Here is a 57,174-nt window from a genome sequence, read left to right as displayed (position 1 = left end):
CTCCTTCGCCTGCAAGCGGAACTCGACAAGACGATCGTGTTCGTCACGCACGACATCGACGAGGCGCTGAAGCTCGGCGAGCGCGTCGCGGTGTTCCAGACGGGCGGGCACCTGGCGCAGTACGCGAAGCCGACGGAACTGCTCAGCGCGCCCGCCAACGACTTCGTGGCGTCGTTCGTCGGCAGGGACCGCGGCTACCGCACGCTCACGTTCCTGCACGCCGAGGTGCCCGTGCACCCCGTCACCACGGCCAAGCTCGGCGAGCGGATCACCGTCACCGACTGGACGCTGGTCGTCGACGACGCGAACCGGCCGAAGGGCTGGCTGTCCGATGTGGACGGCGAGGTCGAGGTCAGCGAACAACGCCTGATCTCCGGCGGTTCGCTCTACGACGGCAGCACCCTGCGCAGTGCGCTGGACGCGGCGCTCAGCTCGCCGTCCGCGCTCGGCGTGGTGGTCGACGACCGGGGCGCGGTCACCGGCGTGGTCAAGGCGGACGACGTGATCAAGGCGCTCGCGAAGGCCCGCGCGGCGGGTGAGGTCCCGAAGTGACCTGGATTTTCGAGAACTGGGACAGGTTCTGGGAAGTCACCGAGGTGCACCTCCGGCTCTCCGTCGTGCCGGTGCTGATCGGGTTCGTGCTGTCCATCCCGCTGGGGTGGGTGGCGAGCCGGTCTGCCACGGCACGCGCGATCCTCTTCCCGCTGGCCAACATCCTGTTCACGATCCCGTCCATCGCGCTGATCGTGATCACCCCGGTGCTGCTCGGCGTGAAGATCCTCGACGAGATCAACGTCATCGTGCCGCTGGTGATCTACACGGTCGCGCTGATGGTCCGCGCGGTCGCCGACGCGCTGTCGGCGGTGCCGGGCCACGTCACCGCCGCGGCGAACGCGATGGGGTTCCGGCCGGTGCGCCGGTTCCTCACGGTCGACTTCCCGCTCGCGCTGCCGGTCACGATCGCGGGTCTGCGGGTGGCGACGGTGTCGAACATCAGCATGGTGAGCGTCGGCGCGCTCGTCGGTCTCGGCGGCTACGGCCAGCTCTTCACCGAGGGCTACCAGACCGACAACAGCGCCAAGGTCTTCGCCGGTCTCATCGGGACGGTCGTGCTCGCGGCGCTGGCGGACGGATTGCTGTTGCTGATCGGGCGAGTGCTCACGCCGTGGGCAAGGGCGGGGAGGTGAGCTGATGGGCGGCTGGCTCTTCGACCCCGCACACTGGTCCGGCCCGACCGGAATTCCGGTGCGGCTGCTGGAACATCTCGGTTACACGCTGCTGACCCTGTTGATAGCCGCGGTGATCGCGGTCCCGCTCGGCGCTTTCGTCGGCCACACGGGCAAAGGCGGGTTCGTGATCGTCGGGCTCTCGAACGTGCTGCGCGCGTTGCCGACGACGGCGGTGCTGATCCTCGTGGTGCTGTGGGCGGGGCTCGGCGACTTCCCGGTGTACGTCGCGCTGGTGCTGCTCGCGATCCCGCCGATCATGGCGGGCACCTACGCGGGCATCCGCGCGGTCGACCCGGTGACCGTCGACGCGGCACGAGGCGTCGGCATGCGCGAGTCGGGCGTGCTGTTGAACGTGGAGATCCCGAACGCGCTTCCGTTGATCTTCGGCGGTTTCCGCGGCGCCGCACTGCAGGTCGTCGCGACCGCCACCATCGCCGCCTACACCGGTGCCGGTGGTCTGGGCAGGTTCGTCTTCGACGGCCTCGCCCTGCAGGAGTTCGGTCAGATGCTCGCCGGCGCGGTGCTCGTGGCACTGCTCGCCGTTCTCGTCGACCTGGGGTTCGCCGGCCTGCAACGGCTGACGGTCTCGCCAGGGCTGCGTCCAGTGGGAACCGGAGGAAAGAAATGAAGCGCATCGCCACCGCTGTCGCTGCCGTGATGCTCTTGTCGGCGTGCGGCGGTGACCCGTTGCAGGGCGGCAACAACAACCCGGCCCCGACGGACACGATCGTCGTGGGCTCCGCCAACTTCCCGGAGTCGACCGTGCTCGCCGAGATCTACGCGCAAGCGTTGGCGGCCAAGGGCGTCAAGGTCTCCAAGAGGCTGAACATCGGCAACCGCGAGCTGTACTTCAAGGGTGTGCAGGACGGTTCGATCGACCTGATCCCGGAGTACAGCGGCGTGCTTCTCAAGCACGTCAACAAGGAAGCCCAGGAGGTCAGCTCCGACGAGGTCTACGCGGCGCTGAAGAAGGCGCTGCCGCAGGGCCTGACCGTGCTCGACAAGTCCTCCGCCGAGGACAAGGACGCGGTCGTCGTCACCAAGCAGATCGCCGCGCAGTACAGCCTCAAGTCGATCGACGATCTCGTGCCGTACTGCAAGGACCTCGTCTTCGGCGGCCCGGCGGAGTTCCAGAACCGCCCCGACGGCCTGCCCGGCCTGAAGGCCAAGTACTCCTGCGAGTTCAAGCAGTTCAAGTCGCTCGACGTCGGCGGCCCGCTGACCGTCGCGGGCCTGAAGGACAACACGGTGCAGGCGGCCGACCTGTTCACGACGGACGCCGCCATCAAGGCGAACGAGTTCGTGGTGCTGGAAGACCCGAAGAACGTGTTCGCCGCGCAGAACGTGCTGCCGCTCGTCAACGAGAAGAAGGCGTCGCAGCAGGTTCGCGACACCCTCAACGCCATCTCGAAGAAGCTCGACACGAAGACGCTGCTGGATCTGAACCAGAAGCTGTCGTCGCCGGACAAGCCGGAGCCGGAGAAGGTCGCCAAGGAGTGGCTGGCCTCCGCGGGCATCTGACCTGACGAAAAATGGGGCGCGCACCCGCGGGTGCCCGCCCCATTTTTTCGTTTCACCGCAACAGATCGGCGACGCGGGCGCTCAGGTTGACGGTGGTCAGCCGGTCGGTGTAGCCAAGCGAGTGGTTGATCCTGCGCATGTGGTCGTTGGTGCTGTCCGTCTCGGTCTCGACGCTCTCGATGCCGGTCAGCTGGCGGAGCAAGTGGGCCTTGATCAGCCGACCGAGCCCCTTGCCGCGATAGGCGGAAAGCACGCCGGTGTGCCGTTGCTGGCCTACCGAAGGTCGTGCGAGAGACCGGCGCAGCACCGTGACGCCGGCGGCCTCGTCGCCGTGCAGTGCGAGGACGACCCACTCCTCGACGCCTCGGGCCAACAGCTCGTCTTCTTCCTGTCGCACCTGTTCGCGCGTGTGCGTGAACGGCTCGATCGACCTGTCGCCGAGCGGCTGGTCGCTCATCGCACCGAGAGCGTCGACGTAGGCGTCGAGCAGCTCATCCGGTGCGCGTCCGGTCCAGTGCGCCAGGCGGTACCCGGACGGAACCTCGCCCACAGCGGGCAGCGGATCGGTGAGCACGAGCTCCTGAATGGTGAGCGCGTTGATCAGGGTGAAACCACGCCTGACGGCCCACTGCTCTCCTGCGCCACCGCCGGGAATCCACGAGGCTTCCGCCACCTCCCGGTCTGCCAGGCGCAGCGCGAACCGCAGCAGCGCGGTACCGATGCCCCTGCCACGCCGGCCGGGGTCCACCACCACGATGCCCGAGACCAGGTGGGTGTTCTCGGTCGGAGGGAGATGTCCGTTCGCGTACCCGACAATCCGCCCGTTCTCCCGCGCGACCACGAACCGCGGGGCGCCCCAGTGGAGGTCGGGTATCGGCATCCGGCGTGCCCACCCGGTGAAGTCGGGCAGTTCGCGTGACGGCATCGCGCTCGTCCACCAGATCACCTGGAGGTCGAAGAGAGCGCGCTGGTCGGTTTCGGGCGCGCCGGCGAAGTCGAGTTCCTCGATGTCGATGTCCCCCATGCGCGCTATGCAATCAGGCCGTGGCGCTCCGTCCAAGCGGCCACCTCGGCGGCGATCTCCTTCGGCCGGTCCTCCTGGGCGTGATGTCCTGCCTCGCCAACGGAAACGACGTCCAGCGCGGCGATGTTCTCCTCACACCAGGTGCGCAACTGCGGCCCGATCAGCAACGTCGGCGAGCCCTCGAAGGTCAGCAGCAGCTTGGGCACGTCAGAAGTCGCGAGCCACGCGTCGTAGGCCTCGATGCGCGGGATGAGCGCGGCAGGTTCGCCCTCGAACGGCATCTGCTTCGCCCACGCGAGCACCGGCCGTCGGCTCGGAGCATCGGGGAACGGCGCGAGGTACGCGGCCATGTCCTCGTCCGACACGGGCGTGCGCACCCCGCCGGTGTAGGCCTGGCGCACGAACCCGTCGTCGTTCAGCTCCTCGAGAGTGCGGAACCTGCGCAGCCGTTCCTGGGCGGGCAGCGGGAGTTCGGAACCGGTCATCGGCTTCACGATCGTCTCGAAGAACGCGATACCGGCGACACGTGAGGGATGCCGGGCGGCCCAGTCGAAGGCCAGCGCGCCGCCCCAGTCGTGGCCGACGAGCACCACGCGGTCCAAACCCAGGGTGTCGAACCACGCGTCCAGGTAGCGGGCGTGGTCGGCGAACGAGTACGCGATGTCCGGCTTGCCCGAGCGGCCCATGCCGATCAGATCTGGGGCCAGGCCGCCCAGCTCCGGCAGCACGTTGCGCCAGGAGTGCGATGAGCCCGGGTTGCCGTGCAGGAACACGAACGGCGCGGAGCCGGACGACGAGTAGTGCATGGTCGAGTCGAGGACGGGGATGGAAGGCATCGGGACTCCTCAGCCGAGCGGGACGGCGAGCAGCGCGGCGAGCTCGCGGGAGAAGGTGTCGGCGCGGTCGCCCAGGGGTTCCAGCAACCGGTCCAGCAACGAACTAACGAGTGCCACCGCGGGCTCCACGGTCGTGCGCCCATGCGGGGTCAAGGAGAGTCGCACGGTCCGTGTGTCGACGGTGTCGCGTGTGCGCGCGATGAACCCTGACGACTCGAGTGCGCGCGCCAGCTTCGAGACGTAGAGCGGTTCGAGCCCGGTGTGGTCGGCCAGTTCGCGTTGCGACGGACGATCCAAAGCCAACAAAGAAGCCAGCACGACGTACTGCGCGTGCGTCAGCCCGAGGGGGTCCAACGCGCGGTCAACCGCAACACGCCACTTCATCGCCAACCGCCACACGAGATGCCCAGCTGAGAACTCCGCACTGCTCATGGCAGATACGGTACATAGCTACTATGTATATGGCTACTAAGTGACGACGTGCCCGCCGATGCGCGTGGTCAGCTCCTCGGCCGCCTTGCGCACCTCTTTGGCCAGCTCCGGCCACGTCTGACCGCAGGGCGTGTCGCACAAATGGCGGAACGTCAGCGTGATGGCCGCGATCGGACGCTCGCCGTGGTCGAACACCGGCGCCGCCACCGAGGCGAACCCGACGGTCACGAAACCGTCCTCGACCGCCCAGCCCTGGCGGCGTTCCGACGTCAGCAGCCGGCGCAGAGCAGGCAGGTTGTGCGGCCCCCGCCCGGTCCGGTCCACGAACGAAGCGACCGACGGGAACAACGCCCTGACCTGCGCCGGAGGTACGTGCGCCAGCATCGCGCGCCCGGAGGCGGTCAGATGCGCGGGCAACCGGACGCCGACGTCGGACACGATCGTCTGCGGTTGCCGGGGCTGCTCCCGCACCAGGTACAGAGCTTCAGCGCCGTGCAGGACGCCCAGATGCGCGACCTTCTCCATGCGATCGGCGAGCTTGCGCAGCAGTGGTCGGGCCAGCCGTTCCAGCGGGTCGTGTCGCAGGTACGCGGAGCCGAGTTCGAAGGAGGCGACGCCCAGGCCGTACCGCTTCTCCTCCGGGAAGTGCGTCGCGAAGCCGGCCTCGGTCAGCTCCGACAACAGGTGATAAGTCGTTGACCTGGGCAGATTCAACTCGCGCGCCACCGACGCCGCGGAGACCGGTCCGGGTCTGCCCGCCAGCAACCGCAGCACCGCGAGTCCGCGCCGCAGTGCGGGAACGTCACTGCTGCTGCCCACAAAAGTGATTTTCCCACGTGATGCAGCCCACGCCGTTCCTCCATCAGTGCACACTCAACAGAACAGCCCGCACGTGCGTTGGAGTGGCGTGACGGTTTTGAAGGGGGTCGGGATTGACACCGAGTTTCGATGACTTCGTGGCAGAACAGGTGACCCCGTTGCTGCGCTACGCCACCGTGCTCACGTGTGACCCGCACCTGGCCCAGGACGTGGTCCAGGAAGTGCTGCTGCGCGCGCAGCAGAAGTGGGATCGCATCGGTTCAGTCGACCTCCCTCACGCCTACGTCAAGCGCATGGTGACCAACGAGTACCTCTCGTGGCGCCGCCGCAGGGCCGCCAAGGACGTCGCCCTCTGCATGACGACGCTGGAGTCCGTCACCCCGCCCGTCGGAGACACGACGCACCACTACGACGAGCGGGAAGCCATGTTGCAGCGGATCGCCAAGCTGCCCCGCAAACAGCGGGCCGCGATCGTGCTCCGCTACTACGAGAACTACGAGGACTCGGAGATCGCACAGATGCTCGGTTGTGCCGAGGGAACCGTGCGCAGCCACATCTCACGTGCGCTGGCCACACTCCGCCTGGATCACACGCCGGAGCCCGCTGGTGTCGGGTTGCGGCTCGGGGAGGGCCTGTCGTGAACGACACCGAACAGCTCGTCAAGGACGCGCTCGGCAAGCTCGCCGAACGCACCCCGCATCCGGGGCCGACGTTGAACGCGCTGCGGCGCAAGCGCAAGCGGCACCGCAACGTCTTCATGATCGCCACCGCCGGGATGGCCGCCGTCGCGGTCCTGATCTTCGCGGGGGTCATCGCGAGCGACCGGTACGCACCACCGAACAGCAACGAAGCGGGCGCCGTGCTCATGCCGGGCAACGGCCAGAGCGTTGCGCTGAAGTACGCGCCGCACTGGTTGCCGCCCGGCTTCGTCGAGAACTACCGCAGCACGAACGACCAGGTCTCCCGCGTGTGGGTGCCGGCGAACGCCAAGGGCTACCCGTTCAACGACGGCGGTCCGACCGTGAGCATCAGCACCAGTCCGAAGTTGCCGGACACCACTTCCGGCTGGGACGGGGTGAGCGTCCGCGGTCTCAAGGCTTGGGTGCGGGTCGCCCAGGGCCAGTCGTCCGGCCTGACCGCACACGTCGTGTGGAAGGCGCAGGACGTGCTGAACGTCGAGGTGCGCGGCGTGGAGGACGTGCGGACCATCGCCATGCGCGTCGCCGAGTCCGTGCGCGCCGACCCGAAGCTCGCCTACCAGCCGGCGTTCAAGCTCGACAGCAGGTTCGCCGACCACATGTGGGGCACCAAGCCCAGCGACTGGGAAGCGATGACGAACTGGAAGAACCAGGTCAGCGTGCATGTCGGAACGGCGCCACCGAAGCTGCTGGGCGAGACCCGGCAGATCGACGTGCGCGGCAGGCAGGGCCTCCGGGCCGACAACGGTGTGGCGGTGTTCGACGGCAACGTGTGGGTCTGGGCGACGGCGGAACCGTACAGCGACACAGTTCTCGAGGCGGTGAACAAGGTCGAGCTCGTGCCCTCTCCTGACACGAGCTGGATCGGCAGCGGCCTCGAGTAGGGTCTGTCTGGCATCCCAGACACGATCGAGCGCTCCGGGGTCGCTGAGTCGGCCCCGGAGCGCTGTGATGTCTGCATGCGACAACCGGTGGAGCTGGGTCCGAAGCCGCTGACCCTCGAGGACGTTCATGCCGTCGCCCGCGACGGCGCCCCGGTGGCGATCACCGAGGCGGCCCGTGAGGCGGTCAGCGCCGCCCGCGGCCACATCGAACAGCTCGCCACGGCCGAACGCCCCACCTACGGCGTCTCGACCGGGTTCGGCGCGCTCGCCGTCCGGCACATCCCGCCGGACCGCCGTGCCCAGCTGCAGCGTTCGCTGATCCGAAGCCACGCCGCCGGTTCCGGTCCCGAGGTCGAGCGGGAGGTCGTGCGGGCGCTGATGCTGCTGCGGCTGCGCACCCTCGCGACCGGCCACACCGGCGTCCGGCTGTCCACTGTGGACGCCATGGCGGGCATGCTGAACGCCGGCATCACCCCGGTGGTGCACGAGTTCGGCTCGCTGGGCTGCTCCGGCGACCTGGCGCCGCTGTCCGCGAACGCGCTGGCGTTGATGGGCGAGGGCATGGTCCGCAACGCCCGCGACGAGCTCGTTCCCGCGGCCGACGCACTCGCCGAAGCGAGCATCGAACCCGTGCAGCTGGCCGAGAAGGAAGGCCTCGCGCTGATCAACGGCACCGACGGCATGCTCGGCATGTTGTCGCTGGCGATCGCCGACCTGACGAAGCTGCTCGACATCGCCGACCTCACCGCCGCCATGAGCGTCGAGGCACTGCTCGGCACCGACCGGGTCTTCGAGCCGGAGCTGCACGCGTTGCGCCCGCACCCCGGCCAGAACCTGAGTGCCGCCCGGATGCTCGCGTTCCTGCGCGACTCCGAGATCGTCGCCTCGCACCGCGGCCCCGACTGCACCCGCGTGCAGGACGCGTACTCGTTGCGCTGCTCCCCGCAGGTGCACGGCGCGGCCCGCGACACCGTGGCGTACGCGGCGACGGTGGCCGACCGGGAGCTGTCGTCCGTGATCGACAACCCCGTCGTGCTCGCGGACGGCCGGGTCGAGTCGAACGGCAACTTCCACGGCGCGCCCGTCGCCTACGCGCTGGACTTCCTGGCCATCCCGCTCGCGGACGTGGCCTCGATCGCCGAGCGCCGCACCGACCGCATGCTCGACGTGTCGCGGTCGCACGGCCTGCCGCCGTTCCTCGCCGACGACCCCGGCGTCGACTCCGGTCACATGATCGCCCAGTACACCCAGGCGGCGATCGTGTCCGAGCTCAAGCGGCTCGCGGTGCCGGCGTCCGTCGACTCGATCCCGTCCTCCGCGATGCAGGAGGACCACGTGTCGATGGGCTGGTCCGCCGCTCGCAAGCTGCGCAAGGCCGTCGACGGGCTCACCACCGTGCTGGCCATCGAACTTCTCACCGCCGCGCGTGCGCTCGACCTGCGCGCGCCCCTCAAGCCCGCCCCCGCGACGGCCGCCGCCGTGGCGAAGTTGCGCGAGACGGTCCAGGGACCCGGTCCCGACCGCCACCTCGCACCCGAGATCGCTGCCGCCGAGGCCCTGATTCGAAGTGGAGCTCTGTGATGGTTGTTCGTGCTGACCGAGGTACCTCGCTGACCGCGAAGAACTGGTCGACAGAGGCCGCTTTGCGGATGTTCCACAACAACCTCGACCCCGACGTCGCCGAGCGCCCCGAGGACCTGGTCGTCTACGGCGGCACGGGCAAGGCCGCGCGCGACTGGCCGTCGTTCGACGCGATCTCCCGCGAGCTCAAGAATCTCGAAGCCGACGAGACGCTGCTCGTGCAGTCCGGCCGTCCGGTGGGCGTCATGCGCACGCACGAGTGGGCGCCGCGGGTGCTCATCGCGAACTCGAACCTGGTGCCGGACTGGGCGAACTGGCCCGAGTTCCGCCGCCTGGAGGCCGAGGGCCTCACCATGTACGGGCAGATGACCGCGGGTTCGTGGATCTACATCGGCACGCAGGGCATCCTGCAGGGCACGTTCGAGACGTTCGCCGCGGTCGCTACGAAGCGTTTTGGCGGCACCCTGCGTGGGACGTTGACCGTGACCGCGGGCCTCGGCGGCATGGGTGGCGCGCAGCCGCTCGCTGTGACGATGAACGAGGGCGTCGCGCTGTGCATCGAGGTCGACCCGCACCGGGCGCAGCGTCGTCTGGAGACCCGCTACCTGGACGAGGTCGCCTCCGACCTGGATTCGGCGATCGAGCGTTGCTTGGCCGCGAAGGCCGCCGGTGAGGCCGTTTCCGTTGGTGTCGTGGGCAATGCGGCCGAGATCCTGCCCGAGCTGCTGCGCCGCGAGGTCGCCGTCGACATCGTGACGGACCAGACCTCGGCGCACGACCCGCTGGCGTACCTTCCGGTGGGCGTGGCGTTGGAGGACTGGGCCTCGTATGCCGCCGCGAAGCCGGAGGAGTTCACCGACCGGGCGCGCAAGTCGATGGCCGCGCACGTCGAGGCCATGGTCGGCTTCATGGACCGCGGCGCCGAGGTGTTCGACTACGGCAACTCGATCCGCGGCGAGGCCCAGCTCGGCGGCTACGACCGCGCGTTCGCCTTCCCGGGCTTCGTGCCCGCGTACATCCGGCCGCTGTTCTGCGAGGGCAAGGGCCCGTTCCGCTGGGCCGCGCTGTCGGGCGACCCGGCCGACATCGCCAAGACCGACGCCGCGATCCTCGAACTCTTCCCGGAGAACGAGCAGCTGCACCGGTGGATCAAGATGGCCGGCGAGCGCGTCGAGTTCCAGGGCCTGCCTGCCCGCATCTGCTGGCTGGGTTACGGCGAACGGCACCTCGCGGGCCTGAAGTTCAACGAGATGGTGGCGTCCGGCGAGCTGTCCGCGCCGATCGTGATCGGCCGCGACCACCTCGACTGCGGCTCGGTGGCCTCGCCGTACCGCGAGACCGAGGCGATGGCCGACGGTTCGGACGCGATCGCCGACTGGCCGTTGCTCAACGCCCTGGTCAACACGGCTTCGGGTGCGACGTGGGTGTCGATCCACCACGGTGGTGGTGTCGGCATCGGGCGGTCGATCCACGCCGGTCAGGTGACGGTCGCGGACGGCACCGAGCTGGCCGCGCAGAAGATCGAGCGCGTGCTGACCAACGACCCCGGCATGGGCGTCATCCGGCACGTGGACGCCGGGTACGACGAGGCCAAGTCCGTGGCCGCCGACAAGGGCGTGCGCATCCCGATGGAGGGCTGATGCTCGACCAGATCGCGGACGTCGGGCGGGACCTCAAGCGCGGCGGCTACTCCCGCCACGGTTACGCCAAGCCCGAGCTGGAGCTCCGGCACTGGTTCGTCGAGCAGGCCGTCAAGCGCGGCCTGAACGTCGAGACCGACCAGAACGGCAACCTCTGGGCCTGGTGGGGCGAGCGCGGCGACAACGCGCTCGTCACCGGCAGCCACCTGGACTCGGTTCCCGGCGGCGGCGCGTTCGACGGCCCGCTCGGCGTGACCAGCTCTCTGCAGGCCGTGGATCTCCTGCAGGCCAAGGGGTTCACGCCGAACAGGCCGTTCGCCATCGCGGTCTTCGCCGAGGAGGAAGGCGGCCGGTTCGGTGTCGCGTGCCTCGGATCCCGTCTCCTCACGGGTGCCATCGACGCGGACAAGGCCCTCAACCTCAAGGACCCGGACGGCATCACGCTCGCCGAGGCCATGAAGGCCGCGGGCTACAACCCGGACCTGGCGGGCAAGGACACCAGAACCCTCAACAGGATCGGCCAGTTCGTCGAGCTCCACGTCGAGCAGGGCCGCGGTCTGACGGTCCCGGTCGGCGTCGCGAGCAGCATCCTGGCGCACGGCCGGTGGCGGTTCACGTTCGCGGGTGAGGGCAACCACGCCGGCGCCACGCTGATCGAGGACCGCCGCGACCCGATGCTCCCGGCCTCGCAACTCGTGCTGGCAGCCCGGAAAGCGGCTCGCGGAGGCGGACGGGCGACGGTCGGCAGGCTCGTCCCCAACCCCGGCGGCACCAACGTCATCGCGTCCACTGTGGACGTTTGGCTGGACGCGCGCGACACCGACGACGAGCGCACCCGCGCGATGGTCGCCGAGATCTCCGAGGCAGCCCACCAGGTTGCGAAGGAGGAGGGTTGTGAGCTGAAGATCACCGAGGAGTCGTACGGCGACACGGTGTACTTCGACGCGCAACTCCGCGACGACATCGCCGGAGCACTCGGCGGTGTGCCGGCACTGCCGACCGGTGCGGGCCACGACGCGGGCATCCTGGCCGCGCACGTGCCGACCGCGATGTTGTTCGTGCGCAACCCCACCGGCGTGAGCCACGCGCCGGAGGAGTTCGCTGAGCAGTCCGATGTCGACGAAGGTGTCAAGGCTCTGGCCGCGACGCTCGAACATCTCGGATCATGAACCGCACGGCCGCGCCACGTGCGGCAGTGGAACCTGGGCGAGCTGCACGGACTCGTCGTCACGGCAGGAGGTGGACGTGTGGTGAACTTCTGGTGCGAGCGTGCTTGGCTTCCTGACGGGCTCGCCGAACGCGTGCTGGTCCGCGTCGACAACGGCGTGATCACCTCGGTGTCCGAAGTGGACACGATTCCGCTGGGCGTCAGAAGGCTGCACGGCGTGGTCGTGCCGGGCTTCGCGAACGCCCACTCGCACGCCTTCCACCGCGCGCTGAGAGGTCGCACGCACGACGGGGGCGGCACGTTCTGGACGTGGCGCGAGGGCATGTACGCGCTGGCCGGGAAGCTCACCCCGCAGTCGTACTACCGCCTCGCCCGCGCGGTCTACGGCGAGATGGCGCTGGCTGGCGTCTCGACCGTCGGCGAGTTCCACTACGTCCACGACAGGTCGAACGAGTTCGGCCACTGCCTGCGTGAGGCCGCCGCGGACGCGGGCATCCGCCTGACGCTGCTGGACACGTGCTATCTCGCGGGTGGGATCGACCAGCCGCTCAACGAGGTGCAGCAACGCTTCTCCGACGGCACCGCCGAGGCGTGGGCCGATCGGGTCGCGGAACTCAAGTCCGACAACGTGATGCGCGTCGGCGCCGCGATCCACTCGGTCCGTGCCGTTCCGCGCGATGAACTTCCCGTGGTGGCCCAAGCGCTCCCGGACGCACCGCTGCACGTCCACCTCTCCGAGCAGCCCGCGGAGAACGAAGCGTGCCTCGAAGCGCACGGCCTGACACCGACCGGAATCCTCGCCGAAGCAGGCGCGCTTTCTCCGCGCACAACGGCAGTGCACGCGACTCACCTGACGCCTGAGGACATCGCGTTGCTCGGCGGGTCCGGCACGGGTGCGTGCTTCTGCCCGACCACCGAAGCAGATCTGGCCGACGGCATCGGCCCCGCCCGCGAACTCGCCGACGCGGGCAGCCCGCTGTCGCTCGGCAGCGACCAGCACGCCGTGATCGACCCGCTGCTGGAAACCCGCGCCCTGGAACACAACGAGCGCCTCCGCACCGGTCAGCGCGGCCGGTTCTCGCCGGCGGAGCTGCTCCAGGCCGCCACCCGGCACGACGCACTGGGCTGGCCGGAAGCGGGCAAGATCGCTCCCGGCGCGCCCTGCGACCTCGTGGCCATCAGCTGCTCGACGCCACGCACCGCGGGTTCGTTGCCGCAGCAGGTGTTCCTGAGCGCCACGGCGTCCGATGTGGACACAGTGGTGGTCGGCGGCCGGGTGGTCGCGAGCGGTGGCGTGCACGAGACTTTGGGAGACGTCGGCAGGCTGCTGGCGGACGCGATCGAGGAGCTGTGGGCATGAGCGTGCTGATCACCGGAATCGGTGAGCTGACCACGAACACCGAGGCCGCCGGCGACGCACTGGTCATCGACGGCGAGCAGATCGCCTGGGTCGGCAACGCGCAGAACGCCCCGGCCGCCGACGAGAGGGTCGACGTCGAGGGACGCGCGGTGCTGCCGGGCTGGGTCGACAGCCACACCCACCTGGTCTTCGCGGGCGACCGCACCGCGGAGTTCGGCGCGCGCATGGCCGGCAAGCCCTACACCGCGGGTGGCATTGCGGTCACCGTCAACGCGACGAGGCAGGCCACCGACGCCGAACTGGCGGAGGTCGTCCGCAAGCACGTCGCCGAGGCCCTGAAGCAGGGCACGACGTTCATCGAGACCAAGACCGGCTACGGCCTGAACGTCCCGGACGAGGTGCGATCAGCGCGCATCGCCGCCGAGCACGCCGACGAGATCACGTTCCTCGGCGCCCACCTCGTCCCGCCCGGCGAGGACGCAGACACGTACGTCGACCTGGTCCGCGGCGAGATGCTCGACGCCGTCGCGCCGCTCGTGCGCTGGGCAGATGTGTTCTGCGAGAAGGGCGCGTTCGACTACGACCAGTCCAAGGCGGTGCTCGAGGCGGCACAGGCCAAGGGTCTCGGCCTGCGCGTGCACGGCAACCAGCTCGGCGAGGGTCCCGGTGTGCGGCTGGCCGTCGAGCTCGGCGCCGCGTCCGTCGACCACTGCACCTATCTGTCGCAAGAGGACATCGACGCGCTGGCGTCCTCGCAGACAGTCGCGACTCTGCTGCCGGCCTGCGACCTCTCGACCCGCCAGTCGCTGCCGCCGGCCCGCGCGCTGCTGGACGCGGGCGCCACGGTCGCGCTCGCCAGCAACTGCAACCCCGGCTCGTCTTACACCTCGTCGATGGCGTTCTGCGTGACGACAGCCGTCCTGCAGATGCGGATGACCGTCGAGGAAGCAGTGTGGGCGGCCACGGCCGGAGGAGCGCAGTCCCTCAAGAGGGACGACGTCGGCGTCATCAGGCCTGGTGCGCGCGCTGACCTCCACGTCCTGGACGCACCGTCGATCACGCATCTGGCGTACCGGCCGGGCGTCCCGTTGACCCACTCGGTGTGGCGTCGGGGTGAACGGTCTCTCTGAGACCGCTCTCTCATAACCCTCCGTGTGGGCCTACTGGCGGAGGGTGCCGCCGCCGTACGGTGCTGCCGTGGTGGACTTCGCGGAGGCCCTGACGAAAGCAGTCGACAGCAGCGGCCTCAGCCTCGAACGCATCCAGCACCACCTGGCCGCGCGCGGCATGCAGGTGAGCCTCTCGACGCTGAGCTACTGGCGTCGCGGCCGCAGCCGGCCAGAACGGCCGGAGTCGCTGAAGGTCGTTGCCGCGCTGGAAGACCTGCTCGACCTCGGCGAGGGGTTCCTCACCGACCGGCTGGGTGACAAGAGGCCGCGCGGCAGGTGGGTCGGGCAGGCGATGTCGCTCGAGGACATGTGGGACTCGCGCGCCACCGACCTCGGCGAGGTCATGGCGCGCATCGACCGGGAGCAACCGGCCGCGTCGAGGTACCTCAGCGTGAAGGACCGGCAGGTGGTCGGTCCGGACCGGCGTGAGGTCGAGATGCGCTGCACGGGCGTCGTCGAGGCGCTGGAGGACGGCGTCGACAGGTTCCTGGCCATCCAGCTCGCCGACGCCACGGACATCGGGATCGCGTCGATCGAGGCGGGGCCGCCGTGCCGGCTCGGGCGGGTGCGGTCGGAGGAGACCACCGGGTTCCTCGTCGCGGAGATCCTCTTCGACCGGATGCTCAGAGCGGGGGAGACGGCGCTCGTCGACTACGTGGTCCGGATGAAACCCGGTGCGGACAGCGAGGTCTGCGACCGGCGGTTCCTGCGGCCGGTGGGCGACTACGTGCTGCAGATCGACTTCCACCCGGACGCGGTGCCCACGCGCTGCTACCGGTTCACCCGGCCGTCGTTGCAGGAACCGGAAACCACCGTGAACGAGCTGTGGATCGGGAACACCGGCTCGACGCACATCCACGTGCGGAACTCGAAACCCGGGATCTACGGAGTGCGGTGGGAGTGGGAATAGGACCCACCCCCACCGCGTCGCGCCCCCAGTCGATCGACGCCCTCGGCCGAGCCGCATTCGGCCTCGGGCATCAGGGAGCAGGGTGCCGTCTCCGCTGCAGGGAAGCGGATCTGGCTAGACCTTGAGCAACAGGTTCGGCGAACCCGTCTTCACATCGGTGATCTTGTTCGGCGTCGCCCCGTTCACGAGCGCGTCGCGCACCTGGGCGGGCGTCGCGTTCGGGTTCGCGCTCAGGTACAGCGCCGCCGCGCCCGCGACGTGCGGGGAGGCCATCGACGTGCCGCCCATCGAGCGGGTGCCGGTGTCGTTGCTGTGCGAGGCCGAGATGATGTCGCTGCCGGGAGCCCAGATGTCGAGGCACCTGCCGTAGTTCGACGAGCCGGCGCTCCAGATCGAACGCTTGTCGTTGCGGTCGGACGCGCCGACGGTGATCGCCTCGGGCGTGCGGGCCGGGGTGAAGTCGCACGCGTCCTGGCCGCTGTTGCCACCCGCCAGCACGTACGTGATGCCCGCGTCGATGGACCGCTTGACGGCGTTCTCCAGCGAGCTGTTCGTGCCGCTGCCACCGAGGCTCATGTTGACCACGGCGGGCTTCTTGGCGTTCTGCGTCACCCAGTCGATGCCGCGGATGATGCCGTCCCACGCGCCGCTGCCGTTGCAGTCGAGCACGCGGACCGCGACGATCTTGGCCTTCTTCGCGACGCCGTACGTCTTGCCCGCGACCGTGCCGGCGACGTGCGTGCCGTGGCCCTGGCAGTCCTGCGCGACGGCATCGTTGTCGATGAAGTCGTAACCGTCGGAGGCGCGGCCCTCGAATTCGGTGTGCGTCTTGCGAATTCCGGTGTCGAGCACGTACGCCGTGACGTTGGCAGCGGTGTTCGGGTACGTGTACTTCTGGTTGAGCGGCAGGTTCGCCTGGTCGATCCGGTCGAGGCCCCAGGTGGGGTTCGTCTGCGTTTCCTGGATCGTGGCGACCGTGTTGCGCTCGACGAACTCGACGTCCGGGTCCGCCGCGAGCCGTCGTGCCTGGCGCTCGGACATCCCGGTGACGGAGAACCCGTGCAGCGCGGTGCTGTAGGTGTGCTTGACCGAGCCCTGGTAGCGGGACGCCAACGCGCTGGCAGGGGTGCGCGCGCCGTCCTTCAGCACCACGATGTAGCTGCCCTCGACCGCCTGTGCGCCCGCGCCGGGAAGCACGGCCTCCTCAGCGATCGCGGTGGGCGTCAACATCGCCGTGGAAGCGATGCCGAATGCCGCCGCAATGGCGACATGACGCCGAAGTGCCATGAGTTCCTCCTGGCAGGGAATGAACTGGGGAACACAAAGAAACTAACGCGTGCTGTGGGCCGGATAACAGGTTCGAAACTTCAGTTCGCAATACTGTCAAAACTGTTGTGAGCCCCGATTTGCGCACGCGACGTGCTGGGCGAGCCAGGTTCGATCACTGGCCGTAGCATTCCTCCATGCAGGAATTCGCCGAGGCGCTGGCCAAGGCCGTGGAGGCGAGCGGCCTCAGTCTGGAGCGGATCCAGCACCACCTGGAGTTGCGCGGCGTGCAGGTCAGCCTGTCGACGTTGAGCTACTGGCGCCGCGGCCGCAGCCGTCCTGAGCGCCCCGAGTCGATGCAGGCCGTTGCCGCGCTCGAGGAGATCCTGAAGCTCGCACCGGGGGAGCTGAGCGGGAAGCTCGGCGGCAAGCGGCCGCGCGGCCGATGGGTCGAGCGGGCCGCCGCGCTGGAGGGGATCTGGCAGGAGGAACTCATCGACCTCGGCCGCGCCATCGCCAAGGCCGACAGGTTGCTGCCGCACCCCGCCCGGACTCTCCGCCAGCGGGATGTGGTCGTGATCGGCCCGGACCGGCGCGCGATCGAGTTTCGGAGCAGTTCGGTGATCGAGGCGTTCGAGGACGGCGTGGACCGGATTCTCGTGGGCAGGACGGCTGACGACACCGACCGTTCGGCCGGCGGGATCCATGCGGAGAAGACGTGCCGGATCGGCAGGATCCGCACGGACGAGAAGAACAGGCTGATCATCGCCGAGGTCATTCTCGACCGCGTGCTGCGAGCGGGAGACACCGCGCTCGTCGATGTGAGGTTCACCTACGACCCCGGCGCGGACAGTGGTTCGGAGGACCGCCGGTTCATCCGTGCCACGCAGGACTACGTGCTGGAGGTGGAGTTCCACCCGGAGGCCATTCCGGTGCGCTGTTACAGCTTCACCCAGACCGAGCCGGATGCGCCGGTGGTGGAGACCGGGGACCTGTGGATCGGTACCACCGCCGCCACGCACCTGGTCGTGCGAGATGTCCAGCCCGGCGTCTACGGCGTCAAATGGGAGTGGGAGTAGCGGCCCTCGCTCGCTACTCCCACGACTGCTCATCGAGGGTTCGAAGTTCCCCTAGTTCCCGATGCGCAGCAGCTTGTTCGGCGAGCCCGGGAACAGGCCGCGCAGGTTGTTCGGCGTCGCGTTGTCCACGAGTGCGTTGCGCACCTGCAGGTTCGACGCGTTCGGGTGCGTGCTCAGGTAGAGCGCCGCGGCACCGGCCACGCTGGGCGCCGCCATCGACGTACCGCTGTCGAGCCTCGTGTCGAAGTCGTTCGCGGCCGAGGTGGAGCTGATGTCCGAGCCGGGTGCCCAGATGTCGACGCAGCGCCCCCAGTTGGACGCCTTGTTGTACTGCGGCCAGGTCGACCGGTTGTCGTTGCGGTCGGTGGCGCCGACCGTGATCGCCTCGGGGAGCCGGGCTGGCGAGTAACCGCAGGCGTCGCGGCCGTCGTTGCCGGCGGCGAGCACGTAGGTGAAGCCGGCCCTGATCGAACGGCTGATCGCCCGCTCCATCTGGTCGTCCGGGACGGACTGGCCGAGGCTCATGTTGACCACGCCGGGCCGGACGCCGTTGGCGGTGACCCAGTTGATGCCCGCGATGACGCTGTCCTGGTCCGCTCTGCCGTCGCAGCCGAGCACCCGGACGCCGACGACGCGCACCTGCTTCGCGACACCGCTGTCGCGTCCCGCGATGGTGCCCGCGACGTGCGTGCCGTGGCCGTGGCAGTCCTGTGCGATGCCGTCGTCGTCGATGAAGTCGAAACCGTTCGCCGCGCGTCCTCCGAATTCCCGGTGGGTGATTCGGATTCCGGTGTCGAGCACGTAGGCGGTCACGTTCTGGGCGGTGTTCGGGTATTCGTACCTCGTGTCGAGCGGAAGCGCCGCCTGGTCGATCCGGTCGAGGTTCCACCCGGCGTTGGCCTGCGTGTCCAGGATCGAGACGACCACGTTGCGGTGCACCTCGGCGACCCGCGGGTCGGCGGCGAGGCGCCTGGCCTGCTGTTCGGACATGTCCCGCACGGAGAACCCGTTCAGCGCGGCCCGGTAGGTCCGCTTGAGGGTGCCCTTGTACTTGGCGAGCAGCGTCTGCGGTGATGCCGTGACGCCATCCTTGAGCTCGACGATGTAGCTACCGGGAATGGCCTCTCCTTCGCCGGTGAGCGCCTGCTCGGCATTGGCCGTCGGTGTGCAGAGAACAGTTGCGAACAATGCCGTCGCAATGCAGGTGTTGATTCTCATCGAGTTCCTCCTGGCAGGGTTGAACGCGATGAACGTAACTTCACGAGTGGGTGAAATGGCAGTTCAGAAAATTTGGTGACCAATACTGTCAAATCTGTGGCGAGCTGGAGCAGCTCCACGTGGCACAATGCCGCGCCGCGAGGCAGGGTGGACGGTATGGAATACACCAACCTCGGTCGCAGCGGTCTGTCCGTCTCCCGCCTGTGCCTCGGCACCATGAACTTCGGCCCCGAGACGTCCGAGGCCGACAGCCACGCGATCATGGACCGCGCCCACGAGCACGGCCTGAACTTCTTCGACACGGCCAACGTCTACGGCTGGAAGCAGGGCGAGGGCGTCACCGAGCAGATCATCGGCCGGTGGTTCGCCCAAGGCGGCACCCGTCGCGAGAAGACGGTCGTCGCGACCAAGCTCTACGGCAGCATGGGCGACTGGCCCAACGACAACAAGCTGTCGGCGTTGAACATCCGCCGCGCGTGCGACGCGTCGTTGAAGCGCCTGCAAACCGACTACATCGACCTCTACCAGATGCACCACGTCGACCGGGACACGCCGTGGGACGAGATCTGGGAAGCGTTCTCCGTGCTGCGCCAGCAGGGCAAGGTCATCTACTTCGGCTCGTCGAACTTCGCCGGCTGGCACATCGCCCAGGCGGCCGAAGCCGCGCGCACCCGAGGCTTCCTCGGCCTGGTCTCCGAGCAGTCGATCTACAACCTGATGACCCGCTGGGCCGAGTTGGAGGTCCTGCCTGCGGCCCGGCACTACGGCCTCGGCGTGATCCCGTGGTCGCCGTTGCACGGCGGCCTGCTCGGCGGTGTGTTGCGCAAGCAGCGCGAGGGCGGTGGCTCTCGTTCGTCGTCCGGGCGGTCCGCGGACGCGTTGGAGAAGAACCGCGACACGATCGACGCCTACGAGAAGCTCTGCGCCGAACTGGGCGAGGACCCGGCCAACGTCGGCCTGGCCTGGCTGCTGCACCAGGACGGCGTCACCGCGCCGATCATCGGGCCGCGCACTGTCGAGCAGCTCGACAGCTCGTTGCGGGCGGCGGAGCTGAAGCTGGACGCGGACGTGCTGGCGAAGCTCGACGAGCTGTTCCCGGCGCCCGGTCCCAACGGCTCCAAGCCGGCGCCGGAGGCCTATGCCTGGTGACGGACCAGGGCTTGTGCCGCATTCGTTCAGCAGTCTCGGGGTCGAAGGCCGGTCGCCGGCGTTCGGCCCCTTGGCTTTGCCGGGTGCATCCTGACCGGCATGATGTTAACGCACACAATTGACATGTTGATTGGTACAAAGCTTGTATATCAAGGCGTCTCAAGTGGTTTGATTCCTTGACGCCACGTTCCCTCGAGCCTCCAATGTTAACGCTAACGCAACATTGGTTCGCGACCGAGGAGAACGTGATGCAGGCTAGGTTCCGGTGGCTCAGCGCCTCTGCCGCCGCTTTGCTGACCGCTGTGCTGCTGTCCACCACGCCGGCTGCGGCGGAATCCAACGGTGGAACTCGGGTCATGCCGCTGGGCGACTCGATCACCGAGGGAACGCAGGTGCCGGGCGGTTACCGCGTCGGCCTGTGGGAGCGGCTCGGCGGTGGGAACTACCGCGTGGACTTCGTCGGCTCGCAGTTCAACGGTCCGGGGTCGCTGGGCGACCACGACCACGAGGGTCACCCCGGCTGGCGCATCGACCAGATCGACGCGAACGTCGTCAGCTGGCTCAACAGCACCAACCCCCGCACCGTGCTCTTGCACATCGGCACCAACGACGTGCTCCAGAAGCACGACGTGGCCAACGCCCCAGCCCGTCTGTCGGCGCTGGTCGACAAGATCACCGCGACCGTGCCCAACGCCGACGTCTTAGTGGCGACGATCATCCCGTTGGCCAACGACTCGCAGGAGTCCCTCGGCCGGGCGTACAACGCCACGATCCCGGCAATGGTGCAGAGCAAGGCCAACGCGGGCAAGCGCGTGCACCTGGTCGACATGCACGCCGCCCTCACCACCGCGGACCTGATCGACGGCGTCCACCCGACCGCCACCGGCTATGCCAAGATGGCCGCGACCTGGTACAACGCGCTGCGTTCCGTGCCGGGCAGCATCGGCAACCCCGCGGGCAGGCAGATCGTCGGCGTCCAGTCGGGCCGTTGCGCGGACGTTCCTGGCGCGACCAGCACCAACGGCACGCAGGTTCAGCTGTGGGACTGCCACGGCGGCGCCAACCAGAACTGGACCTACACCTCCAGCAAGCAGCTGATGGTCTACGGCACGAAGTGCCTGGACGCCTCTGGAGGGGGCACCACCAACGGCACCTCGGTGGTGATCTGGGACTGCCACGGCGGCACGAACCAGCAGTGGAACGTCAACGCCGACGGCACGATCACCAACGCGCTGTCCAACCTGTGCCTGGACGCCTCCGGCTTCGGCACCGCCAATGGCACGAAGCTGAACCTGTGGTCCTGCACGGGCCAGGCAAATCAGCAGTGGAGGCCCTGACCTCGGGTGGACAGCACCTGATCCTCGGCGTTCAGTCCTCGAAGTCGTCTTCGTCGTCGCGCGCCAGGTAGGTGGCGAAGCGCTCGACGGCTGTCTCGAAGTCCGGGTTGGCGTCGACGAACGAGCGGAGCTTGTCGGCGAGCCACGCGAGGGTGACCTCCTCCTCGCCGCGCCGTTTCTCGAGCTCCTCGATACCGCGATCGGTGTGGTACATGGCAGAACTCCCTTGCACGCCTTAGAAAACGAGCCGCCGGACCCATGCGGGGGCCCGGCGGCTCGTCACCTCACAACGACTTACTCGAACGCGCGGGTGATGATCTCGCGCTGCTCGACCTCGTGCACCTTGCTCGAACCGGCCGACGGGGCGGCCATCGGGCGGCGCGACACGCGGCGGACGGTGCCCAGGTGCTCGGGCAGCAGCTCCGGCAGGGCCAGACCGTAGAACGGCCAGGCACCCTGGTTCGCCGGCTCCTCCTGCACCCAGCGGACGTCCTTCGCGTTCGGGTAGCGCTCCAGGGTCTCGGTCAGCTTGCGGGCCGGGACCGGGTAGAGCTGCTCGACGCGCACGATCGCCACGTCGCCGCCGCCGCGCTTCTCGCGCTCGGCGTGCAGCTCGTAGGAGATCTTGCCGCTGCACAGCAGGACCTTCGTGACCGCGTTCGGATCCTTGATCGTCGGGTCGTCCATCACCGAGTGGAAGCGGTCGCTGATGAACTCCTCCGTGCCGCTGACGGCCGCCTTGAGGCGCAGCATCGACTTCGGCGTGAACACCACGAGCGGCCGGTCGACGCCGTCGAGGGCGTGGCGGCGCAGCAGGTGGAAGTAGTTCGCCGGGGTCGACGGCACCGCGACGGTCATGGAGCCCTCGGCGCACAGCTGCAGCCAGCGCTCGATGCGGCCCGACGTGTGGTCAGGGCCCTGGCCCTCGTGGCCGTGCGGCAGCAGGATCACGACGTCGGAACGCTGACCCCACTTGGCCTCACCGGACGAGATGAACTCGTCGATGATCGGCTGCGCGCCGTTCACGAAGTCACCGAACTGCGCCTCCCACAGCACCAGCGCCTGCGGGTTCGCGACCGAGTAGCCGTACTCGAAACCGACCGCCGCGAACTCCGACAGCACCGAGTCGTAGACCATGAACTTGCCCTGGTCGTCCGACAGGTTCTGCAGCGGCGTGTACTCGTCGCCGGTCTTGCGGTCGACCAGGGTCGCGTGGCGCTGCACGAACGTGCCGCGGCGCGAGTCCTGACCGGCCAGGCGGACCTTGCGGCCCTCCATCGACAGCGAGCCGAGCGCGAGCAGTTCCGCGAACGCCCAGTCGATGCCGCCCTCGCGCGCCATCTTCGCGCGGCGCTCGAGCACCGGCTTGACGCGGGCGTGCGGGGTGAAGCCCTCCGGCAGGTTCACGTGCGCGTCGGCGATGTGCTCCAGCACCTCGCGCGAGATGCCGGTGGGCAGCTTCGCCGGGATCTGCTGCTCGGCCTCCACCGACGGGCTGACCGTCACCGGGTGCTTCTCGAGCTCGCGCACCTCGTTGAAGACGTGCTCCAGCTGGCTGGAGAAGTCCTGCAGCGCCTTCTCGGCCTCTTCGACCGTGATGTCGCCGCGGCCGATCAGGGACTCGGTGTAGGTCTTGCGGACCGAGCGCTTCTGGTCGATCACGTCGTACATCGCCGGCTGCGTCATCGAGGGGTCGTCGCCCTCGTTGTGGCCGCGGCGGCGGTAGCAGACCATGTCGATCACGACGTCCTTGTGGAACGCCTGGCGGTACTCGACGGCCAGCTTCGCGACCCAGTAGCAGGCCTCCGGGTCGTCGCCGTTCACGTGGAAGACCGGCGAGCCGATCATCTTCGCGACGTCGGTCGAGTACTTCGACGACCGCGAGTGCTCCGGCGCGGTGGTGAAGCCGACCTGGTTGTTCACGACGATGTGGACCGTGCCACCGGTGCGGTAACCGCGCACCAGCGCCAGGTTCAGCGTCTCGGCCACGACACCCTGGCCCGCGAACGCCGCGTCACCGTGCATGGCGACCGGCAGGACGGGGAAGAAGTCGCCACCCTTGTCGAGCAGGTCCTGCTTGGCGCGCACGATGCCTTCGAGCACCGGGTCGACGGCCTCGAGGTGCGACGGGTTCGCCGTCAGCGACACCTTGGTCTCGCCGTCGCCGAACATCCGGAAGTACTTGCCCTCGGCGCCGAGGTGGTACTTCACGTCGCCGGAGCCGTGCGCCTGGCCGGGGTCGAGGTTGCCCTCGAACTCGCGGAAGATCTGCGAGATCGGCTTGCCGACGATGTTCGCGAGCACGTTCAGGCGGCCGCGGTGCGGCATGCCGATGACGACCTCGTCGAGCTCGTGCTCTGCGGCCTTGTCGAGCACCGCGTCGAGCAGCGGGATGACGGTCTCGCCGCCCTCCAGCGAGAAGCGCTTCTGGCCGACGTACTTGGTCTGCAGGAACGTCTCGAACGCCTCAGCCGCGTTCAGCTTGCTGAGGATGTACTTCTGCACGGTGGCCGGCGGCTTCTCGTGCGGAACCTCGACGCGGTCCTGGATCCAGCGACGCTCTTCCGGCTCCAGGATGTGCATGTACTCGACGCCGACGGTGCGGCAGTACGAGTTGCGCAGCACGCCCAGGATGTCGCGCAGCTTCATCCGCTCCTGGCCGGCGAACCCGCCGACCGGGAACTCGCGGTCCAGGTCCCACAGCGTCAGGCCGTGGCTGAGCACGTCCAGGTCGGCGTGGGAGCGCTGGCGGTAGTTCAGCGGGTCCGTGTCGGCCATCAGGTGGCCGCGGGTGCGGAACGCGTCGATCAGCTCGATGACGCGGGCCGTCTTGTCGACCGCGCCTTCCGGGATGTCGGCGACCCAGCGGATCGGCTCGTAGGGCAGCCGCAGCGACGCGAAGATGTCGTCGTAGAAGCCGTCCTCGCCGAGCAGCAGCTGGTGCACGCGCTTGAGGAACTCGCCCGACTCCGCGCCCTGGATGATGCGGTGGTCGTACGTGGAGGTCAGCGTGATGATCTTGCTGACGCCCATGTCGGTGAGCGCCTGCTCGCTGGTGCCCTGGAAGTGCGCGGGGTACTCCATCGCGCCGACGCCGATGATCGCGCCCTGACCGGCCTGCAGCCGCGGCACCGAGTGGTTCGTGCCGATCGTGCCGGGGTTGGTCAGCGAGATCGTGGTACCGGAGAAGTCGTCCGCCGTCAGCGAACCGCCGCGGGCCTTGCGGATCAGGTCCTCGTAGGCCTGCCAGAACTGCGTGAACGTCATGTTCTCGCAGCCCTTGACCGACGCGACGACCAGCGTGCGCTGCCCGTCCTTGCCGGGCAGGTCGATCGCCAGGCCGAAGTTCACGTGCTCCGGCGTGACGACGAACGGCTTGCCGTCGACCTCGGCGTAGTGCCGGTTCATGTTCGGGTACGCCTGCAGCGCCCGGACCACCGCGTAGCCGATGACGTGCGTGAAGGAGACCTTCCCGCCGCGCGTCCGCTTCAGGTGGTTGTTGATCACGATGCGGTTGTCGGCCAGCAGCTTGGCGGGCACGGCGCGCACGCTGGTCGCGGTCGGAACGGTGAGCGACAGCTCCATGTTCTTCGCGATCGCGGCGGAGGCGCCGCGCAGCTGCTTCTGCTCGGCCTGCGCGCTCTGCGTGACCGGCTTGGCCTTCGCGGCCTGCTGCGGCGTCGCCTTGCCGGTCTGCGGCAGCGTGGCCGCGGGCTTCGGCTGGGCGGCCGGCTTGGGTGCGGCGGCGGGCGCGGCCTTGCCGTTGTCGGCGGCTGGCGGCGTCACGGTCGCGGTCGTGGTGGCCGTTCCGCCACCCGCCGCGCTCGCCGTGGCGGTGCCGTTGCCACCCGCACGCTTGTAGTCGGCAAAGAAGTCATGCCATGCCGGGTCTACGGATGACGGGTCCGCGAGGAACTGCTCGTACATCTCCTCGACGAGCCACTCGTTCGGCCCGAATTGTGACGCAGGACTGCTGCTGGACACGGCTGGCGCTCGCCTCTATCCATCTCGCTCTTGGTGTTGACTCATGCGGTAGTCAGGCTAGTCCCCCTGGCCCGCGCCTTCACACGCTGGAGGCACCTGGCAAGGAGTGCTCAGTCACAGGATCGATCAGGACGGGCCTGGCGTCACCCGCAGTTGAGCAATTCTTGATGTGCGTCTCACTACGTCTCCTCTCTTTCGGGCAATGGTGGTTGAGCTGTTGGACGGGCATACGCACCGAGAGCAGTGATCAGTTCACGATAGGTGCCGGAAGTGCACCCCACGGGTTGATCTTGTTCAGGTGAGCGAACCTCGGATCGAGCTGGTCATCGCCTGCACGAAGCGCTCCCTCGTCGTTTCCGGGACGCGGTCGAGCGACAGGTAGGGGTTGAGGTCCTCGAGCTCGACCAGCAGCAGGCCGCCGTCCTGGGTGCGGCAGGCGTCGACGCGCTGGATGCCGTGGCCGAGGTCGTTCCAGTCGATGAACCTCTGCGCGAATTCCAGGTCCGCGGTCGTCGGGGTGTAGCTCGTGAGTTCCCAGCGGTGCGCCGGGTCCGGTGCGTTCAGCGCGTACTGGAACTCGTGGTCCACGAAGTAGAACGAGACCTCGTACCGGAAATCGATCTTGGGCTGGATGAGGAGACCTGATTTGTTCGCGAGTTCGTCTCGGGCGACGAACTCCAGGCCGTGCGAGTCGGCGCCGGCTTTGGGTTTCACGACGTACTCGGCCGCGTCGGGGAGCCGGTCCAGGTGGTCCGGGGTGTCGATCGTGGGGATCACCGGGTAGTTCAGGCCGGTCAGGTCGATCAGGTACTGCTTGCCGGCCATGTCGGCCTTGCCGGTGAGCGGGTTGTAGACGCGCTGACCTGTCGCGTTCGCCTGCTTCTTGAAGTGTTCGTAGGCGTCCTGGTAGCCGATCACCGGGCCGCTGTTGCGGACGACGACCGTGTCGAAGCCCCGCATCAGGTGCGCGGCGTCTTCCGGGTGGCAGACGGCCAGGTTGAACGCCTTGCGGAGCTGCGAGGTCAGGTAGATGTCCTCGTCGCAGTAGCGCCTGCCTCTGGCGGGGTAGGCGAGGTCGGAGACGTAGAGGACAGAGGGCACGGCGGGACTCCTAACCGACCAGGCGGCGACGCCAGTCCAGCGGGGTGAGGTTGATGGCCCGGCCGGGGTCGCGGTCCCACTCGGTGCGCAGTCCCGCTGCTTCGAGGGCGGCTACGACCTCGTCGCCGATGGCCGTGGTGGTTTCTTCGGTGCCGTCGAAACCGCCGTAGAGCAGCATCAGCCCGTGGCCGGACGCGGCTCCGTCAGTGCACTGAGAGTGGAAGTAGACGAAGCCGCGGGCACCGGGCGCGCTCTCCCCGCCGATCTCGGCCTGGCCGCAACTCCGGCAGCAGGTGAAGTTCTCGCGGGCCGTGATGCCGGCCTTGTTCAGCGCTTCGAACGCCCTGGTGAGCCGCTCCGGGTCGGTCTCGCCGTGCCAGGATTCCTGCTCGGCGACCCGTTCCAGCCACAACTGGTCCACCAGCGCGCGCGCCTGCTCCGGCGTGACAGGCCTGCGGTCGCCGTCGACCAGGTAGTCCTCCGCGAGTTCGGCCAGCTCGGCGCGGTCCGCGTACCCGCCGTTCAGGACCTCGCGGACACGTTCTTCCAGCTGATCGCGCTCGTCCTCGTCGAGATCGAGCGGCGGCGCCTCGGGGGCGGGGCCGAGGTCGAGCTTCGACCAGTTCAGCCCGCTGTCCCACCCGGCTTGCCGGCCGGCCCAGCCGGTCAGGGCCTTCGCGACTGTCTCGGCGGTGCCGGCGTTCGTCTGGAGGTGTGCGGCTCCGGCGCGGTGCTCCAGCGTGTAGTCGCCGCCGGCCTCGTGCCAGATCTGCGCGAACACGTCGGGCAGGTCCGGGATCCGCTGGACGACCAGGAAGCGGTCGCCTGGGCCGCCGATGCGCTCGACCAGTGCGGCCAGGGCCTCGGCGGTGGGGCGGACGTGCCGCTCGCTGTTCTCCGTCTCCACCATGATCTCGAGCATTGGCAGACAGTAGGCGGCTCAGGGACGCGGTCGGTCAGGCGGCGGCTTCCGGGGTGCCGTGGCGCCACAGGTGGGCGTAGGCGCCGTTGGCGGCCAAGAGGTCGGTGTGGGTGCCTTGCTCGACGATGCGGCCGTCGGCCAGGACGACGATGCGGTCGGCTCGGGCCGCGGTGGCCAGGCGGTGGGCGACCACGAAGGTGGTGCGGGAGCCGGTCAGGTGGTCGGCGGCGGCCAGGACCGCGGATTCCGTCGCGGGGTCGAGGGCCGCGGTGGCCTCGTCCAGCAGGAGCAGGTCCGGGTTGACCAGCTCGGCTCGTGCCAGGGCGAGGAGTTGGCGCTGGCCCGCGGAGAGGCGGGTGCCGCGTTCGCCCACCGGTTGGCGGAAGCCGTTGGGGAGGCTCGCGACCATCGGGAGGGCGCCGACGGTTTCCACGGCGTGCTGGATTTCCGGCTCGGTGGCGGTGGGGCGGCCGTAGGCGACGTTCGCGGCCACGTCGCCGCCGAAGAGGTGGGCCTCCTGGGGGACCACGCCCAGGCGTTGGCGGTAGGCCGAGAGGTCGTAGGTGCGGACGTCCACGCCGTCGATCAGGACCGAACCCGCGGTGGCGTCGTAGAAGCGGGCGATCAGTTTGACCAGAGTGGACTTGCCAGCGCCGGTTTCGCCCACCAGGGCGACGGTTTCGCCCGGCGTCACGCGCAGGGAGACGTTGTCGAGGGCCGGGTGGTCGGCGCCCTGGTAGGTGAAGGAGACGTTGCGCAGCTCCACCTCGCCGCGCAGGCGGGGCGGTACCGGGACCGGGTCCGAGGGCGGTTCGACCGAGGTCGGGGTGCGCAGCAGGTCGCCGATTCGGCGCAGACCCACGCGGGCTTGCTGGTAGCCGTCGAAGACACCGGAGAGCTGCTGGATCGGGCTGAAGAACAGGCCCAGGTAGAGCAGGAACGCCAGCAGCACACCGGGAGTCAGCGTGCCGGTGGCCACCCGGTGGGCACCGACGGCCAGCACTACCGCCTGGGCCACCCCGGAAAGCAGTGCCACGAAAGGGAAGTAGGTGGCGATGTAGCGCTGGGCGCGCAGGCGGGAGCGGCGGTAGGCGTCGCTGCGTTCGGCGAAGGCCTCCGCGGAGTGGCGTTCGCGGGTGTAGGCCTGGGAGACGCGCAGGCCCGAGACGTTCTCCTGGAGGTCGGCGTTGACCGCGCTGACGCGTTCGCGGGCCTCGGCGTAGGCCGTGGAGGAGAGGCGCTGGAAGATCGCCGTGGCGACCGCCAGGATCGGCAGCACGGCCAGGGCGATCAGGGCCAGCGAACCGTCGGTGATCACCAGGGCCGCGGTGATGCCCACGACGGTCAGCAGGCTGATCACGGCGGTGACCAGGCCGGTCTGCAGGAACGTCGAGAGAGCGTCGACGTCCGTGGTCATGCGGGTCATGATGCGGCCGGCCATCTCGCGCTCGTAGTAGTCGAGGCCGAGCCGTTGCAGATGGGCGTAACTGCGGACGCGGAGCAGGTAGAGCAGGCGTTCACCGAGGCGAGCGGCGAACACCGTGCTGCCCGTGGTGGTCAGCCAGCCGATCACCACCAGACCCACGCCGAGGCTCACCGCCTGCCACAGCGCGGACTGCCGGCCCGTCATCACGCCGCCGTCCACGCCGAGCCGGACCAGCGCGGGCAAACCCATGCCCACCAACGCATCGAGCACCACGAGGGCACCCACCGCGCCAAGAGCCCAGCGGACCGGGCGCAGCAGGCTGGCCAGGCGGAAACCGGGATCGGGCGCGCGCGGGTCTTCGCCGTGCAGGACCGGGACTTCGGTGGCCGGCGGCAACGCGCGGACCTGGGCCAGCAGCTCGGGGGTCGGCGGGCCGCCGGCGAGAGCGGACATGCCGCCGGCGCCACCTCCGCGCCGGCCGGACGCGGCCGGAGCCGTGGTCCGGGCGTCGTCGATCAGGCGCTGCTCCAGGTCGTCCTGCGAGACCGCCGGCCACAGCTCGCCGCAAGGCTCCGGGGCAGCGGACTCGATGGCCTCGTCCGGGCCCGCAAGCAGATCGCGGTAGAGGGCGCAGCGGGACGTCAGCTCGTCGTGCGTGCCGATGTCGATCACTCGGCCCGCGTCCAGGACGGCGATCCGGTCCGCCAACGACAGCGTCGACCGCCGGTGGGCCACCAGGAGAGTGGTGCGGTTGGCCGTCACCGAGGCGAGGGTCGCGTGGATGGCCGCCTCGGTCGCGTTGTCCACGGCGGACGTCGCGTCGTCCAGTACGAGGATGCGCGGGTCGGAGAGCAGGGCACGGGCCAGGGCCACGCGCTGGCGCTGGCCGCCGGAGAGGGTCAGGCCGCGTTCGCCCACCACCGTGTCGTAGCCGAGCGGGAGGGCCTCGATGAAGTCGTGCGCCTCGGCGGCCTTCGCGGCACGCTCCACTTCCGCGCGCGAGGCGTCGGGACGGCCGTACGCGATGTTCGCGAACACCGTGTCGGAGAAGAGGAACGCCTCTTCGAACACGACGCCGACCGAGCCGCGTAACGACTCCAGGCGCAGCGTGCGGACATCGGCACCACCGACCCGCACGGACCCGGAGTGGACGTCGTAGAAACGGGGCAGCAGCAGGGAAACAGTGGACTTTCCAGAACCCGCGGTGCCCACCAGGGCGAGGGTTTCGCCCGGCTCCACGGAGATCGAGAAGTTCTGCAGCACCGGTTCGCTGCGGGCGTAGCCGAACGTCACGTCCGAGAACGAGACGGCGAGCGGGCCGTCCGGAACCTCGCCGGGGCCGTCGGTCACGTCCGGCTGCGAGTCGATCAGCTCGTACACGCGCGTCACACCGGCCTTGGCCAGCTGCGCGGTCACCACCAGACCGGACAGGATCCTGGTCGGGCCCACCAGGTTGGCCACGTACGTCGTGAACGCGAGGAACGTGCCCAGGGTGACCTGCCCGTGCAACGCCAGCCAGCCGCCCAGAGCGAGCACGCCGACCTGGCCGAGCAACGGCAGCGCCGTCACCGTGGCGAGCGGCCGGGAGGTCAGCCGGGCGGCCCGCATGCGTTCCGCGAACAGGGCGCGAGCGTGCTTCTCCAGGCGCGCCACCTCGCGCATCTCCTGGCCGAAGCCCTTCACCACGCGCACACCGGTGACGGTCTCCTCGACCTGCTGTGCCAGATCGGCCGCTCGTTGCTGCGCCGACCACGTGGCCGGGAACAACGTCAGCCGGGTGCGCCCGGCCAGCCACGCCACCAGCGGCAGCACGATGACGGCGATCAAGGTCAGCGGCACTGAGAGGTAGAGCATCGCGGCCAAAGCAGCCACCGCGAACACCACCGTGCCGACGGCCAGCGGAGCCATCATCAGCAGCGACTGGACCAGCTGCAGGTCGGTGATCGACCGCGACACGATCTGCCCGGTCCGCATCTCGTCCTGCTTCGCGCCGTCGAGCCGCTGCACCGCCGAGAACACGTTGAGCCGCAGATCGTGCTGCACGCCCAGCGCCAGCCGCCCGCCCAGGTACCGGCGCAAGTACGCCGAGCCGAACGTGAGCAGCTCCAGCACGATCAACGCCACCATCAACGCCCAGAGGCGGTCGGTGCGGCCCGCCGTCGAGTCGTCGATCGCGGTCTTGAGCAGCAACGGGCCCGCCGCCTGCAGCCCGACACCGACGACGGCGGCGAGCACCGACAGCACCACCAGGCGGGGGTGCTGCCAGCACGCGGCAGTCAGTCGGCGGATCCAGCCTTTTGTCACGCAGCCAAGACTACGGATGGGGTCCGACAGTCAACTAGATCTTGAATATATGCAGGTCAGGTGATGTCCTTGCGGGCCGTCAGTGCCCAGCCGCCGCCGAACGCGACCGCCACCCAGCCGAGGAAGATCAGGCCCGACAGCCACCACGACTGCGCGCCGCCCGCGCCCGCGAACATCCGCAGGAACGTGATGGCCTCCTCCGGCACCACGCCGGCCTTCGAGAGGAACAGGTCCACGACGACCGAGCCGGTGAGCCCGTTCACCGACCCGTTCGGCAGGAACCCGACGACCGTCTCCGGCGTGCCCGCGATCCGCAGGCCGAGCAGCACCGCGTTCTCGATCACCACGAAGTACATGGTCAGCAGCACGACCACGCCGGCGGTGTTCGGGATCAACGCGCCCAGACCGATGCCGAACATCGTCATCAGGATCGACGACACCACGCAGACCAGCGTGAGCATCGCCCAGCCGCCGGAGTCGGGCAGCTGACCCGACGAACTGGTCAGTACCACGCCGAGCGCGACGAACCCCATGATCGCCAGCCCGTAGATCGCGCCCCACAGCGCGTAGACGAGCATCTTCGCCAGCATGGTGTGCATCCGCGACGGCGCCGTCAGGAACGTCGTGGTGATCGTCCGCCTGCCGATCTCACCGGAGACCGCGAGCGCACCGAAGATCAACGGGAACACCGTGGCGAGGTTGATCGACCGCGCGATGCCGAACAGCGAGAACTTCCACTGGTCCGGCGTGACCCCGAGCATCTCCGAGAGCTGCTCCGCGTCCGCGCTCGACGTGAGGTCGACGAAGGCGCGCCCGATCAGGCCGGAGAGCAGGCCTCCGCCCAACGCCACCAGCACCGTCGGGATCAGCAGGCCCCACCACAGTCCGGTCGTCGTCGTCTTGCGGAGTTCCGCCTGTACGAGGTTGCCCATCAGGCCCAACCACCCTGCTGCTGATACGGAGCCGGCGCCTGTCCGGCGTACTGACCACTGGTGAGCTGGAAGAAGATCCGTTCCAGGTCGACCTGCTCCTCCTGGATGCCGTAGACCGACACGCCCGCGCGCAACGCGACGTCCGCGACGTGCTTCGAGTCCACTCCGGACACGGCGAGCCGCCCGTCCACGAGCTGCTCGATCGTCAGCACGCCGCCCTCTCGCAGCGCGGTCGCGAGCGCACCGACGTCCGATGGCTGCACGAGAACGCGGCGTTGTTGTTGCTGGCGAAGGTGTTCCAACGGCCCGTAGTACATCGTCTGCCCACGGGAGATGATCACGACCTGGTCGACCGTCTGCTCGACCTCGGCCAGCAGGTGGCTGGAGATCAGCACGGTGCGACCCATGCGGGCGTAGGACTGCAGGAACGTGCGCAGCCACGCGATGCCCTCGGGATCCAGCCCGTTCGCCGGCTCGTCGAGCACCAGCACCTGCGGATCACCGAGCAACGCCGTGGCCACCGCCAGCCGTTGCTTCATGCCCAGCGAGAACCCGCCGACCGCGCGGTCGGCCGCGGTGGCGAGGCCGACCAGGCTCAGCACCTGGTCGGCCTGCGTGTCCGGCACGCCGATCGCCGCCGCGTAGACCCGCAGGTGGTTGCGCGCGGTGCGGCGCGGGTGGAAGCCCTGCGCCTCCAGCACCGCACCCACCACGCGGCCGGGCTGGCCGAGCTGGTGGAACTGCCGTCCGTTGATCGTCGCCGTGCCGCTCGTGGGCGTCACCAGACCCAGCAGCATGCGCAGGGTCGTCGTCTTCCCCGCGCCGTTCGGGCCGAGAAAGCCCGTCACACTGCCGGGGGACACGGTGAAGCTCAGGTTCTGCACCGCGGTGACCGAACCGAACTGCTTGGTCAGGTTCTGGACCGCGATGAGGCCGCTGCCGTCATGCATGCGGCCCATCCTGCCTGAAGTGTCAGTCGGGCAAGGCGTGCTTCGGACGTGTCACGACCGGAGCCCGGTGCACCTGCGGCGGCACGTCGGACAAGATCGGCGGCAGTTCGGTGGTCAGCTCGACCGGTGTTTCCTCGGGAATCTCGATCGTGCCTGATCGGGTGAACGGGTTGCGCAACGGCTTGCGGCGTTCCCGGTGCGGCAGACCCTCGCCGATCAGGTGCTGATGAGCCATGTTCCAGACCTGGCAGGGCCACCGCCGTCGCCGCAACCAGCCAGGACACGCCTTGCAGCGGCCGTCCTCATCGGGCTGGTGGACCGTCAGCAGCAGGCGCCAGCCGTCCGCCAGGCGGTGGATCTCCGCGCGGGCCAGGGGCACCAGGGCCTCGGCCTCGCCGTGCTCGGCCACCTTGTCCAGCAGTGCCAGCCGTTGCAGCACCGCGTCTCGCAGGGCGTCGTCCATCACATCTTCGCCGTGGCCTGGTCGAGCAAAGAGCCCAGCCGACGCGTCTGAGTGGCGGACATCACAGCGGTCTCGCCCGGTGGCGTGACCAGGAGAACTCGGTCGTTCTCGACCAGAACGGTCATCGATCTGTCCCGACCGAACGGGTCGTGGCAGTGGATCCATCCCTGTGGTTCAGCCATGGAATCTCCCTTCGAGGGACACCCGACTCCGTCTTCATCGGTCGTTGGCCCTGCTCGCCGCACCGCGCGAGGGGGAATTCACTCGTTTGCTGGACGGGCCCAACACGGGCAGTGGTCCAGTTGGGGAAACTTTCTGGTCGCGTTTCGGTGGGGGTGCTGGGCGGCGGTGCCTCGGGCCCGCTATATTTGGTGACGGCGGCCCCGCTCCCAGTGACCCCCAGGCTGGTTGAGCGCGGCCGCCCTTTACGTGGCGGGCTCTGGCGCTCATCGACCTTCGGCCGATTTCGCCAGAGCCCGCAGTGTTTTTCGGGGGACACCCCCGAACCCCCGGGTCTCCCCCTTCTCCCCCTTTTCGCCGGCTGCGGGCACTCCTCGTCTCTGAGCGAAATCCTCTTGCGCCCTGCGGTCTCGTACGATGTAAGTTGCTCGTACACCGTAAGGGGGACGAGAGATGACTTCGACGACCGAGAAGATCGGGGTGCACCCGCATCCCCAGCGCTGGGCCGTGCTCGGCGTGCTCTGCCTGTCCGTGATGGTCGTGGTGCTGGACAACACCGTGCTGAACGTGGCGATCCCGTCGATCTCCACGGGTCTCGACGCCAGTACCGCGGACATCCAGTGGATGATCAACGCCTACTCGCTCGCGCTGGCGGGTCTGCTGCTCACGACCGGCAGCCTCAGCGACAGGTTCGGGCGCAAGAAGGCGTTGCTGGGCGGTCTGCTGCTCTTCGGCGCGGGCAGCGCCGTGGCGGCCTACGCGGGCTCGTCCGAGGCGTTGATCGCGGCACGGGGCTTCATGGGCGTCGGCGCGGCGATGCTGATGCCGGGCACGCTGGCCGTGCTGATGCAGTTGTTCGACGAGAAGGAACGCCCGAAGGCCATCGGCATCTGGGCGGCGGTGACGAGCCTCGGCTTCGCGGCCGGGCCGGTGATCGGTGGCGCGCTCATCAAGAACTTCTGGTGGGGCTCGGTGTTCCTGATCAACGTGCCGGTGGCGGTCCTCGCGATCGCGGCCGTGGCGGCGCTGGTGCCGGAGTCCAAGGACCCGACCGTGCGCAAGCCGGACGTCCTCGGCTCGATCCTGTCGATCATCGGCATGGTCTCGCTGGTGTACGCGGTGATCTCGGTGCCGGAGCACGGTTTCGGCTCGCTGGAGTTCGGCGTGCCGGTGGCGCTCGGCGTGGTCACCATGACGGCGTTCGGGCTGTGGGAACGGCACACCGCCGAACCGATGCTGGACCTCGGGTTCTTCAAGGACCGCCGTTTCACCGGTGCGGTGGCGTCGGGCGTGCTGGCGGCGTTCGGCATGGCGGGCTCGCTCTTCCTGCTGACACAACACCTTCAGGGCGTGCTCGGCTACAGCCCGTTGGAGGCCGGCATCCGCGTGGCGCCGATGGCGATCGCGTTGCTCGTCACGAGCAACACCCTGGGCCAGCTCGTGCTGAAACTGGGCGCCGGCAAGGCGATGCTGCTCGGCATGACGATCGTCGCGGGAGGCGTGGCGCTGTTGTCGATCGGCACGACGTATCCGCCGACGCTGGCCGGACTGATCCTCATCGGCGTGGGAGTCGGTGTGGCACAACCAGTTGCGGTCAACGCGCTGATGGGGTCGATTCCCCCGGAACGCGCCGGCATCGCATCCGGGCTCTCCGGCACGTTGACCGAGCTGGGTTCGTCGTTTGGCATCGCGGTGCTCGGCGCGCTGCTGTCGGCCCGGTTCGCTGCCGAGCTTCCGGACGGCGTTCCCGGTCGCTCTTTGAGCGTGGCGTTGCACAGCGGCGCGGACATCACGGTCGTGCGCGACGCGTTCTCGTCCGGTATGAGCGTGAGCCTGGTGATCGGTGCGATCGCCGTGTTCCTGGGAGGTGTTGTGGCCAGCGTGTTGTTGCGGCGTGCTTAGGATCGATGCCGTGGACAGCGTGTTCTTCAGCAAGCCCAGGCCCGGCAGCGGCCAGCCTCTCGGCCTGAGCCGGGAGGCGATCGTCCGCAAGGCGATGGAGATGCTGGACGCGCACGGCATGCAGAAGCTGTCCATGCGCAAGCTCGCCGCCGAGCTGGGCGCGGCACCGATGTCGCTCTACTGGCACGTGCCGACCAAGGACGCGTTGATCGAGCTCTGCCTCGACGAGATCTACGGCGAGTTCCCGCTGCCGGCCCCGGACGCGGACTGGGAGCCCGCGTTGCGCGAGATGATGCACTCGCTGCGTCATCTCGCGCTCAAGCACCCGTGGTGGGTGCGCGGCATCGGCGAGTTCAACTCGATCGGCCCGAACGCGGTGGCGATGGCCGACTCGATGCTCGAACCCATGCTGCGCGCGGGACTGTCGACGGCGGCGGCCGCCCAGTCGGTGTCGACGGTGTCGAGCTTCGTCACCGGGTTCGCGCTGGCCGAGGCGAACTTCGCCGCGCGCGGCGGGATGGACGAGCCGCCGCCGGACCTGGGGAAGATCGCCGACCTGTACCGGGAGAAGCACCCCCGCTACGTCGAGATGCTGAACGATCCGGCGGTGTGGATGCTGGAGGGGCAGTTCGAGTTCGGGCTGGACTGCGTGATCGACGGCATCAAGGCGCGAGTGGCGGCGCTGCGGTCATGAGCGCCTCACCGCGGCCGAAACTGCCGTCCGAGCACGAAGACGTCTACGGCCTGCTGGAGGACATCCGGCTCCGGCCGGAGCTGTGGGTTCCGGGGAGACGGCTCGGGACGCTGCAGACCCTGCTCTGGGGCTATGGCCTTGCTCTGGAGGTGCACGGCGTCGAGGAGCAGTTCGCGTTCGGGTCGAGCCGTGACTTCAGCAGCTGGCTGGCGGCCAGGTTCGGCTGGGGGATGTCCCTCGGCTGGGCCTGTGCCATTGAGGAGTACGGCGGGGCGGACGACCCGCTCGACCTGTTCTTCCGCCTCGTGGACGAGTACCGCGCCGAACTGAAACCGGAATAGGCGAAACCCCCGCAGCGTGATCGCGTGCGGGGGCCTCATTCATTCAGTTGGCCTCAGATGACGGTCTCCAGCGGCGTGTGCACGAGGCCGGTCGCCTCGGCCACCGGGCCGTTGGTCAGCTGGCCGGCGTGGGCGTTGAGGCCCAGGGCGAGCGAACGGTCGTCCTTCAGCGCCTGCGTCCAGCCCTTGTCGGCCAGCGCGACCGCGTAGGGCAGCGTCACGTTGGTCAGCGCGTAGGTCGAGGTGCGCGGGACGGCGCCCGGCATGTTCGCCACGCAGTAGAAGACGGAGTTGTGGACCTCGTAGGTCGGCTCGGCGTGCGTGGTGGGGCGGGAGTCCTCGAAGCAGCCGCCCTGGTCGATGGCGATGTCCACCAGGACGGAGCCCGGCTTCATGTCGGCGACCAGGGAGTTGGAAACCAGCTTCGGAGCCGCGGCACCCGGCACCAGGACGGCGCCGATGACCAGGTCGGCCTCTCGGACGGCCTGCTCGACGGAGAAAGCGTTCGAGGCCAGCGTGCGCAGACGGCCCTGGAACTGGGCGTCGATCTGACGCAGGCGATCGACGTTGGTGTCGAGGATCTGCACGTCCGCGCCCATGCCGACGGCGATGGTGGCGGCGTTGACGCCGGCCACGCCGCCGCCGATCACGACCACGCGGGCCGGGGCGACGCCGGGGACGCCGCCGGGCAGCACGCCGCGGCCGCCGGAGGGCTTCATCAGGGAGAACGCGCCGACCTGCGGAGCCAGCCGGCCCGCGACCTCGGACATCGGGGCGAGCAGCGGCAGCGAGCGGTTCGGCAGCTGCACGGTCTCGTAGGCGATGGCCGTGGTGCCGGAGGCCAGCAGCGCCTCGGTCAGCGGCTTGTCGGCGGCGAGGTGCAGGTACGTGAAGAGGGTCTGGCCGGCGCGCAGACGCGGGTACTCCGCCGCGATCGGCTCCTTGACCTTGAGGACCATGTCGCCCTCGGCCCACACGTCGTCGGCGGAGGCGAGGATCTTGGCGCCCGCGGCGAGGTACTCCTCGTCGGTGATCGCGGAACCGAGGCCGGCGCCCTGCTCGACGAAGACGTCGTGGCCGCGGCTGGTCAGTTCGTGCGCACCGGCAGGGGTGAGAGCGACGCGGTACTCGTGGTTCTTGATCTCGCGGGGCACTGCGATCCGCACGATGACTCCTCCGTTCGGTGGCCGACATCTCACAATGTGGGGCACCCGGAAGGTCATGTCACCGTGCGGATCGCACTATCCGGTCACTGGCTGGTTGTTCTGTCAGGACAAAGCCACTTTGAACACCCATGCGTGCTGGCCAACGCCCTGCGGCACGTCTACCACCAGTTTTCCACCCGATCGGGTCCAATTCAGGGGCCTGTCATGCCCCAGCAAGGTGATCTTGTCCGAGTCCTTGAGCGGCACTGGAGCGTCGACCACGAGCTGTGACCCCGGCTGGACCAACGAGGTGATGTAGAACGCCTCGTTCGTCCTCCCAGGAGTTGTCACCGTGAAGCGCAGCGGACCCTGCTGAGCCATCCGCGACCAGTACGTCGTGCCGTAGATCGACTCGCCGTTCGTCCGCAGCCAAGCCCCGGTCTCGCGCAACCGCTGCTGCATGATCTCGGGGATCGAACCGTCCGCGCGCGGGCCGATGTCCAGCAGGAAGTTGCCGTTCTTGGACGTCGTGTCGACCAGCGTGTCGATCACCTCGTCCGCGGTCATGTACATCGAGTCCGGCGTCGCCCGGTTCCAGCCGTACGACCGCGGGTCGAGGCCGCGCGACGCCTCCCACTTCTTCACCACGGTGTTCGGGTACGTCGCGTACTCCGGCGTCGTGTAGTCGTGGGTCGGGATGCCGCACCGGTCGTCGACGGTCACGTCCTTGGGGACAGCCCGGTTCTTGGCCTTGTTGAAGTAGTCGGCCATGACCCGCCGCGAGTCGTTCGCACCGCCGATGTCGCACCAGATGACGTCGGGGTCGTAGCCGTTGACCAGTTCGGTCATCTGCGGCGCCTGGTAGTCGCGAACGAAGTCCCGCCCGGCCTGATAGCCGGTGTACGGCTCAGCGGCTCCAGTCCACGGATTCTTCGGACCGTGCCCACTCCACGGGTTGTCCGGGTTGAACCACTCCGGCATCGAGAAGTAGAGCCCGTTCTTGAGCCCTGGCGTGTACTTCCGCGATGCCTCGAACAGCTCCTTCACCAGGTCGCGCTTCGGTCCCAGGTCGACGGAGTCCCGGCCGGACACCTTCGAGTCCCACAGCGCGAAACCTTCGTGGTGCTTGGAGGTCAGCACGTAGTACTTCGCGCCGGCCGCCTCGAACAGCCGGACCCACTCCTCCGGATCGAACTTCGAGGCGGTGAACTGCTGGATGAACTGGTCGTACGAGAAGTCCTTCCCGTACGTCGCCGCGTGGTACGCGTTGACGGCGTTCGCCGGGTCCTGCATCCACTGCCAGTACCACTCCGCGTACTGCTCACCCGGCGGCGACCACGCCGGCACCGAGTAGAGCCCCCAGTGGATGAAGATGCCGAACTTGGCGTCGTCGAACCAATAAGGCGACTCGTGCGCGGCCAACGACGCGTCAGTCGCCTGGTAGTCCGTCACGCCCAGCGTGAACCGAGCGTCCTGTGAGGCCGAAGCTTTGGCCGACGACGCGACCACCCGGCCGTCGAACGTGCCGGTCCGGTACGCGTGGATCCCGATCCGCACCCGAGCTTCCTCACCGGGCGCGAGCCGCTTCACCGACGCCGGCGCGAGCGTCACGAGACCGAGCCCCTCGGCCCGCACCGAGACGTTCGACAGCCACTGGTCGCCGAGGTTCACGACGGTGGCCTCGATCGTCTGCCCGCCCACGCGCGGCAACTTGGTCGTGCTGCGCGCACCGCGAACCGCGATCACCGAGCCCTTGCCGACCGGTTGCAACGAGAGCGCGAACACGTGCAGCGAGGACTTGCCCTCGACCGCAGGGTTCGTGACCGGCAGCGTGACCCCGACGGCCTCCCTCTGGGGATCCGCCCAGACCTGCGAGGTGCCGATCGACACGGGGTGCTGGTCGGTGCCGCCGGGCGAGTACCGGAACGGCGCGGAGATCGGACCACTGCCCGAATACCAGTCCGGCCCGCTCACCGAACCGGTCGTCGAAGACCCGTCCGCGTAGTGCACGGTCGCGGTTCCGCCGGCTGCCCCGTACGAGGACGCCAGGAGGAAGTGCAGGGTCAGGTAGCGTCCGCGCGGCAGCTCGATCCGCTGCCCCAGGGCAACCACGTTGTTGTTCTCGGCCTGTGAATTTCCCGGGAACAGGTACGGCACGCCATCGGCCGTGACCTGCCCGGACGGCAGTCCTTCCGCAGGGAAAGCGTAACCGGAGCCGTCGAAGTTCCCGGTCCGGCCGGACGCGGTGTCGATGCCGTCGTTGTCGAAGTACTGGGTGAGGGGGACGGTGATCGGAGACGGTGCCGGAGCTGCCGAGACAGCGGGCACAGGGGTCAGGACGAGTGTGGCGAGCAAGGCGACGATGAACGGCTTCCTCATGAGACCTCCGATGTCTGCCTCTGCTCACCATGGCAGCGCTCTCCCGGATGTCAACCATCTCGCGTTGACACTTGGCGGGGGACGCACATAGCGTTCGCCTGGTCTCGAAGGACTCAAAACTGAACATCGGCCGTGGTGCCCTTTGGTCCAACCAGGGCGGCACCGAAACCCGAGTGGGAGAGACCTCGACGAAGCAGTCGAGGCGCCGAAGGGGCAAGCTCCCGCACACTCTCAGGCAGCAAGACCGCTCGGGGTAGGCAACTCTGCACGGCGGAGGGGGTAGTCACCTGACCGAGCCGTCACAGCCAGAGGAGTCGCCGTGGAGTTCCCCGAGAACCTGCTCTACACCGTCGAGCACGAGTGGGTCGACTGGACGCCGGGTACCCAGGACCCGCTGACCTGCGGAATCACCGAGTACGCCGCGGACGCTCTCGGCGACATCGTCTTCGTCCAGCTCCCCGAGGTCGGGGCCAAGGTCGTCTCGAACGCCGTCTGCGGCGAGCTCGAGAGCACCAAGTCCGTCAGCGACCTGTTCTCCCCGGTGACCGGCGAGGTGATCGAGGTCAACGGTGCGGTCGTCGACGACCCGGCCGTCATCAACAACGACCCGTACGGCGCCGGCTGGCTGTTCAAGGTTCGCGTGGAGTCGGCGGAGAACCTGCTCACGGCGGCCAAGTACGCCGAGCTGACCAACGACTGACCTGCAGAACCCCACCACGAAGGACTGATCAGTGGCGATCAGCGTTTTCGACCTTTTCTCCGTCGGCATCGGGCCGTCCAGCTCCCACACGGTCGGCCCGATGCGCGCGGCGGCGATGTTCGTCGAGAAGCTCGGGGCACGGGTGTCCGAAGTGGACCGCGTGCACGTCGAGCTGTTCGGCTCGCTCGGCGCGACCGGGCACGGCCACGGCAGCCCGAAGGCCGTGTTCCTGGGCCTCGAAGGCAATCTTCCCGAGGAAGTCGACCCGGCCGTCGCGGCGGGCCGCGTCGAGGAGATCGTGACTTCCGGGCGTCTGAAACTCGGCGGCGTGCACGAGATCGACTTCGTGCACGACCGCGACCTCGTCATGCATCGCCGCAAGTCGCTTCCGTTGCACCCCAACGGGATGAGCTTCGAGGCGTACCGGGGTGACGAGTCCGTCGAGCACGCCGTCTACTACTCGATCGGCGGCGGGTTCGTCGTCGACGAGAACGCGAGCGGTACGGACCGGATCAAGCCGGACACCACGCCGCTGCCGCACCCGTTCCTGACCGGCGACGAACTGCTCGCGCGGTGCCGCGAAACCGGCTTGTCCATCAGCGAGATCATGATGGCCAACGAGCTGTCGTGGCGCACTGAAGACGAGGTCCGCCAAGGACTTCTGCACATCTGGCACGTGATGCAGGAGTGCGTCGAGCGCGGCTGCACCGAGCACGGCGTCCTGCCCGGCGGCCTGAAGGTTCGCCGGCGCGCCGCCGAGATGCGCAAGCGGCTGGAGGGCGAGCACTTCGTCACCGACCCGCTGCGGGTCATGGACTGGGTGACGCTCTTCGCGTTGGCGGTCAACGAGGAGAACGCGGCGGGCGGCCGGGTCGTCACCGCGCCGACCAACGGCGCGGCGGGCATCGTCCCGGCGGTGCTGCACTACTACACGAAGTTCGTGCCGGGTGCGAACGACGACGGCGTGGTCAGGTTCCTGCTCACGGCGGGCGCGATCGGCGTGCTGTTCAAGGAGAACGCCTCGATCTCCGGCGCCGAGGTCGGGTGCCAGGGCGAGGTGGGCTCGGCGTGCTCGATGGCGGCCGGCGGCCTGGCCGAGGTCCTCGGCGGCACCCCGGAGCAGGTGGAGAACGCCGCCGAGATCGCCATGGAGCACAACCTCGGCCTCACCTGCGACCCGATCGGCGGCCTGGTGCAGATCCCGTGCATCGAGCGCAACGCCGTCGCGTCGATCAAGGCGATCACCGCGGTGCGCATGGCGTTGCGCGGCGACGGCTCGCACTTCGTGTCGCTCGACAAGGTCATCAAGACCATGCGCGACACCGGCAAGGACATGTCGGTGAAGTACAAGGAGACCGCGCGCGGCGGCCTCGCGGTGAACGTCATCGAGTGCTGATCTCCAGCAGGTGCCAGCCGATCTGCTCCACCGCGCGCTGCGCGACCTGACCGTCCATTTCGGACAGCCGGTCGCGCAGCGCCGGAGCGACGAGCCACGCCACGAGCTGCTCGGTGGCTGACGGGTTCTCCCAGAGGAGCCGGCTGCCGTAGTGGCCGCCGCTGATCCAGACGTCGAGCGACCAGAAGTCGGCGAGATGCGCGACGACGGCGTCGGGGAAGCCGTCGACGAGACGCAGCCACGGAGTCAGGTCCTGGTCGAGCTGGGCGGCGGCCTGGAACACGGCATCCAGTCCGGGCCAGCGCCGCTCGTCCCCGGCGGCGCTGACCAGGACCTCGGTCATCTCGGCGCGGAACGCCGCGCGCTCGTCCTCGGGCCAGTCGGTCCACCTCGCCCACCACAGTCCCGCGGTGAGCTGGGAGTCCGGGGCGTTGTGGAGGACCTGGATCACCCGGGACGTGAGCCGGCGCCAGGCAGCCTCGTACTCGTCCCGGTCGAAGCAGGTCGGGCTGTGCCAGGCGACCTTCTGGACGAGCTCGTCCGGTACGAGCGCGGGATCCGAGTCGAGCAGCACCAGCTCGGCCTCGGTCAGGCCACGTCCACAGCATTTCACGTGCCCAGCGTAGGCCGGGAGGATCAGCGGGCGTCGTACTCCTGTTGCGCCGCCAGCACGTCCGGCATGCGCTCTTCCAGCAGGTGGATGAGCGACAGCAACCGTTCCGCCGTCTCGCGGCCGAGCGGCGTGAGGGTGTAGTCGACCCGCGGCGGGTTCGTCGGCTGCGCGTCGCGGTGCACCAGCCCGTCCCGCTCCAGCGCGTGCAGCGTCTGGGACAGCATCTTCTCGCTGACGCCGTCGACCCGGCGGCGCAGCTCGTTGAACCGCAGCGGACCGTCCACGAGCGCGCCCAGCGTCAGGCTGCCCCACCTGCCGGTGACGTGCTCCAGCGTCGGGCGTGACGGGCACGCCTTGGCGAACACGTTGAACTCCATGCGAGCCATGATAGCTGGTGAGGGCGCTTACGAAAAGTAAGCGCCCTCACTTTCAGAACGGCCAGTCCGCGTTCTGACCTGCTTCGAGAAGCGGAACCATCCTGAACGTAGCGTCGGACAGGCCACCGAACTCGTGGCGGTTGGCCTTGCCGGTCGCGAACGCCGCCTGCTGGTATCCGCCCAGGTTGAAGCCGTAGATCGGCACGTGCCGCGGCACCAGGTCCGAGATGCCCGGCCCGGACACCGTCTGCATGTCCGAGATGATGAACACGCGGTCGTGACCTCGGTAGGTCCGCTGCAGCGATCCGGCGATGTCGGTGCCGTGCCCGACCTCACCGATCCGCTTCAGGAACCGGTCGACCTCGCGGATGACCGACGCGCCCGGCTTGACGTGGTGCTGGAACGTGCCGGTCGCGAACCCGACGACGTCGACCTGCTCGCCCTTGGCTCCCAGCGCGACACCGAAGACCGCCGCGGCCTTGGCCGGGGTGACCTTCGACCGCGCCGAGATCGTGGTCTGCGTCATCGACGCCGAGGTGTCGACGAGGATCAGCGACCGGCCCGGCAGTGCGGGCAGGCTGCTCAGCGACGCCTGCAGCGCCTGGTCCAGGGAGTGGCCCCAGCGCAGGCTCGGTGCCGCCTCGTACGCCGACAGGAAGCGGAACGGGAACTGCCGCGAGCGCGCGACCTGGCCGGGGTCGGCCAGTCGTGCCGCGACAGCCGCCGCGACCTCGTCGGACATGCCTGCCTCGTCGAAGTTGCGGAGGTTGCGGAGCGCTGCCATGTAACCCATCGACGGCGCGAGCGCCTCCCACACCTCACGGGTGAGCGGACCCTGCAGCCATCCGGCCACCGCCTCCCACGTCATCCCCGCACGCCGGAGCACGTCCGCCGCGTCAGGACGCCCGAAGAGCGCACGCCGCTCCTCGACCGGCCACGACATGAGCTCACGCCGTGCCGCGATCACGCGCAGATCGGAAGGAACCGCGACTTCAGCGTCCCGGCGCCGGTCCAGCACGTACTGGAACAGCGAGCCCTGCCAGTCGGCGGCGGGCGAGGGGTGCACGAGGTTCAGCACGTCGGCCATGCGGAAGCCGCGCGAGTCGCTGTCCCACTTGAGGATCGCGCGCTCGTCGTAGAGCCGCCGCACCGCGTCGGCGATGCCGCGCTTGATCGGCTTCGGCACGCGCCGGCCGTTCATGGCGGTCCAGTAGGCGAGCAGTTCGCCCGGTTCGTCGGCGCGCTGCAGCACGGAGTCGATGACGGCCCGGTTGGTGACGCCCGCGCCGGACTCGGCGAGCAGGCGCGCGAGCACGAACTCGGCCGCGCCGACGAGCGACGCGGTGCGCATGTTCGCCTCGCCGCGCAGCCACTTCAGCAAGCGCGCGGTCCACTCGGGATCCGCGAGCGCGGCGGCGTGCACGAGCTGGGCGAACCGGGTGTCGCGCCGGCCACCGGACTCGTAGAAGGTGTCCTCGCCGCCCATGTTCGACACGGCGAGCAGGAACAGTTCGGACTTCGCGTCGCGGACGTAGCCGCCGCCGCCCTCGTAGGTGCGGACGGTCGGCACCGGCGCCGTGGCGACCGGGCTGGTGCCCGCCGGACGTGCGCGGAAGATGTTGAACTTCGCCATCGGCTCTTCCCCCTCAGGACAAAAGAAAGGGGAGCCCACAAACCCCACACGTGTCCGAGATCAAGGTCGCGGAAGGTACGCAGCTGCTCTGCCAGATTGAGCTACGACCGGTTTCCCGGCCGACGGGATTCGAACCCGCAACCCGCCCATTAACAGTGGAAGTAACCCTCTGCTTCGCACCGGACACGTGTGAAGTTGTGCGCTCCCGAGATCAAAGTCGCCAACGGTTTTGCGGTTTCGAGGCGAAGTAACCGTTGGCTTCGCACCGGGTGCGATTTCTATACAACCACGCCGGTCCAGCGGTTTAATTCCGGCCGATGTGGAGTTCTGTGGGCGCCCGAGTTCAAGTCGCAGAAGGTGACGTGCCCACCGGGGTGAGCGAGACCGGCCGGAGCCGGCCTCAGGAGTCGAACCTGAGATACCAGAAGTAACCCTCTGCTGCGCACCGGGCGCATCTACATACAACCACCCCGCGCCAGCGATTTTCCTAGGGCGCCGCCTTCACGAGCCGGCGCAGCAGGTAGAAGAGCCCGACGGTGAGCAGGAACCCCACCGCGCTGATCATCACGATCTGTTCGACCGTGTCGGCCTTCGATCCCGCGAACACGTAGGCGGCACAAATGGGAACGGTGCCGATGAGGGTGTACATCATGAAAGTCCGGAACGGCGTCCGGGACACTCCGGCGGACACGGACACGGTTTCGGCCATCATCGGAATGCCGCGCGCCACCCCGAAGAACCAGGGCCCGAACTGACGGCCCCAGCGCCGCATTTCGGTTAGTTCCTCGATGGTTACAACCCGGCGCACCAACCACGGACCCGCAAAGCGCCCGAGCGCGTATCCTGCGGCAGAGGAACCCAGGGATCCGATGATTGCGAGCGCCAGCCCAGCGGGCAGGCCGAGTGCCGTTCCCGCCAGCACGATGAGCGGGGTGGACGGCACGGGCAGCAGCACGTCCACGACGAGCAGGGCGAAGATCGCCACCGCCGCCCACACAGGGTCGATTCCGCGCACCCACGTCACGACTCCCTCGAAGTCGATCAGGTCGAGTGCCTCGAACACGATCCAGCTCAGCAGCACGAAGCCGAGCACGACGAACGGTATCCACTTCCACCGAACGCCCGTCTCATAACTCATCGGGTGATGGTCGCCCACCTCGATGCGCCGGACAATCCGCCAGTGGCGCAGGTTCCGCGAAGGAGACACACATGAGTGACGACCTCGTGCCGTTCCTGGGCCACTGGGTGCTCGATCCGGCGCGCTCCGCCTACACCGGGGGCAACCCGCCCAGAAGCGGTCACTACGACCTGCGACTGGACGGTGACCGGCTGGTCGTCAGCATCGAAGGCGTGCTGGGGTCGGGTGATCCGATCCGCACCGGGTACACATTGGACCTGTGGCAGGACACGCCGATGAGCGTCGGCGCGGTCGACCGCGTGCGCACCGTCGTCGAGCCGCGCCGGTTCTGCACGATCGCCTACGCGGGCGCGCAAGCGGTTGCGCGGGCGTGGCGGATCCTCGGCAACCTCAACGAGATGACGATCGTCCAGTCGGCACCGGACGTGTTCGGCGTGTGGCGCGACGACGTTTCGGTGTACCGGCGGCAGTTCTAAAGGTTGTCGTGCCGTTCAAGCAGTGCTCGCAACGCGGCCATCTCCGCCGCGAGCGCGGTGCGGCCTGCGGCGGTGATGTGCAGCCACGTCTTGGGCCGCTTGCCCTCGTAGCCCTTCTCGACCTCGACCAGGCCCGCCTGTTCCAGCACGGTGATGTGCCGCGACAGGTTGCCCGCGGTCAGCTCCAGCGCCGACTTCAGGTACGAGAACTCCACCCGTTTCGCCTCGGCCGCGATGGTCAGCACGCCGAGCCGGTGTCGTTGGTGGACTGTGTCGTCCAGCCCCGCCGTGGGATTCATCGGGCCATCTCTCGTCGCACGGACCCGATGATCCCGCCCGCCAGCAGGATGACCGCGGGCAGCCCCGTGGTCGCGTACTGCTCGACCTGGTACGGCCAGTAGAGGTCGAAGCGGCCGGCTTCGTTCACGAACACCACGGCCGCCGCGAAGAGGGCCACGAACACCGTGCACACCTTGCTGCGCTCGACCCACGCGAGGCCGGCGAGTCCCGCTGCCAGCACGAACATCTGGCCGTACGGATAGGCCGGGATGAAGTGCGCGAGACCGAACAACGCCAGCACCGCGAGGGCCGTCACGACCCGCCGGCGCGCGGTCCACGTGGCCGCCACGATCGCCACCACGGTGACCGGGAGCGCGATCTGCCAGCCGACCTGGTTGAAGAACACCTTGCTCAGCACCGGAACCCCGACCAGCGGCAGCACCAGCATGAAGATCGTGACCTGGGCGTAGAGCCTGGTCGGCGTCTCCACCCCGACCTGCGCCGCGCGCCAGCGGTACCACCACACGACCGCGAGATAGCCGCACAACAACGCCACGATCCAGTAGATGTCGGCGGCCACGGTCGGTTCGTAGCTGCCGATCGGTCCGTTCAGCCGCCCGTCCGGATGCAGCCAGTGGTAGAGCCACGGCTTGTCCGCGAGGCACGCGCCGGTCTTGCGGCAGTACTCGGGCACGTAGAACGGCGTCGCCCCCAACGTGATCAACCCGAACAGCAGAAATGGCAGCCAGTAGCCGTGCCGGTCGATGCGTGCCCGCTTGCGCAGGTCGCTCAGCTCGATGAGCAGACCCGTCGGATCCCCAGTCATGATGCGTCCCCCAACGTCACTCGACTGCAATCAGGTTTGCATTGCAAACCAGATTCGTCAAGGACGCGGGCGAAACACCGTGACCACGACGCGCAGACCCAGCAGGACCGACACGATCAGCAGGTTGTAGCCGAGCACCTGGTACAGCCCGATCTCCGGAATCACCTGCGGCCCGCCCGATGAACCGAGCAGCAGCACCGCCATCACCCCCGCGGTCGCGCCCAGCACCGTCAGCATCACCTGGTGCAGCAGGCCGGTCAGGAACGAGCGGTCGCGCTCGTCCGCGAACAGCCGCATCGACATGCTCAGCCGGCCCTGCTCCATCGCGCCGGTGATCCGGTCGATCCGGCGCGGCACCCGCCTGAGCATCGGCAGCACGGCCTGCAGTTCCTCGGTCAGCGTGCGCTGCACCGACTCGGGGGAGAGCCGCTCGGAGATCTGCTCGGCGGCGAACGACCGCGACTCGACGACGATGTTGAAGCCCGGTGAGAGCACCGCCAGCGTGCCTTCGAGGGTTGCCAGCGCGCGGAACACCGCCGCGATCTCCGGCGGGATGCTCAGCCCGAACCGCGACACGATCAGGAACAGGTCGCCGAACATCTCGACGTCCGGCCGCATGCCCGCGCCCAGATGCCTGGCCATGAACTGGCCGAGCGCGCGCTCCAGCCGTTGCTCGTCGATGTCCTCCGGCCGGGAAGTCAGTTCCAGCAACGCATCCGTGAGGCTCGCCGGGTCGCTGCGGTCGATCGCGATCAGCAGTCGTTGCAACGCCGACCGCAGCGCCGAGTCGATCCGCCCGACCGAGCCGAAGTCGAGCAGGCCCAGTCGTCCGTCGTTGAGCAGCAGCACGTTGCCGGGGTGCGGATCGGCGTGGAAGACGCCGTCGAGCATGACCTGGCGCAGCACGAACCGCAGCAACGTCCGCGCGAGGCCCTCGTCCTCGGTGGCGCTGCGCAAAGGCACGCCGTCGAGTCGGTCCATGACGAGAACTCGAGAAGTCGACAAATGGACTTGTGGCAATGTCACCGAGGAGTCGGAAGCCGCTGCCACAGCCGCGATGTTGCGCGCCTCGACCTTGAAGTCGAGCTCCTCGCGCAACGCCGCCGCGAACCCCGCCGCCAGGTCGCGCACGCCCAGCGCCGAGCCCCATCGCGTGCGCTGCAACGTTTCCGCGAGCCTGGACACGATGTCCAGATCACCCTCGGCCACCGCGCGCACGTTCGGCCGTTGGACCTTCACCACGACCTCGGCGCCGGACTTCAGCACGGCCTTGTGCACCTGCGCCACCGAAGCGGCAGCCAACGGCTCGGGATCGACCGACGTGAAGGCATCGAGCCCGACCTCGGCGTCGAGCACCGCGCGCACGTCCTCCCACTTGGCCGGAGGAACCTTGTCCTGCAACAGACTGAGCTCTTCGACGAACTCCTCCGACAGCAGGTCGGCGCGCGTCGACAGCACCTGTCCGAGCTTCACGAACGTCACCCCGGCGTCCTGCAACGCGAGTCGCAGCGACCGTGCCAGGCCGGTGGACGAGCGTTCGCGGCCGCGCAGGTAGGGCCCGAGCCCGTGCCGGAACGCGATCGCGGTGATCCGCGAGTACCGGCGCGTGCGGGCGATGCGGCGGCGCAGCATGCCCCACCACTCCGTCGGCGGCGGGATCGAGCCGGTCGGCACGATGATCTCCGCGAACGCCAGCACGCCGATCACCGCGAGGATCGAGATGCCGAGCTGGAGCGTGACCAGCCCCGCCGTCGGCTCGGCGGTGGTCTCGCCGAACGCGCTCGACGCGACGGACATCGCCAGCAGGCACGCCAGCGCCGTGCGGATCAGGCCGATGCGCAGGCCCAGGATCCGCCGAGCCGCGAGCGCCATGCCCATGACCAGCAGCAGGAACGTGATCGGGAAGCCGATCGCGGTGACCAGGAAGTCCCCCATGATCGAAGCCTAATTACGCCTCTTGACTCTGGCTGGGCTCTCACGAAAGATCCGATGAATCGCCGCCCGCGTGGACCTGACCGCACATCGAAGTGAGGTGCCCGAAAGTGGTCGAACTGAACCGGCGCACGCTGATCGGAGGCGCGTTGGCCGGGGTAGCGGGCAGTGCGCTGCTCCCTGACATCGCATCCGCGGGCGATGACTTCAACTGGCGTGACTTCATCGGGTCATCGGATCTCATCTGGAAGAAGATGCCGACGACCTGGTACGAAGGCCCATACCTCGGCAACGGCTACCTGGGGTCCGGCATCTACGCCGAGCCCGGCGCCAACGCCGTCAGATTCAACGTCCAGCACTCCCAGGTGCAGGACCACCGGCCGGAGTTCGGGGCGTTGTTCGGCCTCGCCCGGCTGCCCATCGGCTATTTCACGCTCGAACCCGTCGGCGCGATCACGGGCGTCGACCTGCGCATGGACCTGTGGAACGCCGAGTTGACCGGCACGATCACCACGGCCGCGGGCAGTCTCAGGATCCGCGCGTTCATCCACACCAAGCGCGATCTCTACGCCATCGACGTGCAGGCCAGCGAGGGCGAGCGCGCGTTCAAGTGGGTCTTCCACCCGCTCAAGGCGATCAGCCCGCGCACCGACCCGAAGTGGAACAAGCCGGCACCCGCGGGCTTCACCGACAACCCGCCCGTGCAGCTGACCAGCTCCGGTGACGTGCAGCTGGCCGTGCAGCCGTTGAACGCGGGTGGCGAGCACGTGACGGCGTGGCGGGAGAGCACCCGTGGCACTCGGCGCACGCTCTTCACCAGCGTCGCGTGGTCTCATCCGACGAAAACCGCCGTGCGCAAGGCGATCACCAACGTCCGGTGCGGCTCGATCGAAGGCCTCGCCGTCGACCACAGGTTGTGGTGGCACGACTTCTACCGCAGGAGCTTCCTGTCCATTCCGGACAAGAAGCTGCAGGCGTTCTACTGGATCCAGCTCTACAAGTTCGCGTCCGCGGCACGGAAGGAAGCACCGGCCATCGCGACCTGCGGGCCGTGGCTCGAGAACACGCCGTGGCCCAACACGTGGTGGAACCTCAACGTGCAGCTGGAGTACTGGCTGATCCACGGCTCCAACCACGTCGACTTCGACGCCGTCACGTACTCGGTCGACAGGTATCGGGACGTGCTCGTCGAACAGGTGCCGGCCGAGTACCGTCATGACTCGGCCGGCATCCCGCGCACGACCGACACGGTGCTGAACAACGGCGCCGGGATCGGAAACTCCGGTTACGGCGTGGGCATTCCCGGCAAGGACGTGCCGACGCCGGAGGTCGGCAACCTGACCTGGACGATGCACAACGTCTGGCTCACGTACCGGCACACGATGGACGAGCGGATCCTGCGGGGAGTGCTGTTCCCGTTGCTGCGCAGGGCCATCAACTACTACTTCCACTTCCTGACCAAGGGTGCGGACGGCAAGTGGCACCTGCCGATCACGTTCTCGCCCGAGTACGGCGTCAACTCGCCGGACACGAACTACGACCTCGCGCTGATCCGGTGGGGCTGCAAGACGCTGCTGGAGTCCGCGAAGTCGTTGCGCGTCAACGATCCGCTGATCCCGAAGTGGCAGGACACGCTGGCGAACCTCACGCCGTACCCGGTGGACGCGAACGGGTACATGATCGGTGCGGGGGTGCCGTTCGCGAAGTCGCACCGGCACTACTCGCACATGCTGCAGATCTATCCGCTGTACGAGGTCACCTGGGAGGATCCGGCGCAGCGCCAGGTCATCGAGACTTCGCTGAACCACTGGATCAGCTTCGAAGGCGCGTTGCAGGGCTACACGTTCACGGGTGCGGCGTCGATCTCGGCGCAGATGTTGCGCGGTGACAAGGCGGACTTCTACCTCGGTGAGCTGATGCGCCGGTACATCAAGCCGAACACGATGTACCAGGAGTCGGGTCCGGTCATCGAAACGCCGTTGAGCGCCGTGCAGTCCATGTACGACATGCTCTGTCAGAGCTGGGGTGGCGTGATCCGGGTGTTCCCGGCGGTGCCGTGGCCGGAGATCTCGCTGGACAACTTCCGTACGCAGGGCGCGTTCCTGCTCTCCGCTTCACGGCAGAAGGGCGCGACGCGGTGGATCAAGCTGCGGAGTGAGGCCGGTGCACCTTGCGTTGTGCGCACGGACATCAAGGACCCGGTCGTGCGGGATCGATGGGGGCGGCCGAAGCGTTTTTCGGTGCTGCCCAACGGAGATCTGCGGATCGAACTGCGGCGCGGTGAGGAAGCCGTCATCCACCGCAGCGGTGATGAGCCAGACCTGAAGGTCGGCCCGGTGATCGGTGCTCCGGTGCCGTCGTGGGGTTTGCCCGGTTAGAAACGCCACCGGTGTTCCAGCGCGACGGCGGTGCGCTGGAACACCGGTGACGCGGTCTCAGAAGTCGAAGACCTTGCCGGTGAACGCGCGCACGACGCACGGGTTCGAGTAGACCTGCTGGAAGTCGACCTTCTTGTTGCGCCACTTGCCGCGCAACGTCGCCTTGGTCGGGTTCAGCTCCATCGTGCACATCGCGCCGGTGTCCTCCAGCTTGCGGAAGTCACCCTCGACGGGCATGAGCTGGGCGCACGCCTCCTTGGCGTGCTTGTGCAGTCCGCCCGCGGGTTCGCAGGACAACTGCGTGGTGCTGAGCGTGCCCATCTCCGGTTGCACCGACAGCACCAGGCCGGATGCGGGGAGGAGGGGCGCTGCCAGGGGTGCCGCCGCGGCCGTTGTGGGGACGAGCGGCGCGGCGAGCGCGAGGCAGGTGAACAGAAGCCGGGTCCTTGCCATGCCAACACTCTGGCGCGGCAAGGACCCGGAATTCCAATCAACTGAGCGGTAACACCAGATCGTGTAAACCGCCGAAAGTGCGTGCAACTAGACGCCTGCGAGTTCCGTCCCGGCGAGTGCGGCGGCGACCTGCTCACCCACCGCAGCCATGCCATTGGCATTCGGGTGAACTGGGAACGCGAGGCTCGTGGGAATGATGCCTTCGACCCACTTGTCCCACGGCGCCGCACACGTGTCGCGACCAAGACTGATGTCGTAGGGGTTCACGAAAGTGGCGCCGGCGGCGTGGGCTTGGGCGCCGAGCATTCCGTTGAGCTGCTTCTGCACGTTGTCGAGATACGGCACGTCGCCCTTCGAGATGGGCACGATCGGCCAGCACCCACCGGACGGCGGCAGGATCCGCAGGTAGCCGACCACGACGACCTTGGCGTTCGGGGAGCGCTGCTTGATGCCGTTGAGGACGTCGGCCACCTTGGCGGCGGTGGCGTTGACGCGTGCGGCGAGCGAGTCGCCGTAGTTGGCCTTGCAAGGTGCGCCGTTCGGGTCGAGCAGGCTCTTGCCGGCGCAGGTCAGGATGATGTCCATGAAGCCGATGTCGTTGCCGCCGATGGACACCGTGACGAGGTCGGTGTCCGCTTTCAGGGCGGAGAACTGCGGCACGGACTGGCCAGGAATCCCGGACTGGACGCCGGCCATGTCCTTGGTCTGCGCGCCGCCGCAGGAGATGTCGGTGAAGTTGGCGATCCCGAGCCTGCGGGCGACGACCGATGGGTAGTTCTGGGTCGATTTGAAGCAGCTGAGCGGATCGAGGCGCTGCAGCGGGATGAACGGTCCGGAGACGAACGAATCTCCGAGTGAGACGTAGTTCCGGTACTTCGGCGCGGCCGTGGCGGAGGGGACGAAAAGAGCCGCGATCAGGGCGGTGAGCAGGGAAACAACAGTCACTCGGCGCGTCATTGCTACCTCGTTACTGAAGAGTAGGAACGTAGGACGAAGGGTGACCGGACCATTGCGCAGTGTCAATCCCTCGACCAGGCTGGAACGATGACGGGGGTACGCAAAGTAGCTGTGGCATCCGCGGTCGGTAACACGATCGAGCTGTACGACTTCCTGCTCTACGGCACTGCCTCGGCGCTGGTGTTCGACAAGATCTTCTTCCCGCAGTTCGACTCGCGCGTCGCCGTGCTGCTGGCGTTCGCGACGTTCGGCGCGGGCTTCCTCGCACGACCGTTGGGCGGCGCGGTGATCGGGCACCTCGGCGACCGGATAGGCCGGCGCGCGATGCTCGTGGTGACGCTGTCCGTCACGGGCCTGTCGACGGCTGCGATCGGGTTGCTGCCGACTTACGCGCAGGTGGGCATCCTCGCGCCACTGTTGCTGGTTCTGCTGCGGATCGTGCAGGGCTTCTTCATGGGCGGTGAACAGGGCGGCGCGTCACTGATGGCCGTCGAGCACGCGCCACCAGGCCGTTGGGGCTGGTACGGCAGCTGGGTGTTCATCGGGTCGCCAGTCGGTCTCGTGCTGGCGAACCTGGCGATGTACCTGTCCTCGAAGGCTTCTGGTGCGTCGTTTCTGTCCTGGGGCTGGCGGTTGCCGTTCCTGTTCTCGGTCGTGCTGGTCGGGATCGGCCTCTACATCCGGTTGCGGCTGACCGAATCGCCGCGGTTCGCCGCCGTGGAGAAGTCGCGGCTGCCGATCGCCGAGGTGCTGCGCGACCGGTGGCGCGTCGTGTTGCTGGGCGCGGGTGTGAACCTGGGCTTCACGATCTTCATCTACGTGCTGAGCGTGTTCATGATCGGTTACGGTCGCACGGCGTTGAAGATCTCCGCGGACGACCTGCTGGTGGCCACTGTCGTGGGCTCGTTCGCGCAGGTGATCGCGGTGCCTGCGTTCGCCTGGCTGTCCGATCGCGTCGGCCGCCTGCCGGTGATGTTCGGTGGCGCGATCTTCCAGGCCGCGTTCGCGTTCCCGTTGTTCTGGCTCACGGACGCGGGCTGGTTCACGTTCGCGATGGTGCTCGGCTTCGTGGGCTCCGCGGCGTTGTTCGGTCCGTCCGCTGCCTACTTCGCCGAGCTCTTCCGGACTCGGGTGCGGTATTCCGGGGTGGCGCTGAGCTTCCAGCTCGGTGCTGTGCTCGGTGGCGGCCTGGCACCGCTGGTCGCACAGTCGTTGCTGCGCACGGGAACCTGGGCGATCGCGCTGTACCTGATTCTTGGTGCGGTGTTGTCCGGCGTGTGCTTGCTGGTGATCGGTTCAGCGCACCAGGTGGAGCCGGCGAGCGGCGAGCCCGACGCTCAGCCGCTGACCCCAGCCGAGGCGTAGCGCGTCGCTCTCGATGCCGTCGCCGAACGCCACCAGCCCGTCGGATTCCACGTCGATGTGGAGTGGATCGTCGGTGAGCTCGCCTTCGGTGTGCTCGATGCCGGTGCTCGGCGACGGCCATGCTTCTCTCACGAACCAGACGAGTCTCGGCTCGGTCGGTTCGGGGAGGCGGATCGGGCTTTTCCGTTCGCGGTGGGCACTCGAGCACCAGCCCGTCGCTCCGGTGCCGCTGCCGACGAGGATGCCGGACGACGCCTGGCGTTCGTTCTCGATGCGGTACCGGCTGGTCTGGTGGCTCGGGTGGCCGACGTAGATCTCGTTGAGCGCGTATAGGGTCTGGCCGTCGTCCGACCTGGCCTCGACCATCGTGCGGTCTTCGGTGTTCTCGGTGCCGTGCAGGAGTTCTTCCGCGTCTTCCGGCGCGTGCTTGGCGAGCACGCCTTCGTCCGGGTTGATGCCGATCACGGGCTGGCCGTCGAGGTACTTGGCGACGTTGGCGACCAGCCCGTCCTGCCCGACGATGACGACTACGTCCTCGGGCGCGAACAGGAACCGCGACAGGTCTTCCCTCTCGACCACGCCACGGCGCCAGTCCAGCGGGATGGCGGCGCTGACCTTTCCCAGCGCCCTCCGGGCCTGCTCGTCACGATCCACCACCTCTGTGAGAGTTCTGTTGCGGGACTTCAGGAAGAACTCGACCTGGCCTCGTGTGCCATGCCGTGCCAGCAACTCTGTCAGCTCGGTGCGCCGGTGCACCAGCACAATTCGCGGGGCGAGGCTCATTCCGCGAGCTTCCGCAGGACCGGCGCGAGCATGTCCGGCGTGATGGTGATGCTGCCGATCTCCGGCAGGTGACCGGCGAGCTCCTTGGCCGCCATCGCGAGCAGCGTGCCCTGAGGAATCTCCTTGTACGCCTCGAGACGTGCCTTCTCACCCGCAGCCTCTGCCTCGGCGAGCTTGCGGATGCCCTCCGCCTTCGTGTCGTCGTAGATGCGGCTGGACCTGGCGTGGTCCTCGGCCTTCTTGAGAGCGTTCGCTCCTTTTTGGACGACCAGCAGCTCTTCCCGCTTGGCCAGCTCGATCTGGTTCTGCAGCTCGTTCTCGCTGATCGCCCGCTCCCGTTCGACCGCGAGCGCCCGGCGTTCGTAGGTGGCCTTGTCCGCCTCCTGCTGGACCTTCTCGCGGATCGTGGTCTGCAGCGCCTTCTCCATGTCGGAGTCCGGCCGGATCGCCACGACGCGGACGTCGATGATGTCCAGGCCGATGTGCTCCGCTGTGAGGTTCGCGCTCACGGACTCCTTCACTCGCTCCACGCCGGCGCGCAGGGCGGTCTCCAGGTCCAGCGTCGAGAGGACCTTCAGGGCCAGCTGCTGGGCGCGCTCCGTCAGCATGCTCGACACCTGGCTCAGCGGATCCTGGCGCCACGTCCCGGTGTCGGGGTCGATCGAGAAGTCGATCCTGGCTGTCGTGGTCTCGGGGTCGGTGCAGCGGTAGGTGACGGTGAGCTGGACCGTCACCTGCTGGTAGTCCTTGGTGCGGGCGTGGAACAGGGTGGGGAGTTCGCGGTCGTCCACCGGGACTTCGGACAGGACTGCGGTTCTGGGGCGGAACCAGAAGCTCAGGCCGGTGCCTTCGTGGATCAGCTTGCCCTTGCGGATGTGTCTGATGTGGACGGTCGGGGCTCCTCTGAGGTGCCTGAGTCCGGGGTACCTGCTGATGTCGGCCATGGGTGTTGCCTCCTTGGTCGGGGCGTTCGGGTCTGTTGTCGTCGATCTGACGATAAGCCTATACTTCTCGGTGTGTACTCGCCAAGTGATTTCCCTCCCTTCGCGGTCACGGTCGACCTGGTGGTGCTGACCGTGCGGTCTGACGCGCTGTGTGCGCTGCTGGTTCGGCGAGGGGAGGCGCCGTATCGGGGGCGGTGGGCGTTGCCCGGGGGGTTCGTGCAGGTCACCGAGTCGGTGGATGCGGCGGCTGTGCGGGAGTTGCGTGAGGAGACAGGCGTGTCCGGGCTGCATCTTGAGCAGCTGGGGACGTACGGAGAGCCTCGGCGGGATCCGCGGATGAGGGTTGTTTCCGTTGCGTACCTGGCGTTGGCGCCTGACCTGCCGGTTCCCGTTGCTGGGACTGATGCTGCCGCTGCCTCTTGGGTGCCGGTCGAGGAGGTTTCCGCGTTGGCGTTCGATCATGCGCGGATTTTGGGGGACGGGGTGGAGCGGGCTCGGGCCAAGCTGGAGTACACGCCGTTGGGGACTGAGTTCTGTGCTGCCGAGTTCACGGTGGCTGAGCTGCGGCGGGTCTACGAGATCGTTTGGGGGGTCTCGTTGGATCCGCGGAACTTTCATCGGAAGGTGACTGGGGTGGACGGGTTGCTGGTGGCTACTGGGGAGACGACCGTTCGGGATGGGGGGCGGCCAGCTGCGCTGTTTCGGCGGGGGGATGCTTCGGTGTTGTATCCGCCGTTGGTGCGGGTGTCTGGGGTTTAGGTTTTGCGGCTTGGATTCGCGGCTTGGGTGGGTGGGCGGCTTGGTTTGGGCGGTCCCGTTGGGTGCGAATCGCGGCTTTGCCGGGTGGTCGCTTTGCGTTGAGCGTGTCCCGTTGCGTACGC

The 57,174-nt window shown here is 68.3% G+C and carries 52 protein-coding genes and 1 riboswitch (1 of these 53 only partly in view); of the genes, 24 read left to right on the top strand and 28 right to left on the bottom strand.

What is annotated here, in order from left to right; translation table 11 throughout:
• The 4 genes in view from UK23_RS15240 to UK23_RS15225 are tightly spaced (at most 4 nt apart) and all read left to right on the top strand, a layout consistent with a single transcriptional unit that may run on beyond the window.
• A protein-coding gene (locus tag UK23_RS15240; RefSeq protein WP_045312162.1) for an ABC transporter ATP-binding protein crosses the window boundary here: on the top strand, positions 1-552 show its 3' portion. The gene continues 531 nt to the left of window position 1, outside the view; only the last 552 of its 1,083 coding nucleotides appear in the window; its start codon lies off the left edge, out of view; its stop codon occupies positions 550-552.
• Positions 549-1,187 (top strand): ABC transporter permease, encoded by a 639-nt coding sequence (locus UK23_RS15235; protein WP_045312161.1) that lies wholly within the window; start codon positions 549-551, stop codon positions 1,185-1,187. Before UK23_RS15240 ends, UK23_RS15235 begins: the two co-directional genes overlap by 4 nt.
• 4 nt (positions 1,188-1,191) lie before the next feature.
• The gene (locus UK23_RS15230; RefSeq protein WP_045312160.1) at positions 1,192-1,857 is read left to right on the top strand and encodes an ABC transporter permease; all 666 of its coding nucleotides are present in this window, start codon (positions 1,192-1,194) and stop codon (positions 1,855-1,857) included.
• Positions 1,854-2,750 (top strand): ABC transporter substrate-binding protein, encoded by an 897-nt coding sequence (locus UK23_RS15225; protein WP_045312159.1) that lies wholly within the window; start codon positions 1,854-1,856, stop codon positions 2,748-2,750. Before UK23_RS15230 ends, UK23_RS15225 begins: the two co-directional genes overlap by 4 nt.
• A 52-nt stretch (positions 2,751-2,802) precedes the next feature.
• Here the strand turns inward: UK23_RS15225 and UK23_RS15220 are convergent, their stop codons facing one another.
• From UK23_RS15220 to UK23_RS15205, 4 genes are read right to left on the bottom strand one after another with little or no spacing between them, the layout of a single operon-like run.
• Complete coding sequence (locus UK23_RS15220) at positions 2,803-3,774, bottom strand: GNAT family N-acetyltransferase (RefSeq protein ID WP_045312158.1); 972 nt, start codon at positions 3,772-3,774, stop codon at positions 2,803-2,805.
• A gap of 5 nt (positions 3,775-3,779) precedes the next feature.
• Positions 3,780-4,610 carry a haloalkane dehalogenase gene (locus UK23_RS15215; protein WP_045312157.1) on the bottom strand — a complete coding sequence of 277 codons (831 nt, stop codon included), beginning with the start codon at positions 4,608-4,610 and terminating at the stop codon, positions 3,780-3,782.
• Positions 4,611-4,619: 9 nt separating this feature from the next.
• Positions 4,620-5,042, bottom strand: coding sequence for a MarR family winged helix-turn-helix transcriptional regulator (locus UK23_RS15210; RefSeq protein ID WP_045312156.1), 423 nt, complete (start codon positions 5,040-5,042; stop codon positions 4,620-4,622).
• A 36-nt stretch (positions 5,043-5,078) separates the two neighbouring features.
• Positions 5,079-5,861 carry an IclR family transcriptional regulator gene (locus UK23_RS15205; RefSeq protein WP_045312155.1) on the bottom strand — a complete coding sequence of 261 codons (783 nt, stop codon included), beginning with the start codon at positions 5,859-5,861 and terminating at the stop codon, positions 5,079-5,081.
• Positions 5,862-5,974: 113 nt separating this feature from the next.
• Between UK23_RS15205 and UK23_RS15200 the strand changes: the two genes are divergently transcribed.
• The 8 genes from UK23_RS15200 (at position 5,975) to UK23_RS15165 (ending at position 15,271) form a co-directional block, all read left to right on the top strand.
• Positions 5,975-6,502, top strand: a complete 528-nt coding sequence (locus UK23_RS15200; protein ID WP_045312154.1) for a SigE family RNA polymerase sigma factor — start codon at positions 5,975-5,977, stop codon at positions 6,500-6,502.
• The gene (locus UK23_RS15195) at positions 6,499-7,443 is read left to right on the top strand and encodes a hypothetical protein (RefSeq protein WP_045312153.1); all 945 of its coding nucleotides are present in this window, start codon (positions 6,499-6,501) and stop codon (positions 7,441-7,443) included. The genes UK23_RS15200 and UK23_RS15195 overlap by 4 nt, the downstream gene beginning before the upstream one ends.
• Positions 7,444-7,518: 75 nt before the next feature.
• Positions 7,519-9,024, top strand: coding sequence for a histidine ammonia-lyase (gene hutH, locus UK23_RS15190; protein ID WP_045312152.1), 1,506 nt, complete (start codon positions 7,519-7,521; stop codon positions 9,022-9,024).
• The gene (gene hutU, locus UK23_RS15185; protein WP_045312151.1) at positions 9,024-10,664 is read left to right on the top strand and encodes a urocanate hydratase; all 1,641 of its coding nucleotides are present in this window, start codon (positions 9,024-9,026) and stop codon (positions 10,662-10,664) included. The genes hutH and hutU overlap by 1 nt, the downstream gene beginning before the upstream one ends.
• On the top strand, positions 10,664-11,833 hold the full coding sequence (locus UK23_RS15180) for an allantoate amidohydrolase (RefSeq protein ID WP_045312150.1): 1,170 nt from the start codon (positions 10,664-10,666) through the stop codon (positions 11,831-11,833). The genes hutU and UK23_RS15180 overlap by 1 nt, the downstream gene beginning before the upstream one ends.
• A 78-nt stretch (positions 11,834-11,911) precedes the next feature.
• Positions 11,912-13,192, top strand: a complete 1,281-nt coding sequence (locus UK23_RS15175) for a formimidoylglutamate deiminase (RefSeq protein ID WP_045312173.1) — start codon at positions 11,912-11,914, stop codon at positions 13,190-13,192.
• Positions 13,189-14,322, top strand: a complete 1,134-nt coding sequence (hutI, locus tag UK23_RS15170; protein WP_045312172.1) for an imidazolonepropionase — start codon at positions 13,189-13,191, stop codon at positions 14,320-14,322. Before UK23_RS15175 ends, hutI begins: the two co-directional genes overlap by 4 nt.
• 67 nt (positions 14,323-14,389) lie before the next feature.
• Positions 14,390-15,271 (top strand): hypothetical protein, encoded by an 882-nt coding sequence (locus tag UK23_RS15165; RefSeq protein ID WP_156213119.1) that lies wholly within the window; start codon positions 14,390-14,392, stop codon positions 15,269-15,271.
• 114 nt (positions 15,272-15,385) lie between these two features.
• On the opposite strand, the gene UK23_RS15160 is transcribed toward UK23_RS15165, so the two are convergent.
• Positions 15,386-16,558 carry a S8 family peptidase gene (locus UK23_RS15160; RefSeq protein WP_045312149.1) on the bottom strand — a complete coding sequence of 391 codons (1,173 nt, stop codon included), beginning with the start codon at positions 16,556-16,558 and terminating at the stop codon, positions 15,386-15,388.
• A 176-nt stretch (positions 16,559-16,734) separates the two neighbouring features.
• Here UK23_RS15160 and UK23_RS15155 point away from each other — a divergent pair, with 176 nt between their 5' ends.
• The gene (locus UK23_RS15155) at positions 16,735-17,616 is read left to right on the top strand and encodes a hypothetical protein (protein ID WP_052684683.1); all 882 of its coding nucleotides are present in this window, start codon (positions 16,735-16,737) and stop codon (positions 17,614-17,616) included.
• A 51-nt stretch (positions 17,617-17,667) separates the two neighbouring features.
• Here UK23_RS15155 and UK23_RS15150 read toward each other — a convergent pair whose 3' ends face one another.
• A complete protein-coding gene (locus tag UK23_RS15150) occupies positions 17,668-18,834 on the bottom strand; it encodes a S8 family peptidase (protein WP_045312148.1) in 1,167 nt (388 codons plus the stop codon).
• Between the two features lie 156 nt (positions 18,835-18,990).
• Here UK23_RS15150 and UK23_RS15145 point away from each other — a divergent pair, with 156 nt between their 5' ends.
• The gene (locus UK23_RS15145; protein WP_045312147.1) at positions 18,991-19,983 is read left to right on the top strand and encodes an aldo/keto reductase; all 993 of its coding nucleotides are present in this window, start codon (positions 18,991-18,993) and stop codon (positions 19,981-19,983) included.
• 248 nt (positions 19,984-20,231) lie between these two features.
• Positions 20,232-21,320 carry a ricin-type beta-trefoil lectin domain protein gene (locus UK23_RS15140; RefSeq protein ID WP_045312146.1) on the top strand — a complete coding sequence of 363 codons (1,089 nt, stop codon included), beginning with the start codon at positions 20,232-20,234 and terminating at the stop codon, positions 21,318-21,320.
• Positions 21,321-21,351: 31 nt separating this feature from the next.
• Here the strand turns inward: UK23_RS15140 and UK23_RS15135 are convergent, their stop codons facing one another.
• From UK23_RS15135 to UK23_RS15095, 9 genes are all read right to left on the bottom strand, one after another.
• A complete protein-coding gene (locus tag UK23_RS15135; protein WP_045312145.1) occupies positions 21,352-21,534 on the bottom strand; it encodes a DUF6104 family protein in 183 nt (60 codons plus the stop codon).
• Between the two features lie 80 nt (positions 21,535-21,614).
• A complete protein-coding gene (locus UK23_RS15130) occupies positions 21,615-25,304 on the bottom strand; it encodes a multifunctional oxoglutarate decarboxylase/oxoglutarate dehydrogenase thiamine pyrophosphate-binding subunit/dihydrolipoyllysine-residue succinyltransferase subunit (protein WP_082114670.1) in 3,690 nt (1,229 codons plus the stop codon).
• Positions 25,305-25,598: 294 nt separating this feature from the next.
• Entirely contained in the window at positions 25,599-26,405 is an 807-nt protein-coding gene (locus UK23_RS15125; protein WP_045312144.1) for a hypothetical protein, read from the bottom strand.
• Between the two features lie 10 nt (positions 26,406-26,415).
• Entirely contained in the window at positions 26,416-27,327 is a 912-nt protein-coding gene (locus UK23_RS15120) for a DUF6891 domain-containing protein (protein WP_045312143.1), read from the bottom strand.
• Between the two features lie 34 nt (positions 27,328-27,361).
• A complete protein-coding gene (locus tag UK23_RS15115) occupies positions 27,362-31,057 on the bottom strand; it encodes an ABC transporter ATP-binding protein (protein WP_231114512.1) in 3,696 nt (1,231 codons plus the stop codon).
• Between the two features lie 56 nt (positions 31,058-31,113).
• Positions 31,114-31,989, bottom strand: a complete 876-nt coding sequence (locus tag UK23_RS15110) for an ABC transporter permease subunit (RefSeq protein WP_045312141.1) — start codon at positions 31,987-31,989, stop codon at positions 31,114-31,116.
• Complete coding sequence (locus UK23_RS15105) at positions 31,989-32,939, bottom strand: ABC transporter ATP-binding protein (RefSeq protein WP_082114669.1); 951 nt, start codon at positions 32,937-32,939, stop codon at positions 31,989-31,991. Before UK23_RS15105 ends, UK23_RS15110 begins: the two co-directional genes overlap by 1 nt.
• 22 nt (positions 32,940-32,961) lie before the next feature.
• Positions 32,962-33,402 (bottom strand): hypothetical protein, encoded by a 441-nt coding sequence (locus UK23_RS15100; RefSeq protein ID WP_045312140.1) that lies wholly within the window; start codon positions 33,400-33,402, stop codon positions 32,962-32,964.
• Positions 33,402-33,584 carry a hypothetical protein gene (locus UK23_RS15095; protein ID WP_045312139.1) on the bottom strand — a complete coding sequence of 61 codons (183 nt, stop codon included), beginning with the start codon at positions 33,582-33,584 and terminating at the stop codon, positions 33,402-33,404. Before UK23_RS15095 ends, UK23_RS15100 begins: the two co-directional genes overlap by 1 nt.
• 451 nt (positions 33,585-34,035) lie before the next feature.
• On the opposite strand from UK23_RS15095, the gene UK23_RS15090 reads away from it, so the two are divergent.
• Genes UK23_RS15090 through UK23_RS15080 form a run of 3 tightly spaced genes read left to right on the top strand, consistent with a single transcriptional unit; the run spans position 34,036 to position 36,519 of the window.
• Positions 34,036-35,484 carry an MFS transporter gene (locus UK23_RS15090; RefSeq protein ID WP_045312138.1) on the top strand — a complete coding sequence of 483 codons (1,449 nt, stop codon included), beginning with the start codon at positions 34,036-34,038 and terminating at the stop codon, positions 35,482-35,484.
• A 10-nt stretch (positions 35,485-35,494) separates the two neighbouring features.
• Entirely contained in the window at positions 35,495-36,178 is a 684-nt protein-coding gene (locus tag UK23_RS15085; RefSeq protein ID WP_052684682.1) for a TetR/AcrR family transcriptional regulator, read from the top strand.
• Positions 36,175-36,519, top strand: coding sequence for a hypothetical protein (locus UK23_RS15080; RefSeq protein ID WP_045312136.1), 345 nt, complete (start codon positions 36,175-36,177; stop codon positions 36,517-36,519). Before UK23_RS15085 ends, UK23_RS15080 begins: the two co-directional genes overlap by 4 nt.
• Before the next feature lie 53 nt (positions 36,520-36,572).
• On the opposite strand, the gene ald is transcribed toward UK23_RS15080, so the two are convergent.
• Both ald and UK23_RS15070 read right to left on the bottom strand, forming a co-directional pair.
• Entirely contained in the window at positions 36,573-37,685 is a 1,113-nt protein-coding gene (gene ald, locus UK23_RS15075; protein WP_045312135.1) for an alanine dehydrogenase, read from the bottom strand.
• Positions 37,686-37,787: 102 nt separating this feature from the next.
• Positions 37,788-40,043, bottom strand: coding sequence for an alpha-L-fucosidase (locus UK23_RS15070; protein WP_082114668.1), 2,256 nt, complete (start codon positions 40,041-40,043; stop codon positions 37,788-37,790).
• Positions 40,044-40,207: 164 nt separating this feature from the next.
• Positions 40,208-40,300: riboswitch (glycine riboswitch) on the top strand.
• A 62-nt stretch (positions 40,301-40,362) separates the two neighbouring features.
• Here UK23_RS15070 and gcvH point away from each other — a divergent pair.
• Both gcvH and UK23_RS15060 read left to right on the top strand, forming a co-directional pair.
• Complete coding sequence (gene gcvH, locus UK23_RS15065; RefSeq protein ID WP_045312134.1) at positions 40,363-40,743, top strand: glycine cleavage system protein GcvH; 381 nt, start codon at positions 40,363-40,365, stop codon at positions 40,741-40,743.
• A 31-nt stretch (positions 40,744-40,774) separates the two neighbouring features.
• Positions 40,775-42,139 carry an L-serine ammonia-lyase gene (locus tag UK23_RS15060; RefSeq protein WP_045312133.1) on the top strand — a complete coding sequence of 455 codons (1,365 nt, stop codon included), beginning with the start codon at positions 40,775-40,777 and terminating at the stop codon, positions 42,137-42,139.
• On the opposite strand, the gene UK23_RS15055 is transcribed toward UK23_RS15060, so the two are convergent.
• From UK23_RS15055 to UK23_RS15040, 4 genes are all read right to left on the bottom strand, one after another.
• The gene (locus UK23_RS15055) at positions 42,126-42,752 is read right to left on the bottom strand and encodes a hypothetical protein (RefSeq protein WP_045312132.1); all 627 of its coding nucleotides are present in this window, start codon (positions 42,750-42,752) and stop codon (positions 42,126-42,128) included. The two genes, UK23_RS15060 and UK23_RS15055, sit on opposite strands and share 14 nt — an antisense overlap.
• Before the next feature lie 23 nt (positions 42,753-42,775).
• A complete protein-coding gene (locus UK23_RS15050) occupies positions 42,776-43,129 on the bottom strand; it encodes a winged helix-turn-helix transcriptional regulator (RefSeq protein WP_196777745.1) in 354 nt (117 codons plus the stop codon).
• A 52-nt stretch (positions 43,130-43,181) separates the two neighbouring features.
• The gene (locus tag UK23_RS15045) at positions 43,182-44,762 is read right to left on the bottom strand and encodes a TROVE domain-containing protein (protein WP_045312130.1); all 1,581 of its coding nucleotides are present in this window, start codon (positions 44,760-44,762) and stop codon (positions 43,182-43,184) included.
• 487 nt (positions 44,763-45,249) lie between these two features.
• Positions 45,250-45,900, bottom strand: a complete 651-nt coding sequence (locus UK23_RS15040) for a TVP38/TMEM64 family protein (protein ID WP_156213118.1) — start codon at positions 45,898-45,900, stop codon at positions 45,250-45,252.
• A gap of 71 nt (positions 45,901-45,971) precedes the next feature.
• Between UK23_RS15040 and UK23_RS15035 the strand changes: the two genes are divergently transcribed.
• Positions 45,972-46,376 carry a hypothetical protein gene (locus UK23_RS15035; RefSeq protein ID WP_045312128.1) on the top strand — a complete coding sequence of 135 codons (405 nt, stop codon included), beginning with the start codon at positions 45,972-45,974 and terminating at the stop codon, positions 46,374-46,376.
• On the opposite strand, the gene UK23_RS15030 is transcribed toward UK23_RS15035, so the two are convergent.
• From UK23_RS15030 to UK23_RS15020, 3 genes are read right to left on the bottom strand one after another with little or no spacing between them, the layout of a single operon-like run.
• Positions 46,373-46,675: a winged helix-turn-helix domain-containing protein gene (locus tag UK23_RS15030; protein ID WP_045312127.1), complete on the bottom strand. Its 303-nt coding sequence runs from the start codon at positions 46,673-46,675 to the stop codon at positions 46,373-46,375. The genes UK23_RS15035 and UK23_RS15030 overlap by 4 nt on opposite strands.
• Positions 46,672-47,481 carry a hypothetical protein gene (locus tag UK23_RS15025; protein ID WP_045312126.1) on the bottom strand — a complete coding sequence of 270 codons (810 nt, stop codon included), beginning with the start codon at positions 47,479-47,481 and terminating at the stop codon, positions 46,672-46,674. Before UK23_RS15025 ends, UK23_RS15030 begins: the two co-directional genes overlap by 4 nt.
• Before the next feature lie 57 nt (positions 47,482-47,538).
• Positions 47,539-49,416: an ABC1 kinase family protein gene (locus UK23_RS15020; protein WP_045312125.1), complete on the bottom strand. Its 1,878-nt coding sequence runs from the start codon at positions 49,414-49,416 to the stop codon at positions 47,539-47,541.
• A gap of 107 nt (positions 49,417-49,523) precedes the next feature.
• Between UK23_RS15020 and UK23_RS15015 the strand changes: the two genes are divergently transcribed.
• On the top strand, positions 49,524-51,791 hold the full coding sequence (locus tag UK23_RS15015) for a glycosyl hydrolase family 95 catalytic domain-containing protein (protein WP_045312124.1): 2,268 nt from the start codon (positions 49,524-49,526) through the stop codon (positions 51,789-51,791).
• A 57-nt stretch (positions 51,792-51,848) separates the two neighbouring features.
• On the opposite strand, the gene UK23_RS15010 is transcribed toward UK23_RS15015, so the two are convergent.
• Positions 51,849-52,244 (bottom strand): SSI family serine proteinase inhibitor, encoded by a 396-nt coding sequence (locus UK23_RS15010; RefSeq protein ID WP_045312123.1) that lies wholly within the window; start codon positions 52,242-52,244, stop codon positions 51,849-51,851.
• An 87-nt stretch (positions 52,245-52,331) separates the two neighbouring features.
• Positions 52,332-53,201: an SGNH/GDSL hydrolase family protein gene (locus tag UK23_RS15005; RefSeq protein ID WP_045312122.1), complete on the bottom strand. Its 870-nt coding sequence runs from the start codon at positions 53,199-53,201 to the stop codon at positions 52,332-52,334.
• An 87-nt stretch (positions 53,202-53,288) separates the two neighbouring features.
• Here UK23_RS15005 and UK23_RS15000 point away from each other — a divergent pair, with 87 nt between their 5' ends.
• Positions 53,289-54,566 carry an MFS transporter gene (locus UK23_RS15000; protein ID WP_045312121.1) on the top strand — a complete coding sequence of 426 codons (1,278 nt, stop codon included), beginning with the start codon at positions 53,289-53,291 and terminating at the stop codon, positions 54,564-54,566.
• On the opposite strand, the gene UK23_RS14995 is transcribed toward UK23_RS15000, so the two are convergent.
• Together UK23_RS14995 and UK23_RS14990 are read right to left on the bottom strand one after the other, a co-directional pair.
• Positions 54,498-55,349, bottom strand: coding sequence for an inorganic polyphosphate kinase (locus UK23_RS14995; protein WP_045312120.1), 852 nt, complete (start codon positions 55,347-55,349; stop codon positions 54,498-54,500). The genes UK23_RS15000 and UK23_RS14995 overlap by 69 nt on opposite strands.
• Positions 55,346-56,293 carry an SPFH domain-containing protein gene (locus tag UK23_RS14990; RefSeq protein ID WP_045312119.1) on the bottom strand — a complete coding sequence of 316 codons (948 nt, stop codon included), beginning with the start codon at positions 56,291-56,293 and terminating at the stop codon, positions 55,346-55,348. Before UK23_RS14990 ends, UK23_RS14995 begins: the two co-directional genes overlap by 4 nt.
• Before the next feature lie 72 nt (positions 56,294-56,365).
• Between UK23_RS14990 and UK23_RS14985 the strand changes: the two genes are divergently transcribed.
• Positions 56,366-57,052 carry an NUDIX hydrolase gene (locus tag UK23_RS14985; protein WP_330770106.1) on the top strand — a complete coding sequence of 229 codons (687 nt, stop codon included), beginning with the start codon at positions 56,366-56,368 and terminating at the stop codon, positions 57,050-57,052.
• The last annotated feature ends 122 nt before the right edge of the window (positions 57,053-57,174 follow it).

Source organism: Lentzea aerocolonigenes, assembly GCF_000955955.1.
In the GTDB taxonomy this organism is placed as follows: domain Bacteria; phylum Actinomycetota; class Actinomycetes; order Mycobacteriales; family Pseudonocardiaceae; genus Lentzea; species Lentzea aerocolonigenes_A.
This window is presented reverse-complemented; position numbering and strand designations above follow the sequence as displayed.

Coding starts and splice junctions, on each gene's coding strand:
- UK23_RS15180 (WP_045312150.1), top strand. CDS start 10,664: ATGCTCGACCAGATCGCGGACGTCGGGCGGGACCTCAAGCGCGGCGGC.
- UK23_RS15020 (WP_045312125.1), bottom strand. CDS start 49,416: ATGGGGGACTTCCTGGTCACCGCGATCGGCTTCCCGATCACGTTCCTG.
- UK23_RS15135 (WP_045312145.1), bottom strand. CDS start 21,534: ATGTACCACACCGATCGCGGTATCGAGGAGCTCGAGAAACGGCGCGGC.
- UK23_RS15100 (WP_045312140.1), bottom strand. CDS start 33,402: ATGGACGACGCCCTGCGAGACGCGGTGCTGCAACGGCTGGCACTGCTG.
- UK23_RS15230 (WP_045312160.1), top strand. CDS start 1,192: ATGGGCGGCTGGCTCTTCGACCCCGCACACTGGTCCGGCCCGACCGGA.
- UK23_RS15080 (WP_045312136.1), top strand. CDS start 36,175: ATGAGCGCCTCACCGCGGCCGAAACTGCCGTCCGAGCACGAAGACGTC.
- hutH (WP_045312152.1), top strand. CDS start 7,519: ATGCGACAACCGGTGGAGCTGGGTCCGAAGCCGCTGACCCTCGAGGAC.
- UK23_RS15010 (WP_045312123.1), bottom strand. CDS start 52,244: ATGGCAAGGACCCGGCTTCTGTTCACCTGCCTCGCGCTCGCCGCGCCG.
- UK23_RS15005 (WP_045312122.1), bottom strand. CDS start 53,201: ATGACGCGCCGAGTGACTGTTGTTTCCCTGCTCACCGCCCTGATCGCG.
- UK23_RS15070 (WP_082114668.1), bottom strand. CDS start 40,043: ATGAGGAAGCCGTTCATCGTCGCCTTGCTCGCCACACTCGTCCTGACC.
- UK23_RS15000 (WP_045312121.1), top strand. CDS start 53,289: ATGACGGGGGTACGCAAAGTAGCTGTGGCATCCGCGGTCGGTAACACG.
- UK23_RS15025 (WP_045312126.1), bottom strand. CDS start 47,481: ATGACTGGGGATCCGACGGGTCTGCTCATCGAGCTGAGCGACCTGCGC.
- UK23_RS15045 (WP_045312130.1), bottom strand. CDS start 44,762: ATGGCGAAGTTCAACATCTTCCGCGCACGTCCGGCGGGCACCAGCCCG.
- UK23_RS15160 (WP_045312149.1), bottom strand. CDS start 16,558: ATGGCACTTCGGCGTCATGTCGCCATTGCGGCGGCATTCGGCATCGCT.
- UK23_RS15215 (WP_045312157.1), bottom strand. CDS start 4,610: ATGCCTTCCATCCCCGTCCTCGACTCGACCATGCACTACTCGTCGTCC.
- hutU (WP_045312151.1), top strand. CDS start 9,024: ATGGTTGTTCGTGCTGACCGAGGTACCTCGCTGACCGCGAAGAACTGG.
- UK23_RS15225 (WP_045312159.1), top strand. CDS start 1,854: ATGAAGCGCATCGCCACCGCTGTCGCTGCCGTGATGCTCTTGTCGGCG.
- UK23_RS15040 (WP_156213118.1), bottom strand. CDS start 45,900: ATGAGTTATGAGACGGGCGTTCGGTGGAAGTGGATACCGTTCGTCGTG.
- UK23_RS14995 (WP_045312120.1), bottom strand. CDS start 55,349: ATGAGCCTCGCCCCGCGAATTGTGCTGGTGCACCGGCGCACCGAGCTG.
- UK23_RS15140 (WP_045312146.1), top strand. CDS start 20,232: ATGCAGGCTAGGTTCCGGTGGCTCAGCGCCTCTGCCGCCGCTTTGCTG.
- UK23_RS15095 (WP_045312139.1), bottom strand. CDS start 33,584: ATGGCTGAACCACAGGGATGGATCCACTGCCACGACCCGTTCGGTCGG.
- UK23_RS15090 (WP_045312138.1), top strand. CDS start 34,036: ATGACTTCGACGACCGAGAAGATCGGGGTGCACCCGCATCCCCAGCGC.
- UK23_RS15035 (WP_045312128.1), top strand. CDS start 45,972: ATGAGTGACGACCTCGTGCCGTTCCTGGGCCACTGGGTGCTCGATCCG.
- UK23_RS15210 (WP_045312156.1), bottom strand. CDS start 5,042: ATGAGCAGTGCGGAGTTCTCAGCTGGGCATCTCGTGTGGCGGTTGGCG.
- UK23_RS15150 (WP_045312148.1), bottom strand. CDS start 18,834: ATGAGAATCAACACCTGCATTGCGACGGCATTGTTCGCAACTGTTCTC.
- UK23_RS15030 (WP_045312127.1), bottom strand. CDS start 46,675: ATGAATCCCACGGCGGGGCTGGACGACACAGTCCACCAACGACACCGG.
- UK23_RS14990 (WP_045312119.1), bottom strand. CDS start 56,293: ATGGCCGACATCAGCAGGTACCCCGGACTCAGGCACCTCAGAGGAGCC.
- UK23_RS15155 (WP_052684683.1), top strand. CDS start 16,735: ATGCAGGAATTCGCCGAGGCGCTGGCCAAGGCCGTGGAGGCGAGCGGC.
- UK23_RS15050 (WP_196777745.1), bottom strand. CDS start 43,129: ATGGAGTTCAACGTGTTCGCCAAGGCGTGCCCGTCACGCCCGACGCTG.
- hutI (WP_045312172.1), top strand. CDS start 13,189: ATGAGCGTGCTGATCACCGGAATCGGTGAGCTGACCACGAACACCGAG.
- UK23_RS15145 (WP_045312147.1), top strand. CDS start 18,991: ATGGAATACACCAACCTCGGTCGCAGCGGTCTGTCCGTCTCCCGCCTG.
- UK23_RS15110 (WP_045312141.1), bottom strand. CDS start 31,989: ATGGGCAACCTCGTACAGGCGGAACTCCGCAAGACGACGACGACCGGA.
- UK23_RS15120 (WP_045312143.1), bottom strand. CDS start 27,327: ATGCTCGAGATCATGGTGGAGACGGAGAACAGCGAGCGGCACGTCCGC.
- UK23_RS15220 (WP_045312158.1), bottom strand. CDS start 3,774: ATGGGGGACATCGACATCGAGGAACTCGACTTCGCCGGCGCGCCCGAA.
- UK23_RS15105 (WP_082114669.1), bottom strand. CDS start 32,939: ATGCATGACGGCAGCGGCCTCATCGCGGTCCAGAACCTGACCAAGCAG.